The sequence below is a fragment of the Microbacterium sp. 8M genome (genome assembly GCF_902506375.1).
Taxonomy (GTDB): domain Bacteria; phylum Actinomycetota; class Actinomycetes; order Actinomycetales; family Microbacteriaceae; genus Microbacterium.
This window is the reverse complement of record NZ_LR733284.1, coordinates 3,620,260-3,675,098: the sequence shown is the minus strand read 5'-3', so window position 1 is coordinate 3,675,098 and position 54,839 is coordinate 3,620,260. Positions and strand designations below refer to the sequence as shown.

General features: G+C 71.4%; 51 protein-coding genes and 1 tRNA gene (1 of these 52 running past the window's edge). 31 read left to right on the top strand and 21 right to left on the bottom strand.

Annotated elements, in window-relative coordinates:
- Window positions 1-440: the 3' portion of an asparagine synthase gene (locus AERO9AM_RS17280; RefSeq protein ID WP_201298675.1), read on the top strand. 214 nt of this gene lie to the left of the window's left edge; the window shows 440 of its 654 coding nt (coding positions 215-654); its start codon lies off the left edge, out of view; the stop codon is at window positions 438-440.
- A gap of 113 nt (window positions 441-553) precedes the next feature.
- Window positions 554-626 (top strand) — tRNA-Arg (locus tag AERO9AM_RS17275).
- A 138-nt stretch (window positions 627-764) separates the two neighbouring features.
- Here the strand turns inward: AERO9AM_RS17275 and AERO9AM_RS17270 are convergent.
- Entirely contained in the window at window positions 765-1,964 is a 1,200-nt protein-coding gene (locus AERO9AM_RS17270) for a trans-sulfuration enzyme family protein (protein ID WP_159577262.1), read from the bottom strand.
- A 104-nt stretch (window positions 1,965-2,068) separates the two neighbouring features.
- On the opposite strand from AERO9AM_RS17270, the gene AERO9AM_RS17265 reads away from it, so the two are divergent.
- A complete protein-coding gene (locus tag AERO9AM_RS17265) occupies window positions 2,069-2,497 on the top strand; it encodes an Lrp/AsnC family transcriptional regulator (RefSeq protein ID WP_159577261.1) in 429 nt (142 codons plus the stop codon).
- A gap of 61 nt (window positions 2,498-2,558) precedes the next feature.
- Here AERO9AM_RS17265 and AERO9AM_RS17260 read toward each other — a convergent pair whose 3' ends face one another.
- Complete coding sequence (locus AERO9AM_RS17260) at window positions 2,559-4,010, bottom strand: aldehyde dehydrogenase family protein (RefSeq protein WP_159577260.1); 1,452 nt, start codon at window positions 4,008-4,010, stop codon at window positions 2,559-2,561.
- On the bottom strand, window positions 4,007-5,062 hold the full coding sequence (locus tag AERO9AM_RS17255; RefSeq protein ID WP_159577259.1) for a homoserine dehydrogenase: 1,056 nt from the start codon (window positions 5,060-5,062) through the stop codon (window positions 4,007-4,009). Before AERO9AM_RS17255 ends, AERO9AM_RS17260 begins: the two co-directional genes overlap by 4 nt.
- 287 nt (window positions 5,063-5,349) lie before the next feature.
- On the opposite strand from AERO9AM_RS17255, the gene AERO9AM_RS17250 reads away from it, so the two are divergent.
- From AERO9AM_RS17250 to AERO9AM_RS17240, 3 genes are all read left to right on the top strand, one after another.
- Window positions 5,350-6,873, top strand: a complete 1,524-nt coding sequence (locus AERO9AM_RS17250) for an amino acid permease (protein ID WP_159577258.1) — start codon at window positions 5,350-5,352, stop codon at window positions 6,871-6,873.
- Window positions 6,870-7,997 carry an alanine racemase gene (gene alr / locus AERO9AM_RS17245; RefSeq protein WP_159577257.1) on the top strand — a complete coding sequence of 376 codons (1,128 nt, stop codon included), beginning with the start codon at window positions 6,870-6,872 and terminating at the stop codon, window positions 7,995-7,997. The genes AERO9AM_RS17250 and alr overlap by 4 nt, the downstream gene beginning before the upstream one ends.
- A 74-nt stretch (window positions 7,998-8,071) precedes the next feature.
- Window positions 8,072-8,824, top strand: coding sequence for an IclR family transcriptional regulator domain-containing protein (locus AERO9AM_RS17240; RefSeq protein ID WP_159577256.1), 753 nt, complete (start codon window positions 8,072-8,074; stop codon window positions 8,822-8,824).
- Here AERO9AM_RS17240 and AERO9AM_RS17235 read toward each other — a convergent pair.
- Complete coding sequence (locus tag AERO9AM_RS17235; protein ID WP_159577255.1) at window positions 8,818-9,684, bottom strand: IclR family transcriptional regulator; 867 nt, start codon at window positions 9,682-9,684, stop codon at window positions 8,818-8,820. The two genes, AERO9AM_RS17240 and AERO9AM_RS17235, sit on opposite strands and share 7 nt — an antisense overlap.
- Window positions 9,685-9,791: 107 nt before the next feature.
- Between AERO9AM_RS17235 and mmuM the strand changes: the two genes are divergently transcribed.
- From mmuM to AERO9AM_RS17205, 6 genes are all read left to right on the top strand, one after another.
- Window positions 9,792-10,736, top strand: coding sequence for a homocysteine S-methyltransferase (gene mmuM / locus AERO9AM_RS17230; RefSeq protein WP_201298674.1), 945 nt, complete (start codon window positions 9,792-9,794; stop codon window positions 10,734-10,736).
- A 224-nt stretch (window positions 10,737-10,960) separates the two neighbouring features.
- Window positions 10,961-11,821 carry a response regulator transcription factor gene (locus AERO9AM_RS17225; protein ID WP_236602667.1) on the top strand — a complete coding sequence of 287 codons (861 nt, stop codon included), beginning with the start codon at window positions 10,961-10,963 and terminating at the stop codon, window positions 11,819-11,821.
- The gene (locus AERO9AM_RS17220) at window positions 11,818-12,105 is read left to right on the top strand and encodes a hypothetical protein (protein ID WP_159577253.1); all 288 of its coding nucleotides are present in this window, start codon (window positions 11,818-11,820) and stop codon (window positions 12,103-12,105) included. The genes AERO9AM_RS17225 and AERO9AM_RS17220 overlap by 4 nt, the downstream gene beginning before the upstream one ends.
- A 368-nt stretch (window positions 12,106-12,473) precedes the next feature.
- Complete coding sequence (locus AERO9AM_RS17215) at window positions 12,474-13,067, top strand: PadR family transcriptional regulator (RefSeq protein ID WP_159577252.1); 594 nt, start codon at window positions 12,474-12,476, stop codon at window positions 13,065-13,067.
- A complete protein-coding gene (locus AERO9AM_RS17210) occupies window positions 13,067-13,624 on the top strand; it encodes a DUF3995 domain-containing protein (protein WP_159577251.1) in 558 nt (185 codons plus the stop codon). Before AERO9AM_RS17215 ends, AERO9AM_RS17210 begins: the two co-directional genes overlap by 1 nt.
- Window positions 13,614-15,407, top strand: coding sequence for an ABC1 kinase family protein (locus AERO9AM_RS17205; RefSeq protein ID WP_159577250.1), 1,794 nt, complete (start codon window positions 13,614-13,616; stop codon window positions 15,405-15,407). Before AERO9AM_RS17210 ends, AERO9AM_RS17205 begins: the two co-directional genes overlap by 11 nt.
- 81 nt (window positions 15,408-15,488) lie before the next feature.
- On the opposite strand, the gene AERO9AM_RS17200 is transcribed toward AERO9AM_RS17205, so the two are convergent.
- The gene (locus tag AERO9AM_RS17200; protein ID WP_201298673.1) at window positions 15,489-17,321 is read right to left on the bottom strand and encodes a ParB-like protein; all 1,833 of its coding nucleotides are present in this window, start codon (window positions 17,319-17,321) and stop codon (window positions 15,489-15,491) included.
- A 195-nt stretch (window positions 17,322-17,516) separates the two neighbouring features.
- On the bottom strand, window positions 17,517-18,746 hold the full coding sequence (locus AERO9AM_RS17195) for an MFS transporter (RefSeq protein ID WP_159577249.1): 1,230 nt from the start codon (window positions 18,744-18,746) through the stop codon (window positions 17,517-17,519).
- Window positions 18,747-18,828: 82 nt separating this feature from the next.
- On the opposite strand from AERO9AM_RS17195, the gene AERO9AM_RS17190 reads away from it, so the two are divergent.
- Complete coding sequence (locus AERO9AM_RS17190; RefSeq protein WP_159577248.1) at window positions 18,829-19,161, top strand: ArsR/SmtB family transcription factor; 333 nt, start codon at window positions 18,829-18,831, stop codon at window positions 19,159-19,161.
- A 20-nt stretch (window positions 19,162-19,181) separates the two neighbouring features.
- Here AERO9AM_RS17190 and AERO9AM_RS17185 read toward each other — a convergent pair whose 3' ends face one another.
- Together AERO9AM_RS17185 and AERO9AM_RS17180 are read right to left on the bottom strand one after the other, a co-directional pair.
- Window positions 19,182-19,652: a hypothetical protein gene (locus tag AERO9AM_RS17185; RefSeq protein ID WP_159577247.1), complete on the bottom strand. Its 471-nt coding sequence runs from the start codon at window positions 19,650-19,652 to the stop codon at window positions 19,182-19,184.
- Window positions 19,653-19,876: 224 nt separating this feature from the next.
- On the bottom strand, window positions 19,877-20,434 hold the full coding sequence (locus AERO9AM_RS17180; RefSeq protein WP_159577246.1) for a TetR family transcriptional regulator: 558 nt from the start codon (window positions 20,432-20,434) through the stop codon (window positions 19,877-19,879).
- An 86-nt stretch (window positions 20,435-20,520) separates the two neighbouring features.
- On the opposite strand from AERO9AM_RS17180, the gene AERO9AM_RS17175 reads away from it, so the two are divergent.
- Entirely contained in the window at window positions 20,521-21,402 is an 882-nt protein-coding gene (locus AERO9AM_RS17175; protein ID WP_159577245.1) for an SDR family oxidoreductase, read from the top strand.
- Window positions 21,403-21,746: 344 nt separating this feature from the next.
- Here AERO9AM_RS17175 and AERO9AM_RS17170 read toward each other — a convergent pair whose 3' ends face one another.
- Genes AERO9AM_RS17170 through AERO9AM_RS17160 form a run of 3 tightly spaced genes read right to left on the bottom strand, consistent with a single transcriptional unit; the run spans window position 21,747 to window position 22,854 of the window.
- Window positions 21,747-21,947, bottom strand: coding sequence for a hypothetical protein (locus AERO9AM_RS17170; protein WP_159577244.1), 201 nt, complete (start codon window positions 21,945-21,947; stop codon window positions 21,747-21,749).
- 3 nt (window positions 21,948-21,950) lie between these two features.
- Window positions 21,951-22,394: a VOC family protein gene (locus AERO9AM_RS17165; RefSeq protein ID WP_159577243.1), complete on the bottom strand. Its 444-nt coding sequence runs from the start codon at window positions 22,392-22,394 to the stop codon at window positions 21,951-21,953.
- A 31-nt stretch (window positions 22,395-22,425) separates the two neighbouring features.
- Window positions 22,426-22,854: a hypothetical protein gene (locus tag AERO9AM_RS17160; protein WP_159577242.1), complete on the bottom strand. Its 429-nt coding sequence runs from the start codon at window positions 22,852-22,854 to the stop codon at window positions 22,426-22,428.
- 113 nt (window positions 22,855-22,967) lie between these two features.
- Here AERO9AM_RS17160 and AERO9AM_RS17155 point away from each other — a divergent pair, with 113 nt between their 5' ends.
- Window positions 22,968-23,525 (top strand): CGNR zinc finger domain-containing protein, encoded by a 558-nt coding sequence (locus AERO9AM_RS17155; protein WP_201298731.1) that lies wholly within the window; start codon window positions 22,968-22,970, stop codon window positions 23,523-23,525.
- A gap of 108 nt (window positions 23,526-23,633) precedes the next feature.
- On the top strand, window positions 23,634-26,147 hold the full coding sequence (locus AERO9AM_RS17150; RefSeq protein ID WP_159577240.1) for a glycoside hydrolase family 2 protein: 2,514 nt from the start codon (window positions 23,634-23,636) through the stop codon (window positions 26,145-26,147).
- Between the two features lie 248 nt (window positions 26,148-26,395).
- On the opposite strand, the gene AERO9AM_RS17145 is transcribed toward AERO9AM_RS17150, so the two are convergent.
- Window positions 26,396-26,938: a TetR/AcrR family transcriptional regulator gene (locus tag AERO9AM_RS17145; protein WP_159577239.1), complete on the bottom strand. Its 543-nt coding sequence runs from the start codon at window positions 26,936-26,938 to the stop codon at window positions 26,396-26,398.
- An 89-nt stretch (window positions 26,939-27,027) separates the two neighbouring features.
- Here AERO9AM_RS17145 and AERO9AM_RS17140 point away from each other — a divergent pair, with 89 nt between their 5' ends.
- The 6 genes from AERO9AM_RS17140 (at window position 27,028) to AERO9AM_RS17115 (ending at window position 32,784) form a co-directional block, all read left to right on the top strand.
- The gene (locus AERO9AM_RS17140) at window positions 27,028-28,551 is read left to right on the top strand and encodes a DHA2 family efflux MFS transporter permease subunit (protein WP_159577238.1); all 1,524 of its coding nucleotides are present in this window, start codon (window positions 27,028-27,030) and stop codon (window positions 28,549-28,551) included.
- Between the two features lie 318 nt (window positions 28,552-28,869).
- The gene (locus AERO9AM_RS17135; protein ID WP_159577237.1) at window positions 28,870-29,244 is read left to right on the top strand and encodes an ArsR/SmtB family transcription factor; all 375 of its coding nucleotides are present in this window, start codon (window positions 28,870-28,872) and stop codon (window positions 29,242-29,244) included.
- A 43-nt stretch (window positions 29,245-29,287) separates the two neighbouring features.
- Window positions 29,288-30,265: an SRPBCC family protein gene (locus tag AERO9AM_RS17130; protein ID WP_159577236.1), complete on the top strand. Its 978-nt coding sequence runs from the start codon at window positions 29,288-29,290 to the stop codon at window positions 30,263-30,265.
- Between the two features lie 129 nt (window positions 30,266-30,394).
- Window positions 30,395-30,949, top strand: coding sequence for a hypothetical protein (locus AERO9AM_RS17125; RefSeq protein ID WP_236602666.1), 555 nt, complete (start codon window positions 30,395-30,397; stop codon window positions 30,947-30,949).
- A 468-nt stretch (window positions 30,950-31,417) separates the two neighbouring features.
- Entirely contained in the window at window positions 31,418-32,473 is a 1,056-nt protein-coding gene (locus tag AERO9AM_RS17120; protein ID WP_159577235.1) for a DUF998 domain-containing protein, read from the top strand.
- A gap of 119 nt (window positions 32,474-32,592) precedes the next feature.
- A complete protein-coding gene (locus AERO9AM_RS17115) occupies window positions 32,593-32,784 on the top strand; it encodes a hypothetical protein (RefSeq protein ID WP_159577234.1) in 192 nt (63 codons plus the stop codon).
- A gap of 295 nt (window positions 32,785-33,079) precedes the next feature.
- Here the strand turns inward: AERO9AM_RS17115 and AERO9AM_RS17110 are convergent, their stop codons facing one another.
- The 3 genes from AERO9AM_RS17110 to AERO9AM_RS17100 all read right to left on the bottom strand — a co-directional run bounded on the left by AERO9AM_RS17110 (window position 33,080) and on the right by AERO9AM_RS17100 (window position 35,075).
- Complete coding sequence (locus AERO9AM_RS17110) at window positions 33,080-33,439, bottom strand: protealysin inhibitor emfourin (protein ID WP_236602665.1); 360 nt, start codon at window positions 33,437-33,439, stop codon at window positions 33,080-33,082.
- On the bottom strand, window positions 33,420-34,514 hold the full coding sequence (locus AERO9AM_RS17105) for a M4 family metallopeptidase (protein WP_201298672.1): 1,095 nt from the start codon (window positions 34,512-34,514) through the stop codon (window positions 33,420-33,422). Before AERO9AM_RS17105 ends, AERO9AM_RS17110 begins: the two co-directional genes overlap by 20 nt.
- A gap of 78 nt (window positions 34,515-34,592) precedes the next feature.
- Entirely contained in the window at window positions 34,593-35,075 is a 483-nt protein-coding gene (locus tag AERO9AM_RS17100) for a MarR family winged helix-turn-helix transcriptional regulator (protein WP_159577233.1), read from the bottom strand.
- Between the two features lie 73 nt (window positions 35,076-35,148).
- Here AERO9AM_RS17100 and AERO9AM_RS17095 point away from each other — a divergent pair, with 73 nt between their 5' ends.
- Window positions 35,149-35,601, top strand: a complete 453-nt coding sequence (locus AERO9AM_RS17095) for an SgcJ/EcaC family oxidoreductase (protein ID WP_159577232.1) — start codon at window positions 35,149-35,151, stop codon at window positions 35,599-35,601.
- 6 nt (window positions 35,602-35,607) lie between these two features.
- Here AERO9AM_RS17095 and AERO9AM_RS17090 read toward each other — a convergent pair whose 3' ends face one another.
- From AERO9AM_RS17090 to AERO9AM_RS17080, 3 genes are all read right to left on the bottom strand, one after another.
- Complete coding sequence (locus AERO9AM_RS17090; RefSeq protein ID WP_159577231.1) at window positions 35,608-38,136, bottom strand: DEAD/DEAH box helicase; 2,529 nt, start codon at window positions 38,134-38,136, stop codon at window positions 35,608-35,610.
- 201 nt (window positions 38,137-38,337) lie between these two features.
- Complete coding sequence (deoD, locus tag AERO9AM_RS17085; protein ID WP_159577230.1) at window positions 38,338-39,051, bottom strand: purine-nucleoside phosphorylase; 714 nt, start codon at window positions 39,049-39,051, stop codon at window positions 38,338-38,340.
- Between the two features lie 89 nt (window positions 39,052-39,140).
- Window positions 39,141-39,803 (bottom strand): DNA alkylation repair protein, encoded by a 663-nt coding sequence (locus AERO9AM_RS17080; protein ID WP_159577229.1) that lies wholly within the window; start codon window positions 39,801-39,803, stop codon window positions 39,141-39,143.
- A gap of 85 nt (window positions 39,804-39,888) precedes the next feature.
- Between AERO9AM_RS17080 and AERO9AM_RS17075 the strand changes: the two genes are divergently transcribed.
- The gene (locus tag AERO9AM_RS17075; RefSeq protein WP_159577228.1) at window positions 39,889-41,652 is read left to right on the top strand and encodes a glycoside hydrolase family 35 protein; all 1,764 of its coding nucleotides are present in this window, start codon (window positions 39,889-39,891) and stop codon (window positions 41,650-41,652) included.
- A 30-nt stretch (window positions 41,653-41,682) separates the two neighbouring features.
- Here AERO9AM_RS17075 and AERO9AM_RS17070 read toward each other — a convergent pair whose 3' ends face one another.
- Entirely contained in the window at window positions 41,683-42,720 is a 1,038-nt protein-coding gene (locus AERO9AM_RS17070) for an FUSC family protein (RefSeq protein WP_159577227.1), read from the bottom strand.
- 228 nt (window positions 42,721-42,948) lie between these two features.
- Here AERO9AM_RS17070 and AERO9AM_RS17065 point away from each other — a divergent pair, with 228 nt between their 5' ends.
- The 3 genes from AERO9AM_RS17065 (at window position 42,949) to AERO9AM_RS17055 (ending at window position 47,616) form a co-directional block, all read left to right on the top strand.
- Window positions 42,949-43,350 (top strand): hypothetical protein, encoded by a 402-nt coding sequence (locus AERO9AM_RS17065; RefSeq protein WP_159577226.1) that lies wholly within the window; start codon window positions 42,949-42,951, stop codon window positions 43,348-43,350.
- 353 nt (window positions 43,351-43,703) lie between these two features.
- A complete protein-coding gene (locus tag AERO9AM_RS17650) occupies window positions 43,704-46,544 on the top strand; it encodes a helix-turn-helix transcriptional regulator (RefSeq protein WP_159577225.1) in 2,841 nt (946 codons plus the stop codon).
- A gap of 268 nt (window positions 46,545-46,812) precedes the next feature.
- The gene (locus AERO9AM_RS17055) at window positions 46,813-47,616 is read left to right on the top strand and encodes a carboxymuconolactone decarboxylase family protein (RefSeq protein ID WP_159577224.1); all 804 of its coding nucleotides are present in this window, start codon (window positions 46,813-46,815) and stop codon (window positions 47,614-47,616) included.
- 42 nt (window positions 47,617-47,658) lie between these two features.
- On the opposite strand, the gene AERO9AM_RS17050 is transcribed toward AERO9AM_RS17055, so the two are convergent.
- The gene (locus tag AERO9AM_RS17050) at window positions 47,659-48,261 is read right to left on the bottom strand and encodes a TetR/AcrR family transcriptional regulator C-terminal domain-containing protein (protein ID WP_159577223.1); all 603 of its coding nucleotides are present in this window, start codon (window positions 48,259-48,261) and stop codon (window positions 47,659-47,661) included.
- 69 nt (window positions 48,262-48,330) lie between these two features.
- On the opposite strand from AERO9AM_RS17050, the gene AERO9AM_RS17045 reads away from it, so the two are divergent.
- Window positions 48,331-49,563 carry a beta-ketoacyl-[acyl-carrier-protein] synthase family protein gene (locus AERO9AM_RS17045; RefSeq protein WP_159577222.1) on the top strand — a complete coding sequence of 411 codons (1,233 nt, stop codon included), beginning with the start codon at window positions 48,331-48,333 and terminating at the stop codon, window positions 49,561-49,563.
- A gap of 43 nt (window positions 49,564-49,606) precedes the next feature.
- Here the strand turns inward: AERO9AM_RS17045 and AERO9AM_RS17040 are convergent, their stop codons facing one another.
- On the bottom strand, window positions 49,607-50,545 hold the full coding sequence (locus tag AERO9AM_RS17040) for a siderophore-interacting protein (protein WP_159577221.1): 939 nt from the start codon (window positions 50,543-50,545) through the stop codon (window positions 49,607-49,609).
- Window positions 50,546-50,574: 29 nt separating this feature from the next.
- Here AERO9AM_RS17040 and AERO9AM_RS17035 point away from each other — a divergent pair, with 29 nt between their 5' ends.
- The 3 genes from AERO9AM_RS17035 to AERO9AM_RS17025 all read left to right on the top strand — a co-directional run bounded on the left by AERO9AM_RS17035 (window position 50,575) and on the right by AERO9AM_RS17025 (window position 54,678).
- Entirely contained in the window at window positions 50,575-51,450 is an 876-nt protein-coding gene (locus AERO9AM_RS17035; RefSeq protein WP_159577220.1) for an ABC transporter ATP-binding protein, read from the top strand.
- Window positions 51,451-51,521: 71 nt separating this feature from the next.
- On the top strand, window positions 51,522-52,547 hold the full coding sequence (locus tag AERO9AM_RS17030; protein WP_159577219.1) for an iron-siderophore ABC transporter substrate-binding protein: 1,026 nt from the start codon (window positions 51,522-51,524) through the stop codon (window positions 52,545-52,547).
- A 19-nt stretch (window positions 52,548-52,566) separates the two neighbouring features.
- A complete protein-coding gene (locus tag AERO9AM_RS17025; protein WP_159577613.1) occupies window positions 52,567-54,678 on the top strand; it encodes an iron ABC transporter permease in 2,112 nt (703 codons plus the stop codon).
- Window positions 54,679-54,839 lie beyond the last annotated feature (161 nt).

Below are 54,839 nucleotides of genomic sequence, written 5' to 3'. Positions count from 1 at the left end.
CCCACGGTCGGTACTCGGATCCCCACGGCACGCACGATTACCGCGATCGCGACGTGCGCAACCTCAAGAAGCGCGCCAAGCAGTCCGCCGCCGTCGCCGACCGACTGCGCGAGATGGCCGACGATCCCGAGTCGCTGCGCTTCCTCGTCGAGGCGGCGCGCGCGGCGGCGTGGAGCGACGTCGCCACCAATCTGCAGAGCCGGCTCACCGTCGAGGCCATGCGCCCCGACCAGGATCCCGACTACGGCACCATGCGCGAGGCGCGGATGCAGGCGCTGCGCCTCGTCGACCTCCAGGCGCTTGCGTCCGAGCAGCGCGCCCGGCGGAAGAACCGCGAGAAGGCCGACAAGGCCGTGGAGAAGGCGAACAAGGCCGCCGCGAAGGCGGCGGAGCGCGAGGGCAAGCGCGAGGGCAAGCGCGCCGCCAAGCAGGTGGGCTGAGTCCGCCACGCCCGGCGGATCCGGTCGCAGGGCGCTCGATTCGCGTTCCGACCCGGGTCTGGGGTATTGTTGACGAGGCCCGCGAGAGCGGGCGGTCTTGTGAAAGACCGGATGCGCCTGTAGCTCAATGGATAGAGCATCTGACTACGGATCAGAAGGTTGGGGGTTCGAGTCCCTCCAGGCGCACACTGTGTTGAGACAGTAAGAAACGGCCCGCTTCGGCGGGCCGTTTCGCTGTTTCCGGGGGTGTGCCCTGTTTCCGGGGGAGCGTGCTGACGAACGACTCGGCCGGCACGGGTGCACCGTCCCGGCCGAGTCGAGTGATCAGGCGAAGGTCTCGTCGAGGGCGCCCTGCAGGTCGGCCAGCAGGTCGGCGGTGTCCTCCAGCCCGACGGAGAGGCGCAGGTGCCCCATCCGGCGGAACGGCTCGGGGTACGCGGCCACGCGGCCTCCCTCGGTGCCCGTGTGCACGATCAGGGAGTCGTCGTGACCGAGGGAGAAACCCGAGGTGATCAGGCGCAGGTTCGCCACGAACCGGTTCTGCACCGAGGGACCGCCGTCGACGGCGAAGGCCATCATGCCGCCGGATCCGTGCGGGAACTGGCGGGTGGCGAGCTCGTGCTGCGGGTGCGAGGGGAGCCCGGGGTAGTAGATGTAGGCGACCCGCGGATCCGCCTCGAGGAACTCCGCGATCGCCTGTGCGGACGCCAGGTGCTGCCGCATGCGCAGCGGGAGCGTCACCGAGCCGCGCTGGATCTGCCACGCATTGAACGGCGAGATGATGCCGCCCACGTCGACCATGGCGTCGGCCTTGATTGGCTCGATGAGCTCGTGCCGCCCGATGACGGCTCCGCCCATCGCGTCGCCGTGGCCGTTGATGTACTTCGTGAGCGAGTGCACGACGAGATCGGCGCCGTCCCGCAGCGGCCGGTACACGGGCGGCGGCGTGTACGTGGAGTCGACCATCAGCAGCGCGCCGTGCTCGTGCGCGATGGCGGCGATCGCCGCGACGTCGGTGACCTGCGTCGTCGGGTTGGCGATCGCCTCGACGCACACCAGGCGCGTGTTCGCGCGCATCGCGGCGCGCACCGCTTCGTGGTCGGTGATGTCCACGAAGGTGGCCTCGATGCCGTAGCGCTGCGGCAGCAGCTCGGACCACAGCCGCCAGGTCGCCTCGTACGTGATGTCGCTGACGACGACGTGGTCGCCGACCCGCACGTGTGTGAAGAACACCGCGTGCAGCGCCGCGACGCCGGACGCGAGGGCCACGGCGTCCTCACCGCCGTCCAGCGCGGCGAGCTTCTCCTGCAGCGCCTGCTGGTTCACGCCGGTGTTGCGCGTGTACAGGCCGGGCGCCGTGGCCGACCAGCTGATCTCGCTGGGATCGTCCGGCAGCTGGTACGAGTTGGCCATCACGAGCGGCGTGCGCAGCGCCAGCGTCGAGTCGACGTGGATCCCGCCGTGCACGGCGAGGCTCGCCTCGGACAGCGTGACGGGCCGGGTGCGGTCGGGGCGTTCGGGCATGGGATCCTCCTGGGGCGAGGCCGCCGGCAGTCCCGGACCACTCCTCGCATGTGTTGTATCAGCAACTACGATTGTTTATATTGCACGGAAAGGGAAGGGGCAAGATGGACGGCACGGATCACCGGATCCTCGCGGAGCTGACCGCGGACGCACGCACGCCCCTGGTCGCGCTGGCCGCCCGGGTGCACCTCTCCCGCAATGCGGTGAAGCAGCGCATCGAGCGGATGGAGCGCGACGGCGTCATCGGCGGCTACACGGTCGTGCCGGGGCCCGAGGCGGGTCGCAGGGTGACGGCGATCGTGCTCGTGTACCGCGAGGACCGCATGCGCGGGGCGCACGTCGTGACCGAGCTCGCCCGCATCCCCGAGATCGTGCGCTGCGACGTGCTCTCCGGCGAGTTCGACCTGCTCGCCATCGTGCAGGCCGAGGGCATGGATCGTGTCGGCGAGATCTGGGAGCACATCGCTGCGCTGCCCGGAGTGGCGAACACCGTGACCTCGGTATCGCTCGCACGGGTCATCGACCGCCCCTGAGCCGGGTCGGCGGATCCGCGTCCGCCGACCCGCGGATCCGCCCGCGTCGACGGCAGGCCGGTCAGGTCGAGATGCACACGACCTTGGGCTGCGTCATCTCCTCGAACGCGAACCGCACGCCCTCGCGGCCCATGCTGCCGTACTTGGCTCCCCCGAAGGGCATGCTGTCGACGCGGTAGTCCGAGGAGTCGTTGATCATCACCCCGCCCGCCTCGATGCGCTCCGAGACCCGCAGCGCCCGTGACAGGTCCGATGTGAAGACCCCGGCGTGCAGCGCGTACTCGATCTCATCGGCCTGGGCGACGGCCTCGTCCTCGGTGTCGAACGCCGAGAGCACGGCGATGGGTGCGAAGGCCTCGTCGCACCACAGGGCGCACGAGAACGGCACGCCCTCCACCACGGTCGGCCAGTACACCGACCCGTCCCGGCGATGCCCGGTGAGGACGGCGGCTCCCGCGGCGACGGCGTCGTCGACGAGCCGCTCGGCGCGCTCGGCCGCTGCGCGCGAGATCATCGGCCCCACGTCGGTGACCTCGTCGGACGGGTCTCCGGCGATCAGCGCCCGCGTGCGCGCCACGAACGCGGCGCGGAACTCCTCGTGCACCTCGCGCTGCACCAGGATCCGCTGCGCGCCGACGCAGTTCTGTCCGGCGGCCCAGAATGCGCCCGATACGCACGCCTCGACCGCAGCCGGGATGTCGGCGTCGGCGAACACGATGACCGGCGCGTTGCCGCCGAGCTCCATCGCGAGCCGCTTGAGCCCGGCGCCGCGGGCGATCGCCTCGCCGGTCGTGAAGCCGCCGGTGAACGACACCAGGCGCACCTCGCGGGCGGAGACGAGCGCCTGGGCGAGTTCGCGGTCGCCGTGCACGACCGTGACGATCTCCGGCGGCATCCCCGCCTCGATGAGCAGCCCGACGAGGAACCGCGCCGTGAGCGGCGTGAGCGGTGACGGCTTCAGGATCACGGAGTTCCCCGCGGCCACCGCGGGCCCGAGCTTGTGCGCGACGAGGTTGAGCGCGTCGTTGTACGGCGTGATCGCGACGACGATGCCGAGCGGCTCGCGGGTGAACCAGCCGCGCCGGTTCCCGGATCCCTCGAACGCGTCGAAGGGGATCACCTCGCCCGCGTTCGAGCGCGCCGCCTCGGCCGACAGGGAGAGCGTCGTGACCGCGCGGCGCACCTCCTTTCGCGCCTGGCGGATCGTCTTGCCCGCCTCCCGCACGATGAGCGCCGCGGCCTCGTCGGCGCGGGCGCGCAGCAGGGAAGCGGTGCGCTCGAGGATGCCGTGGCGGTCGTAGCGGGTGAGCTCGCGCGCCGCGGCGAAGCCGCTCCGGGCGCGGGCGAGCAGGCGATCCAGGTCCTCGGGGGTGCTGCGCGGCACGGCCCCGATCACGCGGTCGTCGTAGGGGTCGTGGACGAGCAGCTCGCCGGGGGCGGCGTCGTGGGCGGCAGGGGCGGCGACAGCGTTGTGCGCGGCGTCGGGCCGGTGCGTCGCGGCGGGCGCGCTCATCGCGACGCCTCCGCGACGGCGCGGGCGTGCGCGTCGATCGCGATGATGTCGGACAGCAGCGCGTACGCCGTCTCGACGCGCCCCGCGCCGGGGCCCGACACGGTCACCGTCCCGAGCAGGTCGGTGTCGAAGGAGACCGCGTTGGTCGGTCCGGAGACGCCGGCGAGCGGATGCGAGAGCGGCAGCGCCACCGGCTCCACCGAGGCGACCACGTCGCCGTCCGCCGTGCGGACCGCGGAGCCGATGAGCTTCCAGCGGCGGCCCTCCGCCGCAGCCGTCGCGACGTCCTCCGGCGTGATGGTCGAGATGCCGCGGAGCACCACGTCGTCGGTGGTGATCTCGGCGCCCAGCACCTCGTTCGCGAGGATCACGACCTTGAGCTGCACATCGGATCCCTCGATGTCCGCGGTCGGATCCGCCTCGGCGTATCCCAGCGCCTGCGCCTCGGCGACGGCCTCGGCGAGCGTCGCACCCGCCTCCATGCGGCCGAGCACGAAGTTGCTCGTGCCGTTGAGGATGCCCTCGACGCCCGCGATGCGGGTGCCGCGGAGCATGTCGGCGGCGAAGCGGAGCACGGGGGTGCCGCTCATGACGGCGCCCTCGTGCTCGAACCGCACGCCGTGGTCGGCGGCGATGCGGCGCAGTTCGGCGCCCGCGAGCGCGACCGGACCCTTGTTCGTGGTGGTCACGCTCTTGCCGCTCTCCAGCGCCGCGCGCACGTGCGACACCGCGGGCTCGCCGTCGACGGGGTTCGTGAAGGTGGCCTCGACGACGATGTCCGCCGTGGTGCTCCGGATCACGAAGTCGTTCTGCGGCACCGCGGCCCCGCCCGGCATGCCGGCGAAGGTCGCGCCCTCGGGCAGCGCGAACACGGCGCCGAGGTCGATCCCGTCCGCCTGCATGAGGGAGCCGAGCCGCAGGTCGGTGATCGCGACGACGCGCAGCGCGAAGCCGAGGTCGTCGGCGAGCTCGTCGGCACGGGTGTGGATGATCTCGGCGAGGGCGCGGTTGACGCCGCCGAAGCCGATGAGGGCGAGGTCGTGACGATGCACGGCGGACTCCTTCGGGAGAGGGACGGATGCTGCGGCATTCATCCTCCGCGCGGGGTGCGGCGGTGCGCGCCTGCCCCTTCGTCCCTGCGGACTGCCGATGCGGCGGTGGGGCTGCCGATCTGCCCGGACCTGCCGCCGGGGGCGTTTCCGGGCTCCGGATCGCTTGTGCGGGGGAGCGGCGCGAGGGTAATGTCCGGAAACAATTCGTGCGGCATCAGCACGCCGCTGTGGTGATATAGCACGAAGCCTTTCCGTCTCTGCCCCTCCCGACTTGAATGCGAGACCTCATGAGCCCATTGCCCGGGGAGAAGGAACTCCCCAACGCTCTGCCCCGCACCACCGCGACCCAGGTGCCGCTGCGGCGCCTGCAGCGCTCGATGGACGCGCGCCACCTGATCATGATCGCCCTCGGCGGCGTGATCGGATCCGGCCTGTTCCTGAGCTCCGGCTACACGATCAGCCAGGCAGGCCCGCTCGGCGCGATCATCGCGTACCTGATCGGCGCGCTCGTCGTCTACCTCGTGATGGCCTGCCTGGGCGAGCTCGCCACGGCGTACCCCGTGTCCGGCGCCTTCCACATCTACGCGGCCCGCTCGATCGGTCCGGCCACCGGCTTCACCACCGCATGGCTGTACTGGCTGTGCTGGGTGGTGGCCCTCGGCTCGGAGTTCACGGCGGCCGGCATCCTCATGCAGCGCTGGTTCCCTGCCGTGCCCGTGTGGGTGTGGTGCCTCGTCTTCGCGGCCGTCCTGTTCACGATCAACGCGATCTCCGCTCGCGTGTTCGGTGAGACCGAGTTCTGGTTCTCCCTCATCAAGGTGCTCGCCATCGTCGTGCTCATCGTGCTCGGCGGCGCGGCGATCTTCGGCTTCACCCCGCTGTCGGGCGAGCACCCGGGAGCGGTGCTGTTCCGCAACTTCGACACGCCCCACGGCCTGTTCCCCGGAGGCTTCGGCGGAGTGCTGATGACCTCGCTCGCCGTGTTCTACGCGTTCAGCGGATCCGAGCTGATCGGCGTCGCCGCGGGTGAGACGAAGGATCCGGGCAAGAACATCCCCCGTGCCCTGCGCTCCACCGTGCTGCGGCTGCTCGTGCTGTTCGTGGGGTCCATCACCGTCATCGCGGCGATCCTGCCCTACGACAAGGCGAGCGTGACGAGCAGCCCGTTCGTCGACGTCTTCCAGTACGTGGGAGTGCCGTTCGCCCCCGACATCATGAACTTCGTCATCATCACCGCGCTGCTGTCGGCGGGCAACAGCGGCCTGTTCTCGTGCGCGCGCATGCTGTTCTCGCTCGCCGAGGAGGGTCACGCCCCCAAGGCGTTCACCCGGCTCACCCGGCGGGGGATCCCGATCGTCGCCCTCAGCGTGAGCATGGCGCTCGGCCTGGTCTCGCTGCTGTCGAGCGTGATCGCGGCCGAGACCGTGTACCTCGCGCTCGTGTCGATCGCCGGCTTCGCGGTCGTCGCCGTGTGGATGTCGATCGTCGCGGCGCAGTTCTTCCACCGCCGCGCCTTCCTGCGCCGGGGCGGCGACCTGAGCACGCTGCCCTACCGCACGCCGCTGTTCCCGATCGTGCCGATCCTCGCCTTCGTGCTCCTGCTCGTCTCGGTGGTGGCGATCGCGTTCGACCCGAACCAGGTCGCCGCGCTGTACTTCGGCCTGCCGTTCGTGGGGCTGTGCTACCTGTACTTCTGGTGGCGCTACGGCCGGCGCGGCGCGGCGCGCGTCGAGGCGGTCTCGGAGGAGGCGCCGGTGAGCGTCGCCGAGGACCCTGCGGTCGAGGAGCCCATCGGCGGCGGCGGACGATGACCCGCGGACCGGGATGGATCGAGGTCGACGTCGATGCGATCGCGGACAACATCGCGATCGTCCGGCGCGAGCTCGGCACCACGCCGCTGTGCGCGGTGGTCAAGGCCGACGCCTACGGGCACGGCGTCGACCTCGTCCTCCCGGTCCTCATGGCCGCCGGCGTCGACCGGATCGGCGTCACCGGCAATGACGAGGCGCACCGGGCGCGACGGCTCGGGTTCCGCGGCCGGATCCTGCGCCTGCGCCCCGCGCTGCGCGAGGAGATCGAGGATGCCGCATCGGCGCACGTCGAGGAATGGGCGGGCGGTCTGGCCCACGCGCGGGAGATCGATGCGGCCGCGCGTGCGATCGGTCGCCGGATCGGGGTGCACGTCTCCATCAACGCCACCGGTCTCAGCCGGGACGGCGTCGACCTGCACCGCGCGGGCGGGCGCGAGGAGGTCAGCGCCATCGGCGGACTCCCCGGCGTGCGCCCGATCGGGGTCTGCGCGCACTTCCCCTGCGAGGACGAGCACGACGTCGCCGAGGGCGCAGAGGAGTTCCGCGCGCAGTCGGCCCAGGCCGTCGCCCTGCTCGGAGCCGGCGCAGACGGCCCCCTCGAACGGCACTGCGCGACCTCGTACGCTGCGCTGACCGTGCCCGCCTCGAGGTTCGACCTCGTCCGCATCGGCGCGGCGCTCTACGGCGACACCTCGGCGAGGCCGGGACTCCTCAAGCCGGCGCTGCGGCTGCTCTCCCGTGTCGCCGCGCTCAACGTCTACTCGGCGGGCAGCACGGTCGGCTACGACCGGATGCACCGCACCACCCGCACCTCCCGCCTCGCGGTCGTCCCGCTCGGCTATGCCGACGGCTTCCACCGCGTTCTCGGTGGCCGCGCCCAGGTGCTCGTGGGCGGCCGACGGGCGACCGTGGTCGACAAGCTGGCCATGAACACACTCCTCGTCGACGTCACCGACCACCCCGAGGTGCAGGTGGGGGACGAGGTCGTGCTCGCGGGCGCGCAGGGCGCCGATGCCATCACCGCGCAGGATCTGGAGGCCGCCTCGGGCCAGATCGCCGCGGACCTCTACACGGCCTGGGGTCGCCTGCTTCCCCGCCGCGCGTGCGGCGCAGGCGCAGCGTGAACGTCGCGAGCCCGGCCGGTAGGCTGGCCGGATCCGGCTCGCCGCGCAGCGGCCGGCCGAGGGAGGTAAGCAAGATGTCTGCGCCGTCGTCGCTGTCGCAGGGGCTGGCGCTGCTCGGGTCGGCGGTGGCGCGCGAGCGGACGGGGCGGCCCGGATTCACGGCCTCCCGGCTCGCGGACGCGACCGGCATCGAGCGCAGCAGAGTCTCGCGCCTCACCCAGGAGCTGCGCGGACTGCGGTTCCTGCAGCGCGACGAGGACGCGGTCTTCAGCGCCGGCGATGCCTACTTCCGCGTCGCTGCGTCGCTGGACGCCCCGTGGCTGCGCGCCGCGCGGCACGAGCTGCGCATGCTCGCGGCGGAGCTGGGGACCACCGCCCTCGTGAGCGCCGCCGATGGTGCGGCCGCACTGCTGCTGCGCACCGAGGCCGGGGTGGGTGCGTCCGACGGCGGGGTCCGCCACGGCATGGCGACGCCGATCTGGTGCACGGGTGCCGGCCGTGCGCTGCTGTGGGAGCACTCGGCCGAGCAGCTTCAGGAGGTGCTGCACGACGTGCAGTTCGTGGGCGTGGGCGGACCCGCGGCCGCCCGCACGATCGCTGAGGTGCACGCCCTCATGGAGCGGGACAGGGCCGCCGGCGTGGTGACGGCCGCGGACGAGTACGCCGAGGGCGTCACCGACCTGGCCCTGCCGATCCTGGGCCGCGGCGGCGTCGTCGCCTCCATCGCGGTGTCAGGCCCTCCGCGCAGCGCAACCCGCACCAGGGCCGCGCTGATGGCGCTGCACGGCGCCCGCGACCGGCTCAGCGCGCTCGCGGGGGCTCAGTGAGCCGCGTTCGCACCGCGGCCCGCATCCGAGACGTCGCGCTCCCGGCGGTCCGCATCCGAGACGTCGCGCGTGCCACGACCGGCCGCGGGGGCGCCGAGCGCGGCCGAGAGCGCCTCGGCCGCGGCGACGCAGGCCTGCGCCAGCGCGTCGGTGCGCGGCTGCAGCGCGGTGCGCTCGCCCACGATCTGCACGGCCGCGGCCACCTCGCCGCGGAAGTCCCACACCGGCGCCGACACCGAGTAGAGCTCCGGTTCGGCCTCCTGGTCGACGATCGCGTACCCGCGCTCGCGGGCGCGGTGCAGCCGGTCGAGGAAATCGTCCACCGACGCCGGCGCGTTCGGGCCGGGGCTCGTGAACCGGGTCTGCGCCAGCACCGCGCGCACCTCGTCATCGGTCGCGTCCCAGAGCACCGCCTGACCGCCGTCGCTGCAGAAGGCGGGATAGGCGCGGCCGATCCAGGATCCGATCATGCGGGATCCGTCCGGGATGCTCTCCACGATCGTGAGGGTGCTGTCGCCCTGCAGCACGCCGAGGAAGCACGCCTCCCCGGTGCGCGCGGCGAGCTCGTCGAGGACGCCGACGCCGGCCGAGCGCAGCCGGCGGTCGGTGAGATCCTGGGCGGCGGCGTACCAGCCCCAGGCGAGCCGGTAGCGGTGATCGTCGCCGCGCTCGACGAGGCGCTGATCCGCGAGAGCCGACAGGGTGCGCGAGATCTGCGAGCGTTCCCGCCCGAGGGCGTGGGCGACCTCCTGCACCGATGCTCCGCCCGGCGATGCGACCATGAGGTCGGCGAGCGCCGAGAGCACGTCGAAGCCGCGGCCCATGCTGCTCCGGGTCAGCGAGTCCTCGGCGGTGGGCATGGATCGAGCGTACTCGACCGTCGTCACGCGGAATCGGGCGCGGAGCGGCAGGGCACGGGATGCCGCGGCACCGGCCGGCAGGGCACCGGACGGCAGGAGGAGGCGTGATGAGTGCGGCCCACAATAGAGCGGATCCGGTCGGGCTCGACGGTGTGGACGCCGTCGGGCACGACAGCATGGTGACGGTGCTGGACGGCGGGATGTCCACCGCGCTCGAGCAGCAGGGCATCGAAGTGGGAGGCGCGCTGTGGACCGCGCGCCTGCTCGCGGACGAGCCGGAGCGGATCGCCCGCGCGCACCGGGAGTTCTTCGAGGCCGGCGCCCACGTCGCGACGACCGCGACCTACCAGGCCAGCGAGCGCGGCTTCGTCGCCGCCGGGATGGAGCCGGCCGAGGCGCGGGCGCTCATCATGCGCGGGGTGGCGCTCGCCGTCGAGGTGCGCGACGAGTGCGCGTCCACCCGCCCGGGGCTCCGCGTGGCGGCGTCCGTCGGTCCCTACGGTGCGGTCCTCGGCGACGGTTCGGAGTACCGCGGCCGCTACGGGGTCGGAGCGACGCAGCTGCGCGACTTCCACGCGCCGCGCCTGGAGGCCCTCGCCCAGGCCGGGCCGGATCTGTTCGCCGTCGAGACCATCCCGGATCTGGACGAGGCGGTGGTGCTCGCCGGCTTGCTGGACGAATTCGGCGTACCCGCCTGGTTCAGCTACTCCGTGCACGGTGACGAGACGTGCGCCGGGCAGCCGCTCGCCGACGCCTACGCCGTGCTCGCCGGCACCCGCACGGTCATCGCTGCGGGCGTGAACTGCTCCCACGAGGAAGATGTGCTGGGCGCGGTCCAGGCCGCGGTGGCGGTGACAGGGCTGCCCGCGGTCGCCTATCCGAACCACGGCGGCGTGTGGGACAGCGCGACCAAGACCTGGTCGCAGGCGCGCCCGCTCGACCTCGCCCTCGTCGACGCCTGGATCGACGCCGGCGCGCGCTACGTCGGTGGCTGCTGCGGCTTCGGCCCCGCCGACATCGCCGTGCTCGCCCAGCGGGTCAGCGACGGCTGAGGCTGCCGCGGGGTGGTGCCGGGGACGGGCTGCCCCAGGCGCACCTGCGGCAGATCAGCGGCGCCGATATCGGCAACACGGCGGTCCGCAGCGCCTGACCACGGTGAGCGCGAGCCTTAGCCCTTTCATAGCCGGAGCACAGGACGGATACCGCCGCGCGGCGCAGGATGGATCCTGACCCGGCGAGGCTCGCGGGCGATGAGGGCGACCATGAGGAGGACGCGGTGGAGGATCACCGGCCGGCGACGGCCCTGCCGCTGGGGCTTCCGCCGGTCGTGCGCGCGGACGGCAGCCCCGCACGCGCCCTCGTGGTCGATGACGAGCAGGCGCTCGCCGCCGCCGTCGGCGAGTCGCTGCGCACCGACGGGTGGGAGGTGCGCGTCGAGCACCGAGGGCGCAGCGCGCTCATCGCCGTACGCGAGTTTCAGCCCGACGTGGTCGTGCTCGACATCATGATGCCCGGCATCGACGGTCTGGACACGCTGGAGCGGATCCGGGCGATCCGGCCCGAGATCCGGGTGCTGTTCCTGACGGCCCTCGACGGCCACGACGACCGCGTCGCGGGACTGCGTGCCGGCGGCGACGACTACCTCACCAAGCCCTTCGCGATCGCCGAACTGCAGGCCCGGGTGCGGGTGCTGGCTCGCACCGCGGCGGCGATCGCACGCCCCGACGACGCCCGGCTGCGCGTCGGCGACCTCGCCGTGGACAAGGCCGCCGCGACGGCGCAGCTCGGCGGGAACGCGCTCGAACTCACGCCCACCGAGTTCGAGCTGCTGCTCCTGCTCGCGAACAACGCCGGCCGCGTGCTGCGGCGGGCGCAGATCCTCGAGGCGGTCTGGGGCTACGACTTCGGCACGGAGTCCAATGTGGTCGAGGTGTACGTGTCGAGCCTGCGCCGCAAGCTCGCCCCGTCGACGGCGCTCAGCCTCGAGACCGTGCGGCTGGTCGGCTACGTGCTGCGCGTGGCCGACGCGGCCGCGGACGCTCCGGCGACCGCCGACCCCGGAGGATCCGGTGCTGCCGAATCCGTGGCGCGGGACGGATCCGATCTGCGCGAGAGCGCCGCCGGGGGAGGCGCATGAGACGTCCCCGCAGCCTCCGTCTCCAGGTGGTGCTCATCGCCTCGGCGCTCGTCGCGGCGGTGAGCGTCGTCGTCGGCGTGGTCGCCGTGCTCTCGCTGCACGACTACCTTTTCGGGCAGGTCGATGCGCGCCTCAACGGCGCCGCCGCCCGCGGCGCCGAGATCGCCGACGGGCGCGGCCCGCGGATCCCCGCGCCGATGCCCACCACCGCCCCGTCCCCCGGTCCCACTCGGCGGCGGACTCCGGGATCGCTCGGCGGCGACCTTGGTGGGTTACAGCTCTGATCGCCGTGGGCGTGATCCTCCTCGGAGGCGTGCTGGCGCGCACCACGCCGGTGCTGCTCGCTCTCGCAGTCGCCGTTCGGGTCGGTCGGCATCGGGTTCTCGGATCCTATCGATCACCTGAGAGTGCGTCCACGGGTTGCGGGGCATCGGTATCGCGGCCGTGGAGTGCACAACTCAGGCTGGAATGCCCTGGATCGCCGATTTCGCCCGATATGCGGGGTCGCGGCGCGTTCCAGCCTGAATTGCGTCCGGGCGGATGCGAAGACGAGGTCAGGCAGGACGGATCTGGGGCGGGGCTCTTCCCTTCCGATACATAGCGACATATCGTTGACTATCGCTCGACAGGAGTCGGACCTGAGGAGGTCGTCATGGACAACAGCTATGCATCGCGTGGTTTCGGCGGGACGGGATTCGGCCCGGGTGGCGGCCGCGGCTTCGGCGGGCGCCCGGGAATGAATCCCGCCGCCGGGCTCTGGGAGGCCATGGAGCACCTGCGCGCATCGTTTGAGCAGCGCCCTTCGGGCCCGCGCATGGCGCGCGGCGACGTGCGCACGGCGGTGCTCGCCCTGCTCGCGGAGCAGCCCATGCACGGATACCAGATCATCCAGGAGATCGAGGAACGCAGCGGCGGCTCGTGGAAGCCGAGCGCCGGATCCGTCTATCCGACCCTGCAGCTGCTGGCGGACGAGGGGCTCATCGAGGCCGCGGAGCAGGGCGGGCGCAAGACCTACTCGCTCACCGAGGCCGGCCGCGCCGTCGCGGACGAGGCGGGCACCCCGCCGTGGGAGGGCTCCAGCGCGCGCACCGGTGCGGCGTCGTTCGGCGCGCTGCCGAAGGCCGGGGTGGACCTCGCCGGCGCCGCCGCGCAGGTCGCGCGCACGGGCACTCCCGAGCAGGTGCAGCAGGCGGTCGATGTGCTCGACGAAGCCCGGCGCCGCCTGTACGCGATCCTCGCCGACTGATGGCGGGAGGAGCCGCAGAACGCGCCGAGCTCCCGGGCACGACTGCGGTGGGGGAGGCCGCCGCGATCCTCGGGGTGACCGGCTCTCCCCGTGCGGTGAATGTCGCGGGCCGGGTGGTGGGCGCGACCGGGCTTGCCGCGGTCGGCATCCTTCACCTCGTCTGGGCGGCAGGCAGCCCGTGGCCTGCGCGGGATGCGGATGCTCTCGCCGATGCCGTGGTGGGATCGGCGTCCGTGCCCGGCACGGGACCCACGGCGGCGGTGGCGGCTCTGGCGATCGGCGGTGCGGCCGTCACCGGCGGCGTCGGCGGAGACAGGCCTGTCGCGACACTGATCCGCGCGGGGGCCGCCGCGGCGCTGATCGCTCGAGGACTCGTCGGCGGTGTGGTGGCGACGCGGATCCTGCGGCTGCCCGCGCCGAGCGCGCGCTTCCGCAGGCTCGACCGCGTGGTCTACCGGCCCGTGTGCCTTCTGCTCGGTGCGGCGGTCGCCGTGGGGATGTCCGGGGCGTCCGGGCGAAGGAAGATGGGACCGGAGGCACGTCGTCATGGTCGTTGATCGGAGTCCGGGCTCGCCGTCGCTGCGCACTGCCGGGGCGGAGGGCCAGAGCGCGCCGCTGCGCGCGCGGTACCGGCGGATCCTGGGCTTCGCCGCGCGCGTGCTCGCGCAGTTGTGGTGGTTCGAGATCGCCCTGCCGCGGATCGGTCTGGCTCGTGTCGCCGAGAGCAGCCGCGAGCGGCGGATGCGCACGCTCGCGCAGCGGTTCCACGTGCTCGCCGTGCAGCTGGGCGGACTGATGATCAAGGTCGGCCAGTTCCTTTCCTCGCGCCTCGACGTGCTGCCGCCCGAGATCACCACCGAGCTCGCCGGTCTGCAGGACGAGGTGCCGGCCGTGCCCGTGGACCGGATCCGCGCGCTCGCCGAAGCCGAGCTCGGCGTGCCCCTCGAGCGCGCGTTCGCGTGGTTCGAGGAGACCCCGCTCGCCGCGGCATCGCTGGGGCAGGCGCATCGCGCCCGGCTCTCTGCGCAGGACGCGGCTGACACCGGGTTCGCCGAGGTCGTCGTCAAGGTGCAGCGCCCGGGCATCGATCAGGTGGTCGCCACCGATCTCGCCGCGCTCCGCCGCGTCGCCGGCTGGTTGCGGCGGATCCGGTTCATCGCCGATCGCGTGAACGCTCCGGCGCTCGTGGCGGAGTTCGCCCAGACGAGCCTCGAGGAGATCGACTACATCCACGAGGCCGCGGCGGCGGAGCGGTTCGCCGAGGCGTTCGCCGACGACCCCCGGGTGGACGCCCCGCTCGTCGCCTGGGAGCGCACCACGCGTCGCGTGCTCACCCTCTCGGACGTCACCGCGATCAAGATCAACGACGTCGATGCCCTGCGTGCGGCGGGCATCGACCCGGCCGAGGTCGCGCGCGTGTTCGCCGAGGTCATGTTCGACCAGGTGTTCACGCACGGCTTCGTGCATGCGGATCCGCATCCCGGCAACATCTTCGTGACCCCGCACCGGGCCGGAGGGCTCGGGATGCCGGGCGCTTCGACGGGCTCAGCGACCGGCAGCCCGCCCGCGAAGGACCATCCCGCGTGGCGGCTCACCTTCATCGACTTCGGGATGATGGCGGAGGTGCCCGAGGGGATCCGGCACGGGCTGCGCACGCTGTTCATCGCCGCCGCCTCGCGCGACGGGAAGGGCATGGTCGCGGCCGCACAGGAGATCGGCGTGCTGATGCCGTCGGCGGAGAACCGCGAGCTCGAGCGCGCCCTCTCCGCCCTGTTCGCCCGCTTCGGCGGGATGGGCTTCGCCGAGCTGCGCGACGTGGATCCGCGCGAGTTCCAGAGCTTCGCCGTCGAGTTCGGCGACACGATGCGCGCGCTGCCGGTGCAGCTCCCGGAAGGGCTGCTGCTGCTGATCCGGGCGGTGTCGCTCACCTCCGGGATGTGCAGCGGACTGGATCCGCAGTTCAACATCTGGGAATCGATCGAGCCTTACGCGACCCGCCTGCTCGCCGACGAGAGCGGCAACATCGTGCAGGACTTCGCAGCACAGACCGTCGCGAACGCCGGCATCCTGTGGCGGCTGCCGAGGCGGATCGACGAGCTCATCACGCGCGTCGACGACGGATCCGTCGCGTTCGACACCTCGCGCATCGAGCGCCGGCTGGACCGCATCGACGGCCTCATCCGGCGCGGCGTCTCGGCGCTGCTGTTCGCCGCGCTGCTCATCGGCGGGGCGCTCGTGCTCGCGCCGGCGCCCGCGCTCGGCATCGTGCTGATGAGCGTCTCGGCGCTGCCGCTGCTGCACGCGCTGTTCGCGGGACTGTCCCGGCGCGGACCGCGTTAGGCGCCCGCCGAGACCGCCCGCCGCGACGACGAAGGGCGCACGACCGGATCCCCGGCCCCGCGCCCTTCGTGCGAGTGCGCGTCAGACGCCCGCGCGACGGCGGCGCGCCAGCAGCAGCGCGCCCGCGGCGAGCGCGACGACGCCTGCGGCGCCCAGCCCGAGCGGCGCCGCGGATCCGGTGGTCGCCAGCGAGCCGGCCGCTGCCGACCCCGCCCCCGAAGCGCCGGACCCCGTGCCGCCGGAACCGGAGTCGCCGGCTCCCGACCCCGGAGCGCTGCCGCCGGTGCCCGACGGCGCGACCGTGAACTCGGTGGAGGCGACCGTGGTGCCGCCGAACGAGACGGTGACGGTGTGGGTGCCTGCGGGGAGCGTCGCCGGCAGGGTGCCCTGGAGTGCGAACGCGCCCGCGGCGTCGGTGCCCGCGGTGCCGAGCGACACCGGGGTGGAGTGCACCTCGACGATGAAGCCCGAGGCGTCGGCGGCGAGGCCGGACGCCGAGACGGTGACGGCGCCGCCCGCGCGCAGGTCGCCCGAGATCGTCACCGCACCCCGCACGGCGGCGGGGTCGGCGACCACGACGGAGGCGGCGGCGGACGCCGTGGAACCGACGGCGTTGTGCGCGGTGACGGTCGCCGCGTACGTGCCGGGGGCGACGCCGTCGAACGTGAACGACGTGCTGCGGGCATCCACCTCGGCGGCCCGCCCGGCGCCGAGCGACACGGTGTAGCCGGTGATCGCCGATCCCCCGTCGGCCGGCGCCGTCCAGGTGAGCGCCACATGCGCGCCGGCCGGAGAGGCGCCGCCGACGGACACGGCCGGTGCGGCGGGGGCGGCCGGGGCCGTCGGCGCGGGCGCCACGTGGCGCAGACGGTACTCCGTCATGTATGCGAGCTTGCCCGGCTTGGCGTCGGTGTAGGGCTTGGCCAGCTTCGCCCACTCGCCCTTGCTCTCGGCCTTCCCGTCATTCCAGGCGCTCAGCACGCTGAGGTCGCCGGCGGTGTATCCGGACTGCGGGTCGACGACCGCGCCGGCGCCGAGCGCGACCTGGGCCTGAGTGAGCTGCTTCACGAGAGCGAGGGATCCGGCCCAGTCGTCCTGATTCCAGGCGGCGACGGGGATGTCGGGGCGGGTGCGCAGCCAGGTGCCCCAGTAGAACTCCTGGAACGGCACTGCTCCGTCGGCCGAGTAGCCGATGTCGCGAGCGAAGTAGAGGATGCTGCGGAAGCGGTCGTCCTCGAAGTTGGCGAGACCGACGTTCGCGGGCAGCTGGGCCGGCGTGATCGCGTCGCCGTTCACGTCGCGAAGCCAGGTCCACTTGTTCGCCTGCATCGCCGCCCAGAAGTCCGCGTCCGACAGGCCGGACAGGTTGCCCAGCACGCGCAGCCGGACGTGCACGTCGGGGCCGCTGTCCTCGAGGAAGGACGTCAGCGTGTGGTGTCCGTCGGTGAGGTAGAGCACCCCCTGCGGCCCGATCACGACGGTCTTCATCGGGGCGATCGTGTCGGGGGTCTCGCTGCCGACCGGCACCGTGCAGGCGAAGGTGGAGGGATCCGTGAGTGTCGCGTCGGGCTGCGCGCTCGCCGCGTCCTGCTGGCCGTTCGCCTCGCACCAGTCGGCGAACTTCTTGTTGATCGCGTCCTTCGACAGGGCGGTGTCGTAGCGGCCGAGCTTGTAGTAGACCTCGTCGTAGCCGAGCGAGGGCTGGGTGGGGTGCACGTCGCCGATGCGCACATCGAGCAGTTCGCCGACCGGCGCGCACAGATCGCGGGGGTCGCCGACCGTGCAGGAGGCGTCCTTGACGTCGGTCGGGGCGTCGGCGGCGGAGGCGGGGGCGGCGGCGAGGACGGATCCGCCGAGGGTCAGGAAGGAGGCGAGCGCGACGGCGAGCGTGCGACGCGAGCGGAGCAGGGGCACGGGAGTCTCCAGGGGGCGGGGGACAGGAGTCTCCCCGAGCCTGGCGAGCCGAGGCGGACGGAGGGTTGCGGCCGGGTGAACAGCGCGTGACGTGCCGCGCGGCCGTGCCCGATGCGGACCGCGGCCGTACCCGATGAGGACCGCGGGAGACAGCCGATGCGAGCGGCCCGCCTCCGCCTGACCGCGGCGCCGCGGTCAGGCGGAGCGGCGGACGCGCAGCACCAGGGCGATCACCGACAGGGCGATGACGACGACCCCGTAGCCGACGCAGACGGCGCCCAGCCCGACCTGCGCGACGAGCACGCCGGCGACGACCGCGGGCACCCCGAAGGCGAGATACGCGAGCAGGTACAGCACTGCGAAGGCATCGGCGCGCTGGGTCGCCGGGATCCGCGGCGCGAGGGATCCGACGACGCCGAAGAACGCGGTGCCGAACCCCATGCCGGTCACGGCCGAGGCCACGAGGTACGCCGCCAGCGAGCCCATCGCGAGAGCGAGCAGCGAGAGCGCGGTGCCGACGGCGAGCGCGGCAGTGCCGAAGATCACGATCGTGCGTGCAGGCCGGCGCCGGATCGCGAAGGCGGTGACCGCCCCGACTCCGGCGAGGAGGGCGACCGCGAGGCCCTGCCAGAGGTGCGCCGTGCCGCCCAGTTCGCCGTGGACGATGTTCGCCCCGAGGGACAGGAACAGCCCGCCGGTCGCCCAGCCGGCGACGACCGCCGGTGCGGCCCGCCAGAACTCGGCGCGGATGCCCGACGGCACGGACAGGCGGAACTGCAGTGACGCCCAGGCGCCGGGCAGCCGCGGCGCGGTCTCCGGTGCGACGAACATGAGGGCGGCGAGCGCGACGTACACCGCGGCGAGGGGAACGAACACGTCGGGCAGCGCCTCGGGCGTCGCATCCAGCGCGAGCGCGGCGATCAGGGCGCCGGCCGCAAGGCCGATCCCGGGGCTCAGCGCGTTCCAGAGCGAGGCCGCGCCGGGACGCGCCGGCGGGGCGAGGTCGAGCACCGTCGCCGAGAACGCCGCGATGAGCAGTCCGCTGGCGATGCCCTGCAGGATCCTCGCGAGCACGAGCAGCAGCACGGATCCGGCGTTCCCGAACAGCAGCATGCTGACGGCCAGAAGGGTGAGACCGGCGGCGATGACCGGGCGCCGCCCGACGTGGTCGGAGAGCGAGCCCGCCGTGAGCAGCGTGAGCAGCAGGGCGCCTGCGTACACCGCGAACACGGCCGTGATGACGATGGCGTCGAACCCGAGGCGCTGCGCGAGCACGGGGTAGAAGGGCGACGGGGCGCTCGCGCCCGCCATCATCAGGATCTGGGCGACGATCGCGAGGACGAAGCCGAAGCGGGTGCGCGGGGAGCGCACGGACAGAGCAGCGGGCCCCGGGATCCGCGGGGTCGCGATCGGCTGGGTGGTCATGGGTGCTCCTCATCCGTTCGAGAATTATCGAACGGTCTGCACGCTACTCGCCTCGCGCCAAATGTTCAACTATTATCGAACCATGCCAGGCGCCGTCGACCTCCCGCATCCGGAGCGCTCGGAGATCGAGCTCACCGCGGTGCTCTTCGCGCTGAGCGATCCGGAGCGCCTGGCCATCGCGCGCCAGCTCGTCGACGGCCCCCTCGACATGGCGGCGTGCCACGCGACGGATCCGAATCTGCCGAAGTCGACCAAGTCGCACTTCATGAAGGTGCTGCGCGAGGCGGGCGTCATCCGGAATGAGCCGAACGGACGCCGGCGCATCCTCACGCTGCGCCGGGACGACCTCGATGCGAGGTTCCCCGGGCTGCTCGACGCCGTGCTGAGCTCGCCGGCTTCGCCCGAGGCGTCCTGAGCTCGGGGGTCCGGTCGCGGTCAGCCTCGCGTGATCGCGAGCACCGTGGTGCGGGTGGTGCCGGTCTCGTCGGTCGTCTCGTAGCGCACGGGCATCCCCGGGTACGCGAGCGCGAACCAGAACACCGTGTCGCCGTCGTCGTCGCGCACGTCGTAGCGCCGGCACTCCAGGCGCCCGAGCGGGTGCTCGATCGTGTCGGATCCGACCGTCGTGCGCTCGGCGGGGAAAGCGGCGTGCGCCTGCAGCTCGCGCCAGGTGACGCGCTTCGCGCCGGCCGCGCCGGGATCGCCGGCGGGGTGGCTGGTCAGGGTGGCGCCGTCCTCGTCGCCGTCGGAGAAGCGATTGATCCGCTCCGCCACCGTGCTGTCGGGCGCGTCCGTGCGGATCCGGATCGTGGCGCCGCCGCGGAGCGCGTCGCGGATCTCAGCGGCCGTGAACGGCGTCGGCAGCAGCCCGTCCGCGACGACGTGCGGATCCGGATTCTCGGTCATGCGGCCAGGATAGGTCCGATCACGGTTCCGCGGACCTTCGTATCCGGTCCCTGAGCCTGTCGAAGGGTCCGGATCCATGGGTGTGCGTGTCCGGTCCCTGAGCCTGTCGGAGGGTCGGGATCCAGCGGGTGTGCGTGTCCGGTCCCTGAGCCTGTCGAAGGGTCCGGATCCAGCGGGCTGACGCTTCGACAGGCTCAGCGTCCGGGGTCCGCCTTCCGACCGCGTCAGCCGGTGGCTGGGGAGAGCGCGGCGAGATTGGCGGCCATCGCGGTGCGGAGGTCGATCGCCGGATCCTGAGCCCAGGCGTCGAACGCGACCCGGAACGCGGCGACCCCGACGTGCGCCGTCATGATCGCGAGCGGATCGGCCACCCCTCGGTCCCGCAGGGCCGCTGCGAGCGTCTCGGTCAGGCGGTCCATCTTCATCGTCTCCCGCTCGCGCAGCGCGGGATTGCTGCTCACCACCGCGTGACGGCGACGGGCGAAGTCCGCGCGCGAGGTCAGGAGCGAGGCTGCCTGGTCGAGCGCCGCGTCGAGCGCCCGTCGCGCGGACGCGTCGGCGGGTGCGGCGGTCAGGGCGGCGGCCATCTCGATCCCGAGGTTCTCCGATCCGGCGAACAGGACCTCCTGCTTATCGGCGAAGTAGCGGAAGAAGGTGCGCGACGTGACGCCCGCCCGCTCGGAGATCTCCGCGACCGTCGCCTGGTCGAAGCCGACCTCCTCGAAGAGCTCCAATGCGGCCGTGCGCAGCCGTCCCGCGGCGTCCGGCTCCCATCGACCCATGCATCCCATCCTAGTGATGTCATCTTGTGTCATCGCCTGCTATCGTGAGTGATGTCACAATCTGACATGACTTCTCGGGAGACATCATGCGTGTATTCATCACCGGCGGTACCGGCCTCATCGGAACGGCCGTGGTGGCCGAGCTTCTCGCTCACGATCATCAGGTCCTCGCCCTCGCTCGCTCCGATGCCTCGGCGCAACGGCTTCACACCATCGGCGCGGAGTCGATCCGTGGTGACCTCGGCGACCACGACGTCCTCCGCACGGCGGCCGGTGCGGTGGACGGCGTCATCCACCTCGCATTCCGCAACGACTTCAGCAGTCCAGAGGCGGTGGCGGCCAGCGTGGCAGAGGAAGCCGCGGCCCTCGAGGTCCTCGGCGCGGCGCTCGTCGGCAGCGGCCGCCCCATCGTCACCTGCGCGGGGACGCCGGCGGTCCCGGGACGCCCTGCCATGGAGTCGGATCCCCTGAACCTGGATGGTCCGGTCGGCGGGCGTGGCCGCGCGGTGAACGCCGTGCTCGGACTCGCCGATCAGGGCGTGCGGGCATCCGCGGTCCGTCTGCCCCGCACCGTTCACAAGGACGGCACGGGCGGGTTCGCCGGGATCCTGACGAACATCGCCCGCACCAACGGCACCGCGATCTATCCGGGTGACGGCGCCCAGCGCTGGCCCGCCGTGCACGCCGACGATGCGGCGTCGCTGTTCCGTCTCGCGCTCGAGAGCGCGCCGGCCGGGACCTCGTGGCACGCCGTCGGCGACGAAGGCGACCGCGTGCGCGACATCGTGGAGGTGATCGGGCGGCGGCTCGAGCTGCCGGTGGCGTCTGTGCCGCCCGAGACGTTCGGACCCCTCGGCGCGATCTTCGTCGCGGACCAGCCCGCATCCAGCCGGCGCACCCGCGAGGAGCTCGGCTGGACGCCGACCCACCCGTCGCTGCTCGCCGATCTGGAGAACATCGCGCCCTGACGCCGCGGGCGCTCCGGGATGGGCCGGGTTGAGGCGGGGCAGCGACGCAGTGGGCTCCCGTGGTCGGATACGCGGCCGATGGGATGGCGGCATGGTCAGCACGCACCCGGAGGGCGCCGCGGTGCGGGGGCGCGGCTCCCGCTGCTCGCGCGGCATCGCCTTTCGCGTGATCCTCATAGGGTACGCGGAGGCCTATCGCTTGGAGTTCGCCGACTTCGTGAAGCCGGCTCGCAGTGAAGAGTCGTCGTGTCCGGCGTTCGAGGACGACCGAGGGGCGCTTCTCCTTGCGACGCCGCGCGCGTGTCGGTTCAGGAGAAGCGCCCTCAGCCCATGCGAACGTGAGCTCAGAGAGCGGGCTGGCCGGTGAGCCCGTAGCCGTGCTCCTCAAGCGCGCGAGCGAGGAATGTTGCATACCAAGACGGCCACTCTTCGTCGTAGACGCCGTCAAGGTGCTCCCGCTCGTATGAGCCGTGGGCGACCGCGGTCTTACGGAGCAGGTCTTCGAGAACCTCAGCTGCTCGTGCGGTATCGATCGATGCAGCCACGGCTCAGCGTCCCGGGAGTCGATCGATGACCTGCTGGATGACCCACTCGTTGCCGTCGGGGTCGTCGAAGGAGGCGTAGGAGGCGTAGCTGTGGTGCTCCTCGTTGGGGCCGTCGACGCGGTTCTGACCGTCGGCCCAGTGGAAAACGCCGTCGGCGTCGTGCCAGATCGGGGTGATGTCGATTCCTCTGTCGACGAGCTCTTGACGGGCACCAGCGAGATCGGGCGTCACCAGGTGCAGACCGCGCGCGGCACCGGGCCTGGCAGTGGTGAGGTGCTCTCCGAAGATGATGGAGGCACTCGATCCGGGAGGAGTGAACTGCACGACGCGGAGGCCGCGATCAGTGGCGAAGTCGGCGTCCTCGCGGAATCCGATCCGGGCGTAGAAGTCCTTCGCGCGATCGACATCGGAGACGGGGATGACGACGACTTCGAGTGCGAGTTTCATGGTGTTCGGTTCCTGTTCTTTCGAGGGGTGGTCAGCGGGCGCTGAAAGCGGACGTGAATGATTTCTTGAGACGGGGTGCTCCGACGATCGGAAGGAGCGCGGCCAGGATCTTGGCGCCGAACGCCAGGGGCGTGCGGGTCAATGCAACCTCGATCCGTGTGCCATGTCCGTCGGGAATGAACCGGAAGTCCCACCCGCCGCCGGCGCCGAACAGTTTGGAGTCGTGCGTGACCACCGTCACGGACCCCGCGGCGGCGTCCCACTCGTAGCGGCCGCGCTCCCATGCTGCATCGTTGCCTTCGGTGACCTCCGCCCAATCCGCTCCGCGGTCATGGACCTGGAAGTGCTCCGGGTCGATACCCGACCAGACCTCAGTGCGAGCAGGGCTGAAGTCGGTGAGGACAGCCATCGCCGCTGAGGGCGAGAGCGGGGACGATACCCGGAATCGGGTGACGGACATGGCGAACCTTTCATGTAGTAACCGATTGAAGCGGTTACTACACTGACAGAGCGCTGCATAACCTGTCAAGCAAGTTAGGCGGCCGAGCCGATACCTGTTAGAATGGTTACGTGATGCACGCGTTCCCTTGTGGCACTCTGGCCCTCGACTTCGTTGGCACGCTTCGCGCGCGCCGCGATCTGCAGCCTCGAGAGATGCTTGGAGACGCTCAGGCGCTCGACGCCTGGTTCGTTGAAGCTGGCGTCGTCGATGAAGCACCCGGAGCGCGCGAATCAGACTTGACGAACGCGGTGCAACTGCGAGAGGCGATCTACGACATCGCTCTCGCCCGGTTGCAGGGGACTCCGTTGCCCAGCAAGCCCACTGCGCTGCTCAACCGATGGGCTCTAGCGGCTCCCGTGCGGCTGACTCTTGACGGCGGCACGGTGCGACGGGAGGGGGGCAGCTCGGAGGGGCTCGCGACTGTGGCCCGGAACGCTGTCGAGCTCTTCGGCGGCGACGACGCAGCGTTGCTGCGTGAGTGCGGTCGCCCAGGATGTACGCAGGTGTACGTGGACCGCTCGCGGGGAGGTCGCCGGGAGTGGTGCTCCATGCGTACGTGTGGTAACCGCGTCAAGGCCGCTCAGTTCCGCGCTCGCCATCGCGGTGCTTCCGCGAACGCGTCTTCCTAGGGTGTCGACGGGCAGCTGGCAGGTCATCACGGGCTTCACTGTCTAGGGGTCGAGAGTTTCTTTATATCGTGAAAGAATGCGGAGGGCTCCTGATAACGGAAGGCAACGATGCTTCACCGCACTCTTCTCGCAGACTCCTGGTCGCTTGATGTCCTCTCGCCGCTGGCGGAGGAAAGCCGCCTGACGGTGGACCGGCTCCCGCTCGACGTGACGGTCCCGGGCACTGTACACACTGACCTCCTCACTGCCGGATTGATCCCGGATCCGTATCTGGATCTCAACGAACTCGACCTCACGTGGATCGGCCGGACGTCATGGATCTATCGACGAACCATCTCGGTCCCCGAGCGGTCGCACACTCACACCGATCTGGTCTTCGGGGGGCTCGACACTCTCGCCACGATCACGATCGACGGGAAGGTCGTGTTGACGACGGCCAATATGTTCCGCACCTATCGGTTGCCGCTCGCTGGGTATGCGGGACGCACGATCGAGCTCGCGGTGGCTTTCGAATCCGCGTGGCGACCGTTCGATCAGGCCTCCGAGGACGACCGCGCGGCGTATGGGGCTGCTTCGTCTTTCGTCCGCAAGATGGCGTGCAACTTCGGATGGGACTGGGGCCCTTCTCTCGTGACCGCGGGGATGTGGCGCCCCGCGGTGCTCGAGACATGGAGGGCCGCTCGACTTGCAGACGTCCGCCCCAGCGTGACCGTCGACATCGAAGAAGACAAGATCATCGGGCGTGTGAATCTGACGGTGGAGCTCGAACGTGATCCTGCAGAGCGCCTGATCACGGTGGAGATCGATGTGGCGGGACGGACGCAAACCGCGCGGAGCGAAGCGTCATCCCGTGTGATCGTGTTCGATGTCGAGGTGCCACTGGAGCAGTCCGACCTCTGGTGGCCGCGCGGTTATGGCGAGCAGCCTCTCCATGACCTCGCGGTGCGCGTCCGAGACGAGGTTTCGGGAGAGGCGCTCGACGAAACGGTCCAGAGGATCGGGTTCCGCAACAACACCGTCGACATGACGCCAGATGCCGACGGCACGCCGTTCGTCTTCGTCGTCAATGGCACGCCCATTCCCATCCGCGGCTTCAACTGGATTCCCGACGACTGCTTCCCCCACAGAGTGGACCGCGCCCGCATCGACGAACGACTCGCCGCCGCAGTGGAGGCGAATGCCAACATGATTCGCGTCTGGGGCGGTGGACTTTACGAGAGCGACGACTTCTACGACGCCTGCGACGAGCTCGGTCTTCTGGTGTGGCAGGACTTCGCTTTCGCGTGCGCACCGTATCCGGAGACACGCGAGTTGCGTGACGAGATCGAAGCGGAGGCACGAGAGAACGTGACGCGTCTCATGCGGCATCCGTCGCTCGTGCTGTGGAACGGGAACAATGAGAACTGGCTCGGATGGGACGACTGGGACTGGAAGCAGCGGCTGGCGGGCCGGTCTTGGGGCTCGGCGTACTATCTCGATCTTCTGCCGCGTGTGGTCGCGGAGCTCGATCCGCCGGCGACCTATTGGCCGGGGAGCCCGTATTCGGGCTCGCCCGACGTCTACTCCAACGACCGATCACACGGTGTCGTGCACCTGTGGGACGCGTGGAACTCGGAGGGGTACGCCGTCTTCAGGCAAGATCGACCGCGGTTCGTATCGGAGTTCGGATGGCAGGCGCCTCCGGCGTGGCGCACGCTCACCGACGCGGTGCACGACGATCCGATGACTCCCACCTCGCCAGGTGTGCTGCATCACCAGAAGGCGATCGACGGTAACGGCAAGCTGTCCCGCGGGCTCGCCCCCTATTTCGACGAACCTACGGACATGGCGGACTGGCACTGGGCCATGCAGCTCAATCAGGCAAGGGCGATCCGCTTCTCGGTGGAGCATTTCCGCTCTCTGCGGCCGTTGAACATGGGGGTCGTCCTCTGGCAGCTCAACGACTGCTGGCCGGTTGCCTCGTGGGCCGTGGTCGACGGCGCCGGGCGACGTCGCCCGGGATGGTACGCGACCCGTGACGTCTACGCGCCCCGCCTGGCGACGATCCAGCCTCGAGGTGATGGCCTCGCGCTCGTTCTCGTGAACGACACAGCGGTCCCGTGGAGCGGGCAGGCGCACATCCGCCGAGTCGGGTTGGACGGCGAGCAACGGGCGATCGAGTCAGTCACTTTCGTGACGGCCGCAGGCCAAGCGACGGAGATTCCTCTCGGGGAGGCGGTCACCCGCGCGGCGCAGCCTGATGCGGAGCTCATCGTCGCCGATGTTGATGGAGCGCAACGCGCATGGTGGTACTACGTGCCGGACCGGGAGCTCGCATACCCTGACCCGGGGCTGTCGGTACAGCTCGTCGAAAGGCCGTCTGAGAATGAAGGAATGCTCACGGAGGTCATCATCCGGGCCGAGAACTTCGTCCGTGACCTGACCATCCATCCTGATCGCCTCGGCGAGCATGTCACCGTCGATCGGATGCTCGTCACCCTGCTTCCCGGAGAGACCGGAGTCTTTCGTCTTGCGGGGGTGATCGACGCTGCGAGCGAGGAGGGGGTCGTTGCGGCCATTCGGCATGCGGGAGATCTCGTCGAGCGTCGAGTGGGCGAGACCTTCGAAGTTCCCTCTTCCTGACGGCGTGCAGGGCAGGGTGCTGTGCTGCGCGGCGATGTTGGGTCGCGCAGAGTGCTCAGGTATTGAGCGATCGCGACCTGATCGCGCTTGGTGAGATGCCGGAGCGTCAGCTGTTCGATGCCGAGGTGCGGAAGGCGCCGCGCCTGCCGCTTACGACAGGGTGACGCGGCCGCGCCCGATCATGCAGTACGCGAGCGGATGAAGTTGCCAGCGGATCCCGCGAGGGGCTTGTCCGCGCCTTTCGGCACTCAATGCTCCGAGGGGCGTAAACCGCGGAAGCAGATGTCGACAACTCGATCGCGCTGCCCGTCCGCGGGGTAATCGGCCAAGCCGATTCCGTTCAGCATGCGCATCACATCGTCCGCGCTGACGTCCGCGCGAACTTCGCCAGACGCTTGGGCCGCGGCGAGCAAGGGCTCGGCGGTTGCGTAGATCCGGCGCCGCGCAGCGAGCACGAGCTCGGTGTCGTGTGCCATTTCTTCCGCGAAAGCGCGTTTGCCGATGATGAAGAGCACGAAGCGCCGCAACCATTCCTCGAGAGCTTGTCGCGGGTCATCCGGCGCGGCGCGCGGCTCGAGCAGGTCGTCCACCTGCTTCGCGTAAACCGCTTCGAACAGGGCGGCGCGGGAGGGGAAGCGGCGGTGCATCGTGGCGCTACCGACCTCCGCACGACGGGCGATCTCCTCGAAAGGCACGTTCGCTCCAGCTGTCGCGAACAGCTCCGTCGCAGCCGCAACGATCGCCTGGTAATTGCGAAGCGCGTCGGCGCGTAGTGGGCGGCTAGTCGTCATGGTACGTGCTCCTTCAGATCTAAGTGGTGGGTAGTCTCCGTTTACGTCTATAATCGGAGACACCACCCCACTTATCCTAAGGAGATCACATGTCAACCGCCACGCCCACGCCGCGTTGGAGGCGAACCGTGGTGCTGGCCCTCATCATGGGCGCACAACTGATGCTGGTGTTGGATACCTCGATCGTGACGACTGCACTTCCACGTCTCATCACCGATCTGGGCTTCACTCCCGCTTCGCTGTCCTGGGTTCAGAACACCTACGTACTCGCCTTCGGAGGCCTTCTCTTGCTTGGTGCGCGCATCGGCGACCTCGCCGGACGGCGGAGAGTATTCGTTGTCGGGGTTGCGGTCTTCGCGGTCGCGTCGCTGATGGCGGGTCTTGCCACCAGCGCGCCGATGCTGCTCATCGCGAGGGTGCTGCAGGGAGCCGCGTCAGCGTTTGCGATTCCCTCCACGCTGGCACTGCTGGTGGATGCCAACCCCGAGCCGGAGCAGCGCAGCCGCGCAATCGCCATCTACAGTGCCGTCATCGGTGCCGGCGCAAGCGTCGGCATCATCGCCGGGGGATTCTTCACCGATCTGTTGTCGTGGCGATGGGGGCTGCTCATCAACGTGCCGATCGGCCTCATCGTCATCATCCTCGCTCCGATCTTCCTCAAGGAGACCGCTCTCAAGCGCGGGGGGTTCGACCTCGTTGGCGCGCTCATGATCACCGTGGGCATGACCGCCCTCGTCTACGGCCTCATCGAGACCAGCAGCTTCGGCTGGGCGTCACCGCTTGCGCTCATCTCCTTTGTGCTCGCCGCGTTGCTGGTCGTGTCGTTCGTCTTCGTCGAGAGAAGGACGCGCGAACCGATCGTGCCGCTGAATCTGTTCGCGAGCGTGACCCGATCCGGTGCATACATCGCTCGCATTCTCACGGTCGGTGCGATCTTCTCCACGTTCTTCTTCCTGAGCCAGTACCTTCAGGAGGTCCTGCAGTTCTCCGCACTCCTTGCGGGCCTCAGCTTCATCCCCCTGACCGGAATGTTCTTCGGGACGGTGTACGCCGTCGGCCCGCTCGTGAAGAAGTTCGGCCGCGAACGGCTCTTGATCGCCTCGCTCGTCGTGGCGCTCATCGGCATGGCCTGGCTGTCCACCCTGGGCGCAGACACAGCGTTCTTTCCGGGCATCGTTCTGCCGTTGCTCGCGCTCGGTGTAGGGCAGGGCCTGGCGATCATCCTGCTCACGCAGCTCGGCATGGCCGACGTTCCGACCGAACAGGCGGGCGCAGGTTCCGGCCTCGTCAACACTGCGCACCAGCTCGGTGGATCGGTCGGACTCGCCGTCCTCACCGGTCTGTTCGTCGCCGCTGGTGGATCCGGTGCGAGCGCCGCGGTACAGGTTGCCGGCTATCAAACCGTGTTCCGCGTCGCCGCGGGCTTCTTCGCGCTGGCCATCGTTGTCGCCGTGGTGATGCTGTCGGCTGCCCGGCGGGCTCTGGAGGCTCAGGCGCCTGGCTCGCTCCAACGTGTGCGCTCTGCACCGCCGCATCTTGATGAGGCGGAAGGGATGATGATCCGCCAAGAGCCTGCCGCAACCATGCAAGCGCCGTCTTGCGAGCGTGGCTGAAGACCACCAGCCGAAGCTTCAGGTGTCGAGTCCTTTGAGTGAGACGACGCCGTACTCGCGTGAGTCCCAATCGGCGTCGTCCATATCGACTGGCGCGACAAGGTCTGAACAGTCGATGTTGCAAAACGGATCCTCGGGGACTTGCCCCTTGAGCTCCATCGTGACGAGGGTGGGCGAAGTGGTGACGGCTGGAGGTTGCAACATCCCCGCGTCTCGAGAAGGGCCTCGATGACCTCAACGAGTCGCGGATCGATCTTCGAGACGACGACCTCGCGGTCCTCTTGACATCCGGATCCACCCGGCCTAACGTACAACCAAATGGTTGTACGAAATGAACTGAGCGATGAACAGATCGACCGTGTGTTCCAGGCCCTCGCGGCGAGCACGCGGCGCGACATCCTGCGCCGCACGATCGCCGAGGAGCAGTCCGTCTCCGCACTCGCACGCGACTACGACATGTCGTTCGCGGCGGTGCAGAAGCACGTCGCCGTGCTGGAGGCGGCCGAGCTCATCATCAAGCGCGCCGAAGGACGCGAGCGGCTCGTCCGCGCGAATCCGGAGATGATCGCCCGCGCTCGCGCCCTGCTGGCTCGCTACGAGGAGCTGTGGCGCTCCCGGATCTCCCGCCTCGACGATCTGCTCGCCGAGGACGCCCCCGAACCCGGATCCGACCCCCGCGGGTCCGAGAACTGACCGACAGAACCGACCGACAGAGAAGACACAGAAGGAGAGTGACATGCCTGTCACCGACGTGATCACCGATCCCGAGAACCTGACGCTGACGATCCTCGCCGACTTCGCCGCACCGGTGGAGCGGGTGTGGGCCGCCTACTCCGACCCGCGCCAGCTCGAGCGCTTCTGGGGCCCTCCCGGCTGGCCGGCCACCTTCACGGAGTTCGACCACACGGTCGGCGGCTTCGCGCAGTACCGTCTCACCGGTCCGCGCGGCGAGAAGTCGTCCGGGCGGTGGGAGTTCACCCGCATCGAGGCGCCCACCATGTTCGAGGTGCTCGACTCGTTCGTCGACGACGCCGGGCAGCCGATCGACGGCTTCCCCGCGATGCGGATGCGCCTGGAGTTCTCGCCGACCGCCGAGGGCACCCGGATGACCGGGACCAGCCACTTCGACTCGGTCGAGGCGCTCGAGCAGGTCGTGGCGATGGGCGTGATCGAGGGGACGAAGGCGGCGATGGCCCAGCTCGACGCGGTGCTGCAGGATCTGCGCGACTATGCGCAGGGCAAGGGCACGCAGCTCGAGGTGCTCGACGACACGCACGTGCGCATCACGCGCCTCGTCGACGGTCCGCAGGAGCTCGTGTGGCGCGCGCACACCGATCCCGAGCTGATGAAGAAGTGGCTGCTCGGTCCCGACGGTTGGGAGATGACGGAGTGCGTGGTGGCGACCGAGCCCGGTCAGACGTACCGCAACTCCTGGGCACCGGTCGGCGACACGGCAGGGCAGCCCTTCGGCTTCGAGGGCGAGGCCCTGATCGTCGAGGCTCCCGGCCGCATGGTCACCACCGAGAAGATGCAGGGCACCGAGGGCCCGGTCACGCTGAACGACCTCTCCCTCTACGAGGAGGACGGCGCGACGCTGATCACCCTGCTCGTGGAGTACCCCGACGCCGCCACTCGCGACATGATCCTCGCCACGGGCATGATCGACGGCATGGAGGCCTCGTACGCCCGCATGGAGGACCTCGTCCTGGTCTGACGGACTCGAACGCGGGGGATCCCGGTCGTCTTCGCCCGCTCGGGCGGGGATGCGGCCGGGATCGCCTGCGTTGTGCTGCGATCGACCACCCCGCCGACGCGCGGCGCCTGGACGCGGTACGGTCGAGGGATGTCCGCCGTCGTGGTGAAGATCCTCCTCGTCGTGGCCGTGCTGATCCTCGTGGCGGCGGCCGTGTCGAGGATGCGCGGGCGTCGTTCGGTGGGTCCGGTGCGGCAGCGCATGCCGGTGTTCGTGCTGCTCGTGGGGATCCTGTTCGTCGCGGTGGGCGGGCTGATGGCGCTGTCGTCGTTCACGGCCGATGACACGGCCGGGCTGCTCTGGCCGATGCGGATCGCAGCCGTGGCGATCGTGCTCGGCGGGGCTGCGTTCCTGCTGATGTACCGCAACTTCTACGTCGAGCCGCGTGCCGACGAGATCGCCTTCCGCACCGTGTGGGGCCGGGAGGGCGTCATCGCCTACGCCGACATCACCGAGTTCGTCGTTCGCGCCTCGGGCGGCCGGTTCCGTCTCACGGTGCGCGCGGCGTCCGGCCCGCGGCTGCGCCTGAACCCGAGGATGTACGACGTCTCACCGCTGCTGCGCGCGAACGAGTTCCGGCAGCACAACGGACGCTGGCCGTTGCGCGGCGAGCTGCACGGCGGAACCGGCGCCGTCCCACGCTGACGCTGACGTTGGCGCCCCGGCCCGCTCGCGGCCCGCTCCACGCCGAGCCACCCCCTTCTGTGCGGGCCACCCCTTTGCGCAGCGCGCGGAGCGGGGCGGCTCGGTGACAAGGGGGTGGCTCGGGGGTGGACGGCGCTGTGGCTCGCCTGGGTGGCTCACTTGGGTGGCGCGGGCGTGGACGGCGCCGCTCCGCGGCCCGCTCGACGCCGAGTCACCCCCTTCTGTGCGGGCCACCCCTTTGCGCAGCGCGTGGAGCGGGGCGGCTGGGTGACAAGGGGGTGGCTCGGGGGTGGACGGCGCTGTGGCGCGCCTGGGTGGCTCACTTGGGTGGCTCGGGGTGGACGGCGCTGCGGATCGCCTGGGTGGCTCAGGGGAACCGCGGTGGAGCTCACGGCCGTCGGCGATCCCGGATCCGCCGTTCTCGGACCGGCGCTACCGGACGTCGGCCGTGCGTGCTTCGATGACGGCATGGACACCGCAGATCGCCTGAGCGCCGAGACGCGCACGGTGTGGGCGACGGCGCTCTGCCTCGCCGTGGGCACCCTCGCCGGTCTCGCTCTGCTGCAGGGTCCGCCGCGGCCGCTGACCGGACCGGGGTCGCTCAGCCAGCCGGTGGCGGTGATCGCCGCCGTGATCGCGGCCGCCGCGTTCGTCGTCAGCACACTGCAGCACCGCCGTGGCGAGACGGATCCGATGCCGCCGTGGCAGACCGCGGTGTCGCACATCTCGGCGGTCGCACTGACCGTGGTCTTCGCGGCGGTGACCGCGCTCGGCGTGCTGCTGGCTGGGCTCGTGTTCGGCGCGGGGTTGCACGACTTCACCGCACCGGCGCTCGGCGGCGCGCTCATCGCAGGCGTGGCCTCGGCGATCGGCGGACGGTTCGCATACAGCGCCGGCGTCGGTCTGCGCACCCGCGACCTGGCGGCGCTGCTGTTCGGGTTCCTCACGATCGGCACCCTGTTCGCGATGGGCACGGCGGCCGATCCGCTGTGGTGGCAGCAGAACTTCTCGCAGCTCGGCCTCGGCGTCGGCGGGTGGGCGTTCAACGGCACCCTCATCGTCGCCGGCCTGTTGTTCGCCACGGTCGGCTCCTACATCGGCCGCGACCTGCACCGGCTGCTCGGCGATGCGGCCCTGCAGAGGATCGCCGTGGTGGTGCTGCTGTGGGCCGCGACCGGGCTGGCCCTCGCCGTGGTCGGCTTCGTGCCGATCGAGCGGAACCGGGTCGTGCACTGGATCGCGGCGGTCGCCACGCTGCTGCTGTTCGCGCTCGCCGCCGTGATATCGGCGAGGGCGCTGCCCGGTCCGCCGCGGGCGCTCCTGATCACGACAGTCGGCCTGGGCGTGCTGCTCGTGGGGGCCGTGGTGCTGCACTGGCCCGTGGGGCTGTACTCGTCCACCGGCCTCGAGGCGATCGCCGTGGGGCTCGGCCTGGTCTGGATGACGACGTTCGTGCGCGTGCTTGCCGTGCTCGTGCCGGACCTGCCCCGGGTGTCCGCCCGGACGACGCTCTTGAAGGGGTGACTACGGCAGCGCCTCACTGAACGTGACTCCACTTCATGCATGAGACATCACGTCTGACGAGGAGTGCCAAAAGTGGCGTCTCACGAAGATGGAGTGGCACCCGGGCGCACAATGGACGCATGGGCATGTTCACGCAGAAGCCGCAGGAGCCGAGCGCGTGGGCCGCGCTGCCCGGCGAGCCGCTCGACCGCGACGACGACCTGCTCCCCGCGCCGGCGGCGGATCCGCTCGGCCTCGGGCTCGGCGCGGCGACCTCGTCGACGAGCGTCGCGATCCCCGTGCCGCCCGCGGATCCGGACGCGAAGGACTGAATCTCACGGCACGTCCCGGCTCCTGAGCGACTGGATCCTGAGCGAGCGGATCCTGAGCCCGGGATCCTGAGCCCGGGATCCTGAGCCCGGGATCCTGAGCGAGCGGATCCTGAGCCCGGGATCCTGAGCCCGGGATCCTGAGCCCGGGATCCTGAGCGCCCGTGTCCCGGCGCCCGAATCCTGAGCACCCGGATCCTGAGGCCACGGATCCTGAGCGCCCAGTTCCCGAGCCCGGATCCCGAGCGCCCGGATCCCGGCGCCCGGATCCCGAGCGAGCGCAGCGAGGCGAGAGCGCTCAATCACCGGGCGCAGCGCCGGAGTCGGCTTCCCGCACGGCCTCAACGAGGTCGCGCCAGGGGCCCTGCAGGTGCTCCTCCGGGATCACCTGTTCGTGCCGCACACGGCGGACGCGCACTTCGATGCGCCAGACGAAGCGGTCCGCGCCGGTGCCGGGCGGAGGCTTCTCGTCCCAGGGGCACCGATCGACGAGACCCATCCAATGCCGGGCTTCGTCGCCCACGGGCTGCACGCTCCAGCGTCGCGTCATCCCGGCGATCCCGCCGCTGCGGGCGACGCGGATCGCGACGCCGTCGTCGCCGGCGGCGTCGCTGTCGGAGGGCACCCCGACGGGCTGGTCAGGCTGCGGAGCGCCCATCACCCGTCGCCTTGATCACGCCCACCGACGCCCATGCCATCCGAGCCGCATCGCCGACCGCGGTGCTCACGTCATCGGCCTCCTTGATCGTCGCCTTCGCGAACTGTTCGAACGTCGCCGACGACGACAGCCCTCCGCTCAGGGCCCGGTACCAGACGGATCCCGCTGTCTCCCACGCCTTGCCGCCGAGCTCCACCGCGAACAGGGCGAAGGCCCGGTTGGGGATGCCGGAGTTGATGTGCACGCCGCCGTTGTCCTCGGTGGTCTTCACATAGCCGCTCATGTCGGCGGGCTGCGGATCCTTGCCGAGCTCCGGATCGTCGTAGGCGGTGCCGGGATGCAGCATCGACCGTAGGGCCTTGCCGTGCACCGCCGGCGTGAAGATGCCCGCGCCGATCAGCCAGCTGGCCTCGTCGGCGGTCTGGTCGAGCAGATGCTGCTCGGTGAGGGCGCCGAACACGTCGGCGAGCGACTCGTTGAGCGCCCCGGGCTGACCCTGGTACTCCAGGCCCGCCGTGTACTGGACCACGCCGTGCCCCAGTTCGTGCCCGATCACGGTGGTCGAGCCGGTGAACCCGCGGAACACCTCGCCGTCGCCGTCGCCGAACACCATGCGCTCGCCGTTCCAGAACGCGTTGTCGTAGTCGGTTCCGTAATGCACCGTCGCGTCCAGGGGCAGGCCCTTTCCGTCGACCGAGTTGCGCTGGAAGGCGTCGAGCAGCATCTGGAAGGTCGCGCCGAGCCCGTCGAACGCCTGGTTGACCGCGACGTCGGCGACGGTCGGCTCGTCCTCCGTGCGGACCACGACGCCCGGCAGGGTCTCCGTGTTGTGCGCATCGCTGATGGTGCGGTTCGGTGCGGCCTCGACCGTGGCCACCAGGGATCCGTTCTCGTCGATCGACAGCCGCAGCTGAGACCGGTGCTGCGCGGGAGCGGGCGCGATGAGCGTCTGCCGCGCCGCCTCTGCGGCCTGCGAGTAGCGCTCCGACTCGGCCAGCTTGGCCAGCAGATAGGACGGGATGATCCCCTGGTGCAGGTGCGCCACCGCCCTCGATCGGCTCTCCTGAATCGTCATGACGCCCTCCGTTCCGCTCCGTGTCTTCGACGATACGCCGGCCCGCCGACATCGGTGCGGTAGGCGGAGGGGCGGTCCTCAGTGCCGGGGTGACGTGGCCGGGGATCCGCCCCTGAGTTCCTCGAGCGCGTCTTGATAGGCCCGCCCCGCGCCGGCGAAGTAGCGCTGCAGCGCTTCCCGCTGCTCCACGGAGAAGGATCCGATCAGTTGCCCGATGGGCTCCCGCACGCTGGCGAGGATGCGGGTGAGCTCGGGCGGCACCGATCCGCTGTGCGCGACGAGCACGCGGCGCCGATCCGCCGGATCCGCGACCCGTCGCACGTGCCCCGCCGCCTCCAGGCGATCGATCAGCCGCGTGGTCGCGCCGGTGCTCAGGCCCAGACGCCGCGCCAGCTCGCCGCTGGTCAGCGGGCCGTCGAGGTCGAGGATGCTGACGGCCTGGTAGTCGCTGCCCGCGAGTCCCACGGCGTCGGCTGCCGCGAGATGGAACAGCACGAGAGAGGCCAGGTAGTGGCGGTAGTCGACGGAGAGGGCCTCGGGCGTGCGGGCGGGGTCGGTCATCATGGATCCCTTGCGATTTATCTGCATACGTGCAACTATTGCGTCTGTACAACCGATTCTAGTTGGAGGAACCATGCAGACGTCCGGACTCGCCGACCACATCGATGCGCTCGACCCTGAGGACCTTCAGGGCATCGACGCGCTGCTGGCCGCCCTGCGGGGCACCTGGGCGCGCGGCGACGCCGCAGCGTACGCCGACCTGTTCACGCCCGACGCCAGCTACGTCATCTACGTCGGCGGGATCTCGCTCGGTCGTGCCGCCATCCGCCGCGACCACGAGCCCGTGCTGGGGAAGTGGCAGAAGGGGTCGCGCATGGAGATGCGGGTGCTCGACGTGTCGCCGATCGCGCCCGGGGTGGTGCGCGTCCTCACCGAGGGCGGCGTCGGCACGGGCAAGCGGGTGCCGCTCGACAAGGTGCAGACCTACGTGCTGGTCCGCGGCGAGGAGGGGTGGCGCTGCGCCGCCTTCCACAACACGAAGAAGAACCGCCTCTTCCTCTGGCTGAACGCCCGCGCGACGCGGTGAACGCGGCTACAGCCGCGCCACTCCGGTCACCGTGACGACGGCCTCGCCGGTCTCGTCGGAGGCGTCGAGGTCGACCATCGCGGAGATCCGCCAGTCATGGTCGCCGGCGGGGTCGTCGAGGATCTGCTGCACGGCCCACGCCCGGGCCGGACGCTCGTGGTCGGGGCCGCCGGTCTCGTCGATGATGAGCAGCGCGGTGCTGCGGGCGTCCGGACCCGTGCGGATCTCGTCGTGCTCGGCGAAGTACGCGTCGAGCGCCGCGTCCCAGCCGGCGGCGCCGAACTCCGGATCCAGCTCCGCGAGCGCCTCGACGTCCTCCCGGGCCGCGAGCTGCACGCGGCGGAACAGCTCGTTGCGCACGAGGATCCGGAATGCCCGCACGTTGGTGGTGAGCCGCTTCGGCGCCGGCGGGACGACGGGTTCGTCGTCGTGCGAGACGGGATGGCCGGAGACGAGCTCCTCCCACTCGTCCAGGAGGCTCGAGTCGACCTGGCGGACGAGCTCGCCGAGCCACTCGATGAGGTCGCGGAGCTCCTCGGTCTTCAGGTGCTCCGGGATCGTCTGCGACGCTGCCCGGTAGGCGTCCGAGAGATAGCGCAGCACCACGCCCTCGGACCGGGCGACCTTGTACAGCGCGACATATTCCCCGAACGACATGGCCCGCTCGTACATGTCTCGCACGACGGACTTCGGGTGCAGCTCGAAGTCGCGGATCCAGGGCTGGGCGGCGCTGAAGGTCTCGAAGGCCGCGCCGAGAAGCTCCTCGAGCGGTTTCGGATAGGTGATCTCCTCCAGCGCCTCCATGCGCTCCTCGTACTCCATGCCCTCGCGCTTCATGGCCGCCACGGCTTCGCCGCGGGCGACGAACTCCTGCTGGCTGAGGATCGCCCGCGGGTCGTCGAGCGTCGCCTCCACGATCGAGATCATGTCGAGCGCGAAGGACGGATCCGCCGGATCCAGCAGTTCGAAGGCGGCCAGGGCGAACGGCGACAGCGGCTGGTTGAGCGCGAAGTTGGGCTGCAGGTCCACGGTGAGCCGGATCGTGCCGTCGGGGTCGCGCTCGACGATGCCCGACTCCCGCAGCGTCCGGTAGATCCCGATCGCGCGCAGCGCGAGGATCCGCTGCTTCTGCCGGGACTCGTGGTTGTCGTATACCAGTGCGCGCATATTCGCGAAGACGTCGCCGCCGCGCCCGATCACATTCAGCATCATCGCGCTCGTGATCTGCATGTGCGAGGTCAGCGTCTCGGGCTCCGCCGCGATGAGCTTCTGGAAGGATGGCTCGCCCCAGGACACGAAGCCGTCGGGCGCCTTCTTGCGGACCACCTTGCGCCGCTTCTTCGGGTCGTCGCCGGCCTTCTTGAGCGCGGCGAGGTTCTCCGATTCGTGCTCGGGCGCCTGCGCGACCACCGTGCCCGCGGTGTCGAAGCCGGCGCGGCCGGCGCGCCCCGCGATCTGGTGGAACTCGCGCGCGTTGAGCTGACGCATCCGGGTGCCGTCGAACTTCGTCAGGGCCGTGAGCAGCACCGTGCGGATCGGCACGTTGATGCCGACGCCGAGGGTGTCGGTGCCGCAGATGACGCGCAGCAGGCCGCGCTGGGCGAGCTGCTCGACCAGGCGCCGGTACTTCGGCAGCATGCCGGCGTGGTGCACGCCGATCCCGAGCCGGAGCAGGCGCGCCAGGGTCTTGCCGAACGAGGTCGTGAAGCGGAAGCCGCCGATGAGCTCGGCGATCTCATCGCGCTGCTCGCGGGTCGCGACCTTCGCGCTCGCCAGCGCCTGGGCGCGCTCCATCGCCGCGGCCTGGGAGAAATGCACGATGTACACGGGCGCGCGGTCGGTGTGCAGCAGATCCTCGATGGTCTCGTGGATCGGGGTCGTCTCGTAGAAGAAGTGCAGCGGCACCGGACGCTCGACGCCGGTGACCACGGCCGTCTCGCGTCCCGTGCGGCGGGTGAGGTCGGCCGCGAGCTCGGTCACGTCGCCGAGGGTCGCCGACATGAGGATGAACTGCGCCTGGGGAAGGGTGAGCAACGGCACCTGCCAGGCCCAGCCGCGGTCGGGGTCGCCGTAGAAGTGGAACTCGTCCATCACCACTTGGCCGACCTCGGCGTCAGGGCCTTCGCGGAGCGCGAGGTTCGCGAGGATCTCCGCCGTGCAGCACACGATCGGCGCGTCGGCGTTCACAGCCGAATCGCCGGTGACCATCCCGACGTTCTCCGCACCGAAGACGTCGACCAGGCTGAAGAACTTCTCGCTCACGAGCGCCTTGATCGGTGCCGTGTAGTACGTGCGGCGGCCGTCGACGAGGGCGGCGAAGTGGGCGGCGACGGCGACGAGCGACTTCCCGGTGCCGGTCGGGGTGGACAGGATCAGGTTCTGCCCCGAGACGATCTCGATGACCGCCTCGTCCTGCGCGGGGTAGAGCGAGATCCCGCTCTGCTCCACCCACTCCACGAACGCGAGGTAGACCGCGTCGGGATCCGGATCCCCCGCGGCCGGGCGGACGACGGACGGATCGAGGCGCGCAGACATGATCCCTCGATCATCCCACCCGCTGGGTGAGCCGCACTCGCGGGCCGGAAGTCTGGCTGCCCTCGCTCCGGGTCCGCCGCGTCGCACCGTGAGACTGCAACCCGGGGACGAGACTGCAACAGGCTGTTGCGGTCTCGTCGTACTGTTGCCGTCTCGCGGTGAGAGTCGCTGCCAGGCGGGCCCGCGGCCTCCCCGTGGGCCTCAGACGGCCGTCGCGGCCTCCAGGGCGATCCGGATCATGTCGCCGAAGCTCTGCTCGCGCTCCAGGGCCGTGGTCTCCTCGTGCGTGACGAGGTGGTCCGAGACCGTGCAGATGCTCAGGGCGCGACGGCCGTAGAACGCCGCGAGCGTGTAGAGCGCGCTCGTCTCCATCTCCACCGCGAGCGCGCCGTGCTGCACGAGCGGCTCCGTGAGCTCGGGGCGGGTGTTGTAGAACTGGTCGCCGGAGAACAGCAGGCCCACGTGCACGGCGTGCTCGAGGTGCATCCGCTCGGTCGCTTCCACGGCGCGGCGCAGCAGGCCGAAATCGGCGACGGGAGCGTAGTCCTGGCCGTGGAAGCGGATCCGGTTGATCCCGGAGTCGGTGCACGCGCCGTTCGCGATGATGATGTCGCGCATGCCGACCTTCTCCGTCAGCGCTCCGCAGGAGCCCACGCGCACGAGCGTCTGCACGTCGTACTCGCGGAACAGCTCGTTCGCGTAGATCGACATCGACGGCTGGCCCATTCCGGATCCCTGCACCGATACGCGGTGACCCTGCCACGAGCCGGTGAAGCCGAGCATCCCGCGCACCTCGGAGTAGAGCTCGGCGCCCTCGAGGAAGTTCTCGGCGATCCACTTGGCCCGCAGCGGGTCTCCGGGGAACAGGACGATGGGGGCGATCTGACCGGACGCGGCGGCGATGTGCGTGCTCATCGGACCAGGCTATCCACGGCGCCCGAAGGCACGACGGCTGCTGCGCGGATGCGCAGGATGCGGTGTTTCCGGTGAGCCCCGGGATCCGCTCAGCCCTGGCGGCGGACCATCTCCGCGATCCACAGCGGAGCGAACGGAGAGGTGCAGTTCGGCGGCACCGGGTAGTCGGCGAGCACCTGCAGTCGCTCGCCGATCTCGATCGCCCGGTCGCGGAGGGCGGGATGGTGGATCCCGATGTACGCCAGCGTCTCGTTCATCGCCCACTGCTCGCGGGACGGCGCGTGGGCGAGCTCCCGCTCGATGCGCTCCAGCAGCCCGTCGAGGTCGAGCCCCTCGGGGCGCTTCGCCACCCGCGCGGAGGTGAGCGACCACGCGGCAGCCCTGGCGTCCGGATCCGGATCGTCGATCCAGCGCGTGCGCAGCTCCTCCGCGTGCGGCGACTTCTTCACGAGGTAGGCGACGAGCCAGTCGTGCGCCTTGGAGCTCCGGGTCTCCCGCACCATCCGGTCGAGGTCGTCGGCGCCGAGTTCGCGCGGTTTCGCGACCAGGATCCCGAGCAGCTGCCCGGCGACGTCGCCCGACGCCCAGAGCTCGCGGGCGAGATCCGGATCCGTTCCGATCCGCTTCGCGAGACCGCGCATCTTCGTGAGGTTCACACCGTGCGCATCGCCGTGCCGCTCGTTGATGGCCCGGGCCTTCGGATCCTCCAGGGCGGCGAGCTCGGCGAGGGCCTCGGCAAGCGTGATGGACATGCCGTCAGCCTACGGCGCAGGTGCGGACGGACCGGCGGATGGGAGAGAATGGTGACGCAAACATTGCGCCGACCCCAGGAGAGTCATGACCGACACCGCAGCGCCCGCGCTCACCTACGCCGACGGTGCGCTGTTCCGGCACGGCACGCCCTTCCGGATGCTGTCGGGCGCGGTGCACTACTTCCGGATCCATCCGGATCAGTGGGAGGACAGGCTGCGCCGCCTCGCCGCCATGGGCGCGAACACGGTCGACACCTACATCCCATGGAACTTCCACGAGCGGGCCGAGGGCGAGATCGACTTCACCGGCTGGCGCGACGCCGAGCGGTTCATCCGGCTCGCGGGCGAGGTCGGGCTGGACGTGTTCGTGCGCCCCAGCCCCTACATCTGCGCGGAGTGGTCGAACGGCGGGATCCCGTTCTGGCTCAGCGGACGCACTCGCGCGCTGCGCACGAGCGACCCGGTGTTCCTCGCCGCCGTCGATGCCTGGTACGACGCGCTGATCCCCCGGCTCGCCGCCCTGCAGGCCGCGCACGGCGGACCGATCACGGCGATCCAGATCGAGAACGAGTACGGATCCTTCGGGAGCGACCGCGTCTACCTCGAGCACCTGCGCGACGGGCTCCGTGCCCGCGGCATGGTCGAGCTGCTCACCACGGCCGACGGCACCACGGCCGACATGGTGCGCAACGGCAGCGTCGACGGCGCGATGGGCTCGTTCACCTTCGGGACGGGCGTCGCGCTCGCGGAAAAGCTGCGCAAGCGCGGCGAGCCGCTGCTGTGCGCGGAGCTCTGGGGCGGCTGGTTCGACCACTGGGGCGAGCACCACCACGTGCGCTCGGCCGCGAGCATGATCGGCACCGTGGACGAGCTGCTCGCAGCAGGCGGATCCGTGAGCCTGTACATGGCGCACGGCGGCACGAACTTCGGGCTCTGGGCGGGCGCGAACCACGACGGCGCGCTGCAGCCGACCGTCACCTCCTACGACTCCGACGCGCCCATCGGCGAGGACGGCACTCTGAACGACAAGTTCCACGCGCTGCGGGCGGCGTTCGCGCCGTTCCACGACGGCGACCTGCCGCCGATCCCGGACGCACCCCGCCGGCAGCGCGCGGCCTCGGCGCCTCTGGTGCCGGTGGCGTCGCTGCTCGACGTGGTGCGCGCGGTGCCCGCCGGGGCTGCCGCGCCGATGCCGTTGCCGTTCGAGGACCTCGGCGCCGAGGACGGGCTGGTCGCATACGAGGCGGAGATCTCGTACGTCGCGGGCGCAGAGCTCACCGTCGACGTGCTGCACGACCGGGCCGTCGTCTTCCTCGACGGCGAGCGGCTGGGCGTGCTGGAGCGCGACGGCGTGCGGTCGCTGAAGCTGCCCGGCGCGGGTGGATCCGGTGTGCTCACGCTCGTCGTGGAGAGCCAGGGCCGGCCGAACTACGGCCCGCACACGGGGGAGCGCAAGGGCATCCTCGCCGGGGTGCGGATCGGCCGCCGCTTCGCGCACGGGTGGACCCACCGCGTCCTTCCGCAGGCTGCCCCGGCCGACCCGGGGATCGAGCCGGGCGCGGCGGGTGCGCCGGCGGACGGCCTCGCCGTGGCTGTGCTCGACGTCGCCGACCCGGCCGACGCGTGGCTCGCCTTCCCCGGCGGCGGCAACGGGCTGGTGTGGCTGAACGGCTTCCTGCTGGGCCGGAACCGTGCGGTCGGCCCGCAGGTGACCCTGTACGCCCCGGCGCCGCTGTGGCGCGCCGGACGCAACGAGATCCGCGTGCTCGACACCGACGCGGCCGGATCCGCGGTCGAGGTCCGCGAGGAGCCCGACTTCGGCCCCGTGGAGGAGTTCATCGGATCCTGACCGGATCCACCCCAGTGCGGGGCTCTCAGCTCAGGACTCGTCGCGCAGGCCCGCCCGGATCCGGCGCAGGTCCTCCGTGAGGGATCCGATCAGCACCCAGTTCCGCGAGGAGGGCGGCCGGATGTCGAGCGGCGAGGTGAGCGCGGGGATCGCCGACGTGAGCGCCTCGGGCTCGGGGTCGACCTCGGCGAGCTGGACCGCGAGCCGCACGTCGTGTCCCGCGCGGTGCAGCTGGTCGGCGATCGCCGGGACGGCCGGCTCCGCGGGCAGCGTCTCGTCGTACTGGTCGACGTAGGCCCGGGTCATCCCGATCACCTGGGTCACGATCGGGCTGAGGCGCTCCAGCAGCGCGCGCATCGCGGCGAGCTCCGCGCGGTGGCGGGATCCTCGAGGGTTCAGTGTGAGCGACTCCTCCGCGGCGCTGAGCGCGGCGTCGGCGGAGTCCCGCATGGGGCGCAGCAGGCGCGCCTCGAGCATGAGCTCCTGCCGGCGCTCGGGGCGCTGCTCGCCGAGCACCGCGTCACCGAGCCGGTCGAGAGTCGCCGCCAGCTCTCCGCCGAGCAGCGCCAGGTCGCGCCGGGCCGGCTCGACGAGCACCGGCGGCACCACGAGCACGTTCACCACGAAGCCGATCGCCGCGCCGATGAGCGTCTCCAGGATCCGGTCGACGGCGTAGTCCGGGCTCGCGGAGCCCAGCGCCAGCACGAGCATCGCGGAGATGGCGACCTGGTTCGCGGTGCCCGGGGTGGCCTTGAACGACCACGCCACGACCATCGCGACCACGACGGCGAGCAGTACGACCCAGCTGAGTCCGCCGAGCGCGAGGCTCAGCAGCACCGCGATCACGACGCCGGCGATGACGCCGATGCTGCGCTCCAGGGCCTTGGCGAAGGACTGGTTGACGCTGGGCTGCACCACGAGCAGCGCCGCGATCGCGGCGAACACGGGCAGGTGCCCCGGCACGAGCCAGCCGGCGATGAGCCAGGCCGCGATCGTGGCCGCCGCCGACTTCGCCACCTGGACCAGGGGCGCGCGCCGGCTGGCGCGGAGGGCGGCGAGCGGACGCATGCTTCCACGGTAGTCCGGCACCCTGTGCGGCGCTGGGGCGTCGGTCTGGTGCGGTGGCCGGATCCGCGGCTGAGGCGGGATCCGTCCCGATCTGAGGCGGGAACGGTGCGGATCTGAGGTGGGGTCGGGTGCGGGATCTGAGGCGCGGGCTGCGGAAGATAGGGCATCTGCCCGATGGGGGCGGGGTGCCTTAGCGACGAGTGTTTGAGTACCGGAGAAGGAGAGATCATGACCATGCACCCCTCGATGAGCTACCGCATCACGACCCTCGAGATCGAGCAGGCGGCGGTCCGCGCGGAGCGCGCGCGGATGATGGCCGAGCACGCCGATCAGATCGTGCGCCGCGACGGGATCCTGCGCCGCGCGCTGCGCCGCCTGCAGGCGAGCGCCGGCACCTCGACCACCGCGCGCACGGCGTCGGACGCCCCCGCGGTGCCCGCTGCTGCTGCCCGCCCCGCCGAGCCTGCCCAGGACGCCGCGCCCGCGGCACCGGTCGAGCGCCCCGCGGCACCGGCCGTCGCATCGGCGGCGCCGCTGGCGGAGCCCGCGTCGGCGAGCGTCGCCACGGATCGCGCGGCGGACGAGGTGCGCGACCGCGAGCTGGTCGGCTGCGCCTCGCACGCGGCGTGACGGGCGCAGCCGGCGGCGCGTCCGCCGAGCCGTCTGCCCCGGCGCTCAGGCGCGAACCGCCGGCACCGGGGAACGAGCCGTCAGCCCCGGCGCTCGGGCCGGAACCGCCCGCCTCGGGGAGCACCCCGCCGGAGCCGCCCGCGTCCGGCGGCGTCGCACCGTCCCCCGCAGATCCATCCGCACCGAAGAAGAGCCTCCCGGCTCCGGGTCCGACCCAGGGTCCCGCGCCGGGAGGCTCTTCCGTAGCCTGCCCGGAGCCCGCGGGGGCGGACCTCGCCTGTGTCCTCTCTGCTCAGGGCGGCGGCGTCGTCGCGACCGCGCCGGATGTCCGTGGCAGGTGGCACGATGAAGTCATGTCCCTCGCCACCACGTCCCCCGCCATGGTCGGGCGCGATGCCGAACTCGCCCTCCTCGACGAGGCCCTGCGCCGCGCCGCCGACGGCGAGAACGCGTCGGTGCTCGTCGGCGGTGAGGCGGGGATCGGCAAGTCCCGGCTGACCGCGGAGTTCCGTCGCCGCGTCGCCGGCGAGGCGACCGTGCTCACCGGCTGGTGCCTCGACTACGGCTCCACGCCCGCGCCGTTCGGTCCGCTGCCGGCGATCCTGCGCGCCGTGATCGACGAGCTCGGCGACCGTGCCGACGAGGCGGCGGGGCCGGCGCGCGACTCCCTGCAGCTGCTCCTGCCCGAGCGCGCGACCTCTCCGGTCGACCGCTCCGCGATCCGCCCCGAGGGGCTGCGCGAGACGATCGCGAACCTGCTCGAGGCAGCGGCGGCGGTCCGGCCCGTGGTGGTGGTCGTGGAAGACCTGCACTGGGCCGACGCGGCGACGCTGTCGATGCTGTCGTTCCTGCTGCGGGCGCTCGCCGGGCGCCGGGTGCTCTTCCTGCTCACCTGCCGTATCGACGAGGTGCGCCGCGGCGGCGAGGTGCGCGCGTTCCTCGCCGAGGCGGAGCGGGCCCGTCTCCTCGACCGGGTGACGCTCGAGCGCCTCGACGCGATCGCGGTGCGCGATCTCGTGCTCGGGTTGCGCGGCGCCATCGACGACGCCGCACTCGCCCGGCTCATGGAGCGCAGCGAGGGCGTGCCGTTCTTCGTCGAGGAACTGCTGTGCAACGTGCAGGGGCCGATGCCCGACACGCTGCGCGACGTGCTGCTCGCCCGGTTCGACGCTCTGAGCGATGACGCCAAGCGGGTGGTGCGGGTCGCCTCCGGATCCGACGGCGCCATCTCGCACGATCTCCTCGCGACCTTGGCCGGCTTCGGCGAGGAGCGGCTGGACGAGGCCCTCCGCGAGGCGATGGGCGCCGGCATCATCGGGGTGTCCGACCGGGAGAGCTACGGTTTCCGGCACGCGCTGCTGCGCGAGGCCGTGCACGACGACCTGCTCCCCGGCGAGCGTGCGCGCCTGCACTGGGCGTACGCCGACGCGCTCGAGAACGCCGGGGGCGCGCCGTCGACGCTCGCCTTCCACTGGCACCGTTCGCACGACTATCCGCGCGCGCTCGCGGCGGCCGTCACCGCGATGCGCGAGGCCAAGAACAGCTACGCCTTCTCCACCGCCGCGCGGTTCGGCGAGCTCGCGCTCGAGCTGTGGGATCAGGTGCCGGACGCCGCCGAGGTGGCAGGGATCGAACGGATCCCACTGCTCGCCCAGGTGGGATCGATCCTGCGCAACGGCGGCGATGGGGAGCGCGCTCTCGCCGTCGTCTCGCTCGCGCTCGCCGAGATCGACCCGGCGACGGTCGAGCCGTCCGTGCACGCCCGGCTCCTGCGGGACAAGGCGCTCTACCTGCAGAACCTGGGCCGGAGTGGATCCATCGATCTCTTCCGCGAGGCGCTCGCGCTCATCGAGACGGAGCCAGGGCAGGAGAGGCTGCGAGCCTCGCTGCTCGGATATCTCGCGGGGCGCTATCTCATCAGCGGCCGGCTCGAGGACGCCGTCGCGACCGCCGACGAGGCCTTTCGGATGGCGGAGTCGATCGGATTCGACAATGTCATGTCGGTCGCGGCGAACCTTCGCGGCTGCAGCCGGATCCATCTCGGCGAGGTCGAGGCGGGCCTGGCCGACTTCCGGCTCTCCTGGGAGCACGCGGTCGACCACGACGCGCAGCTGCGGTACCGGGTGAACTTCGCGGACAGCCTGAACATGCTCGGCCGCTTCCGCGAGGCCGTGGAGGTGGCGGAGGCCGGCGTCGCGCACGCGCGCACCCTCGGCGTCGAGCGCTCCTCTGGCGCCATCCTGTCGCACAACATGGTCGAGCCGCTCCTCGAACTCGGCGAGATCGACAGAGTCGAGGAGATCTCCGCGCGCGATCTCACCGTGCGCACGCTCCAGGTCTTCCGGATGTACTCGACGATGTCGCGGATCCGGGCGCTGGTGTGGCGCGGCGAGATGGATGAGGCCGTGCGCATGCTCAGCGAGTGGCGGGCGATCGCCGAAGGCGTCGCCGCGGTCGAGCGGCAGGTCTGGTACTCGCTGCATGACGTGGAGATCCTCATCGCGCTCGGTCTGGGCGACTCGGTGCGGGCGGCCGCGGAACTGCGCGCCGTGATCGAGGACCCAGGGATCCGACTCGCGATGCTCGGCCGGATCCTGCTCGAGGGCGGAAGGGTGGTGGCCGATCTGCGCGCCGACGGTCACGATGATCTCGCCGTTTCGACGGCCGCGCTGGTGCGCGACGGTTGGGCGATGCTGCCGGCGGAGCTGCAGCAGCCGCACTGGGGCACGGTGCTCATCGCGCTTCTCGACGGCGACGCGGACCGGCTGGCTGCGGCCGAGTCCGCGGCCGACGAGGAGGACGTTCCGGCCGTGTTCCGGGTGGTCGTGCGGCTCGAGCGGGCGAGGGCCCTGGTCGCGGCGGGAGACCGCACGGCCGCGTTCGACGCGGCTGCCGAAGCCGCCGCCGTCGCGGAGGCCCTGGGGCACGATCGGCTGCGCCGCCGCACGGCGGAGTTCATCGAGGCGGCCGGACTGAACCGGGCGTCGTCTCGTGCCCACGTGGCGGAGAGCGTCGAGCTCACCGCGCGCGAGCAGCAGGTGCTCGAGCTCATCGCGGAGGGGCTCAGCAACCGGCAGATCGGGGAGCGGCTCTTCATCAGCGGCAAGACTGCGAGCGTGCACGTCTCCGCGATCCTGCGCAAGCTCGGCGTCTCGTCGCGCACCGAGGCCGCGGTCGCCCAGCGCGTGCGCTGAGCAGGGCGTCGTCGCTCAGCGGCGAGCGTGCCGAGCAGCAGCACCTCGGCCGCGGGGGCGAGGGATCCTTCGGAGCGCTCGGGGAAAGAAGATCAGGGACGGATCGAGAGCGCACACGTCCTGGACTGTTTGCGGTGGGTGCGTGTGGGTCCCGTACGCGCCCACGGAGCTCAGGATCGACCGGCCCGGGGATCGCCCCCGTGGGCGTAGGGTGGCGGCGACACGGGACGGTGATCCGGCACCGACGAGGCTGAGGAGAGGATCCGACATGGCGGAGAACGACGTTTCGGGCACCGATGACGCGAGCGCAGGCGGCGCGAGCGCGGGCTCACGCGCAGCAGCGGCCGAGGAGGTCTACGAGCGGCTGTTCGGCCCGCGCGACACCACGGTGCCCGCCGACGACCCTGAGCTGATGGCGATCCTGCGCGGCTTCATCTTCGGGGACGTGTTCGGCACCGGCGTCCTCGACGACCGCACCCGCGAGCTGGTCACGGTCACCGTGCTGGCCTGCTTGCAGGCGCTGCCGCAGCTGAGGGCGCACGCAGCCGCCGCCTTGAACGTCGGAGTCGAACCCGTGCAGCTGCGGGAGGCGGTCTACCAGCTCGCCCCGTTCATCGGGTTCCCCTACACGCTCAACGCGATCGCCGTGGTCAACGAGGTCTTCCGTGAGCGCGAGATCGCATTGCCGCTGCCGCAACAGGGGACCGTGACCGATGAGGATAGGACGGCCAAAGGCCTGGCGATCCAGGCGCCGCTGTACGGCACGGAGATCGCCGACAATCTCGCCGACCTGCCCGCTCCGTTCGCCGAGGCGCTGCCGCGCTTCCTCACCGAGTTCTGCTTCGGCGACTTCTACACCCGGGGCGGGCTGACGCTCGCTCAGCGGGAGCTGTTGGTGCTGTGCGCGCTGACGGCGATGGGCGACACGGCCGCGCAGCTCGGTCCGCACGGGCGCGCCTGCATCGAGGTCGGCAACTCCAAGACCGAGGTGGTCGCCGCGCTCGTGCAGTGCTTCCCGTACATCGGCTTCCCACGGACGGTTGCCGCCATTCGCGCGGTGAAGGCGCTCTGACGTCGCGATGGCAGCCCGGGGATCGCCGGCTGGCGGTGCGGTCTAGCGTTCGCGGATCGTCAGCGTGCCCGCGAGATCGAGATCGGCCGTCGACCCCTGCACTCCCGCCTGCGCGAGCAGGGCGCCACCCAGCGCGGTGCTCCAGAACGTCCGGGCCTCCTGAGCGAGCGGACGCTCGATGTGCCACCCGCGGTCGTTGCTGAGCGCACGCAGGAAGCGCTCCGACTGGCGGAACAGCAGCTGCAGGTGACGGTTGATCACGGGTGCGAGGTCGCTCCTGCCGATTCCGAGCGCGAGCGCCCCGGCCACCAGGGGGAGTGAGGGGAGGGCGAGGACCACGCGCGCGATGTTGCGCCGGAACGTCTCCGCGTCCGCGGCCTGATGCCCCACGCGCTCGATCCGGCGGGTGTCGTGCAGGAGTCCGAGGAAGGCGGCATGGACGAGGAGCGAATCCTTGGATCCGAAATGGTAGGTGATCTGGTTCGGGAAGACGCCGGCCGCCTGCGCGATCTCGGCGACGCTCAGCTGTCCGCCTGAGCGCTCCCGCCCGAGCCGGGCGGCGGCCTCGATGATCGCCCTGCGGGTCGAGCGGGCGCGCTCGGCACGGGGGACGCGTGCGTCGTCCGTCACCACCGATCGAGCCATGGCCTCATTGTATGTGATACAACTAGGACGGTTGGTTGTATCGCATACAAGAATGGGATGAGGGATCCGATGAGTGAGATCGACGTCGTCGTGACGGGGCTCGGAGCGATCACGCCGCTCGGCGGCGACGTGCCGTCGACCTGGGACGCGCTCCTGGAAGGCCGGTCCGGGATCCGCGGTGATGTGCTCGCCGGGACCGAGGACGCCGTGCTGTCCGCGGTCCCCGCCGGGACGATGGCCGTCGATCCGGCGACTCTTCTCCCCGCGGTGCAGGCCAAGCGGCTGGATCGGTCACAGCAGGCTGCGCTCGCGGCCGCCGCCGAGGCGTGGGCGGATGCCGGCGCTCCCGCCGTGGACCCGGATCGGCTCGCCTCGGCGATCGGCACCGGCATCGGCGGAGTCGAGACCCTGCTGCGCGAGGACGACGTGCTGGAGCAGTCCGGGGCGCGCCGGGTGTCCCCGCGCACGGTGCCGATGCTCATGCCGAACGCGGCCGCGGCCCTGGTCAGCATCGCCTATGACGCCAGGGCAGGCGCGTACACGCCCGTCTCCGCGTGCTCGTCCGGCGCCGAGGCGATCGCGATGGGCGCGCGGCTGATCCGCGCGGGTGAGGCGGACGTCGTGATCGCCGGCGGAACCGAGGCTGCCATCACGCCCCTCACGATCGCCGGGTTCAAGCAGGCGCGCTCGCTGTCGCACCACGCGGGGGATCCGGCGTCCGCCTCGCGCCCGTTCGCGGCCGACCGGAGCGGATTCGTGCTCGGGGAGGGGGCAGCGATCCTGGTGCTCGAGAGCGCGGCGCACGCGGCCGCGCGCGGAGCCCGGGTGCACGCGGTGATCGCGGGCGCCGGCATCGCGGCGGACGCGCATCACCTGACGGCCCCCGCGCCCGATGGGTCGGGGCAGGCCTCGGCCATGCGCAAGGCCCTGGCGCAGGCGGGCCTGTCGCCCGCCGCCGTCGCTCACGTCAATGCGCACGCGACCGGCACGCCCGTCGGCGACACCGCGGAGGCCCTCGCGATCCGGGAGGTGTTCGGCCGGATTCCGGTGACCGCGCCGAAGGCCTCCCTGGGGCACCTCTTCGGCGCGGCGGGCGCGATCGAGGCGCTCATCTCCGTGTTGAGCGTGGAGCACGGCGTCATCCCGCCGACGCGCAATCTCACTCCGGAGACGATCGACCCGGAGGTCGGTCTGGATGTCGTCACTGAGCGCCGCGACGCCCCGCAGCGAGCGGTGCTCAGCAACTCCTTCGGGTTCGGCGGCCAGAACGTGTCCCTCGTGATCACGAGCGAGGCCGCCTGAACACCCGGCGCGCTCAGGCCGGACGGGCGCGCACGCGGCGCGCTCAGGCGGCCTCGGCCCGCCCCCGGCGCCAGTAGCCCATGAACGCGATGGAGCGGCGGTCGATGCCGAGGTCGCGCACGAGATGCCGGCGCAGCGCGGTGATCGTCGAGGCCTCGCCGGCGAGCCACGCGTAGCAGGATCCGCTCGCCGCCTCGGGCACCTCCCACAGCACCTCGTCCTCATCCGGGTCCGCGAGCTCGGCGCCCTCGTCGCCGGCCGCCGGAAGAGTCGCCTCACCGGCGGTCGCATGAGGCGCCGCCGCGGCGCGCGTCTCGCCCCACGCGTGCACGGCCGCGCTCAGCCGCAGCCCGTGCGGAGTGCCGCCGCGGGCCAGCCAGGTCACGTCGACCCCGGCGGGCGCAGCGAGCGGCAGTGCGTCGGCTTCCGTGGGCACCTCGATGTAGACGGATCCGCTCATGTGCCCGGGCAGCGACTCCACGATCGCGCAGATCGCCGGCACCGCGGTCTCGTCGCCGGCGAGGAGCACCGAGGTGGCGTCGCCCGGGCTCCACTCGAGTCCCCCGGTCTCGCTCGCGCGTCCGTCGGGGCCGATCACGACCAGCGGGGCGCCGGGCGTTGCAGCCGAGGCCCACGCCGACGCCGGCCCCTCGGTGCCGTGCAGCACGAAGTCGACGTCGATCTCGCGCGCGTCGGGACGCACCGCGCGGACCGTGTAGGTGCGGATCGGGTTCCGCGTCTCATCGGGAAGTTCTCGCCACCGCCGATACCACTCCAGCATGCCGACCGACTCGTCGAACTGGCCGACGTCGGTGAAGGATCCGTCGGGCAGCGGCAGCACGAGCTTGATCCTCTGATCGAGGCCCGCGGTGCCGAAATGGACGAGATCGGGGCCGGTCAGCGTCACCCGGAGGAAGTGCGGCGACAGCTGCTCGCAACGCGCGACGGTGGTCCGATACGTCCGGTAGGGGTGATGGGTCATGCGTCCAGAATAGGTTAGGCTTCCCTAACGTGACCAATCAGAGCACGCACCACGGATCCTCCGGTCGCCCGTCGCCGGTCCCCGCGGCGGGTCTTGCGGCACACGGCCTGGCGCTCGACTACGGCCGCACGCCGGTCGTGCACGACGTGGCCCTGACACTGCGTCCCGGATCCGTGACGGCGCTCATCGGCCCCAACGGCAGCGGCAAGTCGACGGCGCTCCGTGCCATCGCCCGCCTGCACCGGCTGCGCGCGGGCACGGTGCGGATCGAGCACGCCGAGGGGGCGCGCGACGCCGCGGTGCTGGACGCCCGCGAGTTCGCCCGGACCGTGGCGATGCTGTCGCAGTCGCGACCGCATCCCTCGGGCCTGGAGGTGCGCGACGTCGTCGCGTTCGGCCGCCATCCGCACCGCGGACGGTTCTCCGGCCTGCGCGACGACGACCGGGCGGCGATCGACCGCGCTCTCGCGCTCACCGGCCTCGCCGCGATGGCGGCCCGTCCCGTGGACGAGCTCTCCGGTGGCGAGCTGCAGCGCGTCTGGCTGGCGACGGCGCTCGCGCAGACCACCCCGATCCTGCTGCTGGACGAGCCCACGAATCATCTCGACCTGCGCTATCAGATCGAGACGCTCGACCTGATCCGCGATCTGGCGGACGCCGGCACCGCGCTGGGCGTCGTGCTGCACGACCTCGACCACGCCGCCGCAGTCGCCGACCGCGTGGTGCTGCTGCACGCCGGCCGGGTGCGCGCCGAAGGCACCCCCGCGGAGGTGCTCACCTCCGAGAACCTGTCCGCGGCCTACGGGCTGCGCATCGACACCGCGGTCGACGACGACGGCCGGGTGCGCGTGTTCCCGCGCGGCCGGCGCGGCGCCCGCCGCACGCCGGTTCCGCAACCCGCCTGACCGCCTCGACCCCCGCGTGCGGGATCCGACCCGTCGCGCCCGATCCCCGACGACCCCGACCCAGGAGAACCATGCGCAAGCCCCTCGTCCTCGCCTCGCTGCTCGCCGCGACCACGCTCGCCCTCGCCGGCTGCGGCACCACCTCGGTGGCCGCCCCCGCCGGCAGCGCGGCCCCTTCCGCCAGCGCGGAGTGCGCCGCCGATACGACGACCACCGCCACCGGTCCGGTCACCCTGACCGACGCGATCGGCCGCACCGTGAAGCTCGACAAGCCCGCCCAGCGCGTGGCCGTGCTGGAGTGGCAGCAGGTCGAGGACGCGCTGACACTGTGCGTGACGCCCGTCGCCGTCGCCGATGCGGCCGGCTACCGCCAGTGGGACACGTCGGTGGAGCTGCCCGCCGGCGTGAAGGACGTGGGCACGCGACAGGAGCCGAATCTCGACGCGCTGTTCCAGACGAAGCCCGACCTCGTCATCGTCGAGGCGCAGACCCGCGACGACGCGATCATCGGGCAGCTCGAGAAGTACGGGGTTCCCGTGCTCGCGACGATCGGGGCCGATGCCAAGGATCCGCTGAAGCAGATGCTCGCGACCTTCGACCTCATCGCGCAGGCGACCGGCCGCACCGAGCGCGCGAAGGCCGTGGCGGCCGAGCTCGACGACCACCTCGACAAGGCCGCGCAGACCGTCGCCGCGGCGAAGCCCGCGACCACCGACTTCGTCTACATCGACGGCTGGGTCGACGGCGGCACGGTATCGCTGCGCCCGTTCGGCACCGGTTCGCTCATCGGCGCCATCGGCGCGGAGCTCGGTCTGACCAATGTGTGGAAGGGCGAGACCGACCCGGCGTACGGGCTCGGCAGCACCGACATCGAGGGGATGACGACGATCGGATCCGCCACCCTGCTGCACACCGGCACCGACGACCCCGACGGCACGAGCTTCATGGCGGCGGCCGCGAAGAACCCGGCATGGGCGGCGATCCCGGCGGTGAAGGAGAAGCGGGTGCACGCGTTCCCGACTGGGATCTGGACCTTCGGCGGACCGCGTTCCGCGGAGCGCATCGCCGACGCCTACGTCGACGTCTTCGGCAAGTGAACCGGATCCGGTGAGCGCGATGCGGGTGCGGGAGGCCGAGGGCGCCGCGACGGCGGCAGCCGCATCGACAGGCGACGCCGAGGCGGGCGCGGACGCACGGGCGACCGGAGATCCGGGCGCCAGCCCGGCGACCGCCGTCCGGGCCTCCCTCGGCGCCGCCGGCGTGCTCATCCTGCTCGTGCTCGCCCTGGTCGCGGCCGCGGCCTGGCACCTCACCCAGGGCACGAGCGGTGCGGGCTGGGCGGAGCCCGAGATCCTGCTCGGATCGCGGCTGCCGCGGCTCGCTGCCGGGGTGACCGTCGGCATGGCGCTGGGCATCGCGGGCCTGCTGATGCAGTCGCTGGCGCGCAACGCCCTGGCGTCCCCCGACACCCTCGGCGTGACCGCGGGCGCCTACCTCGCGGTCACCGTCGTGGCCGCCTTCGGGATCTCCCTGCCGTTCTGGGCGTCGGGGGTGGTCGCCTTCGCCGGCGGCCTGCTCGCCGCGGCGGTCGTGCTGGGCCTCGCCGGAGGCGCCGGATCCTCCACGACCCGCCTCGTGCTCGCCGGATCCGCCCTCGCGCTCGCCTTCCAGGCGGCGACCTCGGCGCTGCTCATCCTGTTCAGCGAGCGCACCAAGGGCCTGCTCGCCTGGGGCAGCGGCAGCCTTTCGCAGCTCGGCATCGAGGCGTTCCTGCGGGCGGCTCCCGTGGTCGTCGTCGCGGGGGCGCTGGCGGCCCTGCTCGCCCGGCGGCTCGACGTGCTCGCGCTCGGCGACGACCTGGCGTCGACCCTCGGCGTGCGGATCCGGTCCACGCGCGTCATCGGGATCCTGCTGTCCGTGGTGCTGACCGCGACCGCGGTCACCCTCGCCGGCCCCCTCGGCTTCGTCGGCCTGTGCGCGCCGGTGCTCGCGCGGCTGCTGGTGCGGATCGTGCCGGGGCTCGGGAAGCACGCGCTGCTGCTGCCGGCGTCCGGGCTCCTCGGCGCACTGGTGGTGATCCTCGCCGATGCGCTGCTGCGGCTGATCGTCGGTGCCGAGGGGGCTATCGCGGTGCCCACGGGCGTCGCCACCACGCTGCTCGGAGCGGTCGTGCTCGTGGCGATGGCGCGGCGTCTGCGCGACTCCGGACCCACGCGGCGACCGCCGTCGCTCCGGTCCGGGGTGCGCGGGCCGTGGCGCTTCCGCCTGGTGGCCGCGGTCTCCGCCGTGCTGGTGGTCGCCGCCGTCATCGCCGGGCTGCTGCTGGGCGCTACCCCGCTGCTCACCGGCGACGTGCTGCTGTGGCTGCAGGGGAGCGCGCCCGCGCAGATCGCCTTCGCCCTCGACGAGCGCGCGCCGCGCGTCCTCGCCGCCGTGACGGCCGGGGCGGCCCTCGCGCTCGCCGGATGCCTCACCCAGGCCGTGAGCCGCAACCCGCTCGCGGATCCCGGTCTGCTGGGCATCACCGGGGGTGCCGGGCTCGGCGCCGTGCTCGTGGTCACCGGTGCGGCCGCGTCGACCGCCGGAATGCTCGTGGCGGCCGTCGTGGGCGCGCTCGGCGCGTTCGCCCTCGTGTACCTGCTCTCCTGGCGCGGCGGGCTCAGCGCCGACCGCTTCATCCTCATCGGGATCGGCGTGTCCTCAGCCGCCGTCGCGCTCACCTCGTTCGTGCTGCTGCGCAGCAGCCCCTTCGACACCCCGAAGATCTACACCTGGCTCAGCGGCACCACGTACGGCCGGATCTGGGAGCAGATCGTGCCGCTCGCCGTCGTGCTCGCGATCGCGCTGCCGGTGGTGCTGATGCGCTCGCGGGAGCTGGATCTGCTCGCCCTCGACGAGGACTCGCCGCGCCTTCTCGGCGTGCGTCTGGAGCGCTCCCGCCTGCTGATCCTCGGCGTGGCCGCGCTGCTCGCCGGGTTCAGCGTGGTGGCGGTCGGGGTGATCGGCTTCGTCGGCCTCGTCGCACCGCATGCCGCACGCGCCCTGGTCGGCGCGCGGCACGCCAGGGTCGTCCCGGTCGCCGTGCTGCTCGGCGCGGCGATGGTCGGCGTCGCCGACGCGGTGGGGCGCACGGTCATCGCGCCCGCGCAGCTGCCGGCCGGCCTCGTGGTGGCGCTGCTCGGCGCGCCGTACTTCGTGTGGCTGCTGTGGCGGTCCCGCGACGTGTGAGCGCCCGCCCGCGGGCGCTGCGGCACCTCGGCGCCGCGAACACGGGCTCAGGTCGCAAAAACTGCTCCATGCGCCAGCCGTTGGAGCAGTTTCTGCGACCTGAGCGAGGAGGAACGGCGACCCGGAGGGGCGGTCCGGCCGGAGGGGGCCAGGGCCGGAGG

Excerpts from the sequence above, each read along its gene's own strand:
- AERO9AM_RS17065 (WP_159577226.1), top strand. The coding sequence starts at position 42,949 with ATGACCATGCACCCCTCGATGAGCTACCGCATCACGACCCTCGAGATC.
- AERO9AM_RS17155 (WP_201298731.1), top strand. The coding sequence starts at position 22,968 with ATGCACGCGTTCCCTTGTGGCACTCTGGCCCTCGACTTCGTTGGCACG.
- AERO9AM_RS17045 (WP_159577222.1), top strand. The coding sequence starts at position 48,331 with ATGAGTGAGATCGACGTCGTCGTGACGGGGCTCGGAGCGATCACGCCG.
- AERO9AM_RS17030 (WP_159577219.1), top strand. The coding sequence starts at position 51,522 with ATGCGCAAGCCCCTCGTCCTCGCCTCGCTGCTCGCCGCGACCACGCTC.
- AERO9AM_RS17260 (WP_159577260.1), bottom strand. The coding sequence starts at position 4,010 with ATGAGCGCGCCCGCCGCGACGCACCGGCCCGACGCCGCGCACAACGCT.
- AERO9AM_RS17150 (WP_159577240.1), top strand. The coding sequence starts at position 23,634 with ATGCTTCACCGCACTCTTCTCGCAGACTCCTGGTCGCTTGATGTCCTC.
- AERO9AM_RS17145 (WP_159577239.1), bottom strand. The coding sequence starts at position 26,938 with ATGACGACTAGCCGCCCACTACGCGCCGACGCGCTTCGCAATTACCAG.
- AERO9AM_RS17650 (WP_159577225.1), top strand. The coding sequence starts at position 43,704 with ATGTCCCTCGCCACCACGTCCCCCGCCATGGTCGGGCGCGATGCCGAA.
- AERO9AM_RS17195 (WP_159577249.1), bottom strand. The coding sequence starts at position 18,746 with ATGACCACCCAGCCGATCGCGACCCCGCGGATCCCGGGGCCCGCTGCT.
- AERO9AM_RS17165 (WP_159577243.1), bottom strand. The coding sequence starts at position 22,394 with ATGAAACTCGCACTCGAAGTCGTCGTCATCCCCGTCTCCGATGTCGAT.
- AERO9AM_RS17050 (WP_159577223.1), bottom strand. The coding sequence starts at position 48,261 with ATGGCTCGATCGGTGGTGACGGACGACGCACGCGTCCCCCGTGCCGAG.
- AERO9AM_RS17270 (WP_159577262.1), bottom strand. The coding sequence starts at position 1,964 with ATGCCCGAACGCCCCGACCGCACCCGGCCCGTCACGCTGTCCGAGGCG.
- AERO9AM_RS17220 (WP_159577253.1), top strand. The coding sequence starts at position 11,818 with ATGAGACGTCCCCGCAGCCTCCGTCTCCAGGTGGTGCTCATCGCCTCG.
- AERO9AM_RS17240 (WP_159577256.1), top strand. The coding sequence starts at position 8,072 with ATGTCTGCGCCGTCGTCGCTGTCGCAGGGGCTGGCGCTGCTCGGGTCG.
- AERO9AM_RS17095 (WP_159577232.1), top strand. The coding sequence starts at position 35,149 with ATGCAGACGTCCGGACTCGCCGACCACATCGATGCGCTCGACCCTGAG.
- AERO9AM_RS17250 (WP_159577258.1), top strand. The coding sequence starts at position 5,350 with ATGAGCCCATTGCCCGGGGAGAAGGAACTCCCCAACGCTCTGCCCCGC.
- AERO9AM_RS17110 (WP_236602665.1), bottom strand. The coding sequence starts at position 33,439 with ATGGGCGCTCCGCAGCCTGACCAGCCCGTCGGGGTGCCCTCCGACAGC.
- AERO9AM_RS17180 (WP_159577246.1), bottom strand. The coding sequence starts at position 20,434 with ATGGGTCGATGGGAGCCGGACGCCGCGGGACGGCTGCGCACGGCCGCA.
- AERO9AM_RS17120 (WP_159577235.1), top strand. The coding sequence starts at position 31,418 with ATGGACACCGCAGATCGCCTGAGCGCCGAGACGCGCACGGTGTGGGCG.
- AERO9AM_RS17160 (WP_159577242.1), bottom strand. The coding sequence starts at position 22,854 with ATGTCCGTCACCCGATTCCGGGTATCGTCCCCGCTCTCGCCCTCAGCG.
- AERO9AM_RS17135 (WP_159577237.1), top strand. The coding sequence starts at position 28,870 with ATGGTTGTACGAAATGAACTGAGCGATGAACAGATCGACCGTGTGTTC.
- AERO9AM_RS17025 (WP_159577613.1), top strand. The coding sequence starts at position 52,567 with ATGCGGGTGCGGGAGGCCGAGGGCGCCGCGACGGCGGCAGCCGCATCG.
- AERO9AM_RS17235 (WP_159577255.1), bottom strand. The coding sequence starts at position 9,684 with ATGCCCACCGCCGAGGACTCGCTGACCCGGAGCAGCATGGGCCGCGGC.
- AERO9AM_RS17210 (WP_159577251.1), top strand. The coding sequence starts at position 13,067 with ATGGCGGGAGGAGCCGCAGAACGCGCCGAGCTCCCGGGCACGACTGCG.
- AERO9AM_RS17105 (WP_201298672.1), bottom strand. The coding sequence starts at position 34,514 with ATGACGATTCAGGAGAGCCGATCGAGGGCGGTGGCGCACCTGCACCAG.
- AERO9AM_RS17130 (WP_159577236.1), top strand. The coding sequence starts at position 29,288 with ATGCCTGTCACCGACGTGATCACCGATCCCGAGAACCTGACGCTGACG.
- AERO9AM_RS17055 (WP_159577224.1), top strand. The coding sequence starts at position 46,813 with ATGGCGGAGAACGACGTTTCGGGCACCGATGACGCGAGCGCAGGCGGC.
- deoD (WP_159577230.1), bottom strand. The coding sequence starts at position 39,051 with ATGAGCACGCACATCGCCGCCGCGTCCGGTCAGATCGCCCCCATCGTC.
- mmuM (WP_201298674.1), top strand. The coding sequence starts at position 9,792 with ATGAGTGCGGCCCACAATAGAGCGGATCCGGTCGGGCTCGACGGTGTG.
- AERO9AM_RS17080 (WP_159577229.1), bottom strand. The coding sequence starts at position 39,803 with ATGTCCATCACGCTTGCCGAGGCCCTCGCCGAGCTCGCCGCCCTGGAG.
- AERO9AM_RS17070 (WP_159577227.1), bottom strand. The coding sequence starts at position 42,720 with ATGCGTCCGCTCGCCGCCCTCCGCGCCAGCCGGCGCGCGCCCCTGGTC.
- AERO9AM_RS17265 (WP_159577261.1), top strand. The coding sequence starts at position 2,069 with ATGGACGGCACGGATCACCGGATCCTCGCGGAGCTGACCGCGGACGCA.
- AERO9AM_RS17040 (WP_159577221.1), bottom strand. The coding sequence starts at position 50,545 with ATGACCCATCACCCCTACCGGACGTATCGGACCACCGTCGCGCGTTGC.
- AERO9AM_RS17140 (WP_159577238.1), top strand. The coding sequence starts at position 27,028 with ATGTCAACCGCCACGCCCACGCCGCGTTGGAGGCGAACCGTGGTGCTG.
- AERO9AM_RS17205 (WP_159577250.1), top strand. The coding sequence starts at position 13,614 with ATGGTCGTTGATCGGAGTCCGGGCTCGCCGTCGCTGCGCACTGCCGGG.
- AERO9AM_RS17215 (WP_159577252.1), top strand. The coding sequence starts at position 12,474 with ATGGACAACAGCTATGCATCGCGTGGTTTCGGCGGGACGGGATTCGGC.
- AERO9AM_RS17185 (WP_159577247.1), bottom strand. The coding sequence starts at position 19,652 with ATGACCGAGAATCCGGATCCGCACGTCGTCGCGGACGGGCTGCTGCCG.
- AERO9AM_RS17090 (WP_159577231.1), bottom strand. The coding sequence starts at position 38,136 with ATGTCTGCGCGCCTCGATCCGTCCGTCGTCCGCCCGGCCGCGGGGGAT.
- AERO9AM_RS17190 (WP_159577248.1), top strand. The coding sequence starts at position 18,829 with ATGCCAGGCGCCGTCGACCTCCCGCATCCGGAGCGCTCGGAGATCGAG.
- AERO9AM_RS17125 (WP_236602666.1), top strand. The coding sequence starts at position 30,395 with ATGTCCGCCGTCGTGGTGAAGATCCTCCTCGTCGTGGCCGTGCTGATC.
- alr (WP_159577257.1), top strand. The coding sequence starts at position 6,870 with ATGACCCGCGGACCGGGATGGATCGAGGTCGACGTCGATGCGATCGCG.
- AERO9AM_RS17115 (WP_159577234.1), top strand. The coding sequence starts at position 32,593 with ATGGGCATGTTCACGCAGAAGCCGCAGGAGCCGAGCGCGTGGGCCGCG.
- AERO9AM_RS17075 (WP_159577228.1), top strand. The coding sequence starts at position 39,889 with ATGACCGACACCGCAGCGCCCGCGCTCACCTACGCCGACGGTGCGCTG.
- AERO9AM_RS17100 (WP_159577233.1), bottom strand. The coding sequence starts at position 35,075 with ATGACCGACCCCGCCCGCACGCCCGAGGCCCTCTCCGTCGACTACCGC.
- AERO9AM_RS17175 (WP_159577245.1), top strand. The coding sequence starts at position 20,521 with ATGCGTGTATTCATCACCGGCGGTACCGGCCTCATCGGAACGGCCGTG.